Here is a 57671-nt window from a genome sequence, read left to right on the forward strand (position 1 = left end):
TGCGGTAGCGTCCCTGCCCGATGCTTTTTCAAAAATTGATATTCTAATCAACAACGCGGGGAACGCCCATGGCCTGGACCCCATTGAGGAAGGCTCTTTGGACGATTGGGATGCCATGATGGATATCAACGTGAAGGGCCTCCTTTATGTTTCCAAGGCCATTTTACCGCAAATGATCGAGAGAAAAGAAGGTCATATTATCAATATAGGTTCTACGGCAGGTAAGGAAGTGTATCCCAAAGGAAATGTCTATTGTGCCAGCAAGCATGCGGTAGATGCCATTAATCAGGGAATGCGCATCGACTTGAACCAATACGGTATTCGAGTAGGAGCCGTAAATCCCGGACTAGTAGAAACCGAATTCAGCAATGTTAGGTTCAAGGGCGACGAAGAACGTGCGCACAATGTCTACAAAGGTTTCCAGCCTTTAACTCCTGAAGACATCGCCGATATTATTCACTTTGTGGTAACAAGACCTTATCACGTAAATATTGCAGATCTCGTGGTAATGCCTACCGCCCAGGCATCTTCCACCATAGTCAATAAGCAGGTATGATCAATAAACGCCTACTTGTAAAAAACTTGCTCGCCCACAACGATGAAAATAGTTTTTACGACAAAAAGCGTTTTATTGCCATTGGGGAAAAGGAGGGAAAGGCCAAATTCCTGAAGCATGTTTGCGCCTTGGCAAACAGCAATCCAAAAAATAATTCTTTCATTGTTGTGGGTGTCGAGGATGAGGACAACACCATTGTGGGGGTGGATTTTTTCGATGATAGCAAGATTCAAAACTTAGTAAACGCCTACCTAGAAAACCCGCCCATTATTTCCTATGAGAACATTCCCTTTCCCCATTTAAAGGAGGGAAAGGTTGTTGGTCTGGTGACCATCAGGTCCATAGGGAAGGTATGTGCCCTGCGCAAGAATATATGGAAGTATTACGGGGGTTCCGTGTTTTTTAGGGAGGGCAGCATAAGTTTGCCCAAAGCCTATGGCGTAGAACTAAAGGACATAAATTCCAAAACCGTTGCAACCATAGAACAACATGCCAGAAACAACATAGAACTCACCTTGGACGGGGTCATCGATTTTTTGAACAATCGGCACAAGGACCTGGAAAGTGACTATAAAGTTTTTAAGGAACAATTTGTGGTATGTTGGGCAGGAAATACAAAAGTGGTAAAAGGCCAAACCTATTATTACAGGGTGGATATCGAATTGATTAACGAGCAGGTAAAGTTGTTTTATTCAGATTTGGATGAAGTAACCATCGATTATGACGACAATTCATTCTCCACCATGGAGTATGTGCATTTAGGATTGGGTTCCAAACAAAAATATTATCCCTTGGAAAAGGTGGTGATTCGTTTTAATGATAACGGCACCTATAAAATCGAGTCGAAATTATTGTTCGAACCGCCTCAATATGATAAAAAAACCTTGTTCCATGTCTATAACAGCAGCAAGTCCCTTATTTCAAAGATAAAGAACGACACGCCCCTGAATTCTATGGAAAACGAAGACCTTAATTATTTGGCCGATACTTTCCTAATTTGTTATTTGAACGGTTTTGAGGAAGCCCGTGATCAAATGGACCTGGCCAAGAACTTGGTAAAAAACAAGTACCCAAAAACGTACACTTCCTTAAAGGAGGCTTTGAGAATCCTGAGAAAGGTGAAATACAATTAATTAAACGTTCGTTATCCAATAATGGCCAAAGGGCTTTAAATAAAAGTCCTTGTTCCCGTTCAGGGTCATTGGATTACCTGTAAGCAGGTCTACAGATGCCTCCCCGGTAAGAATACCATTTGAAAGCAGCCAAGAAACATCTAGGGACTGTGAAACTTCGTCAAAGTTTGAAATCACCCAAATCGATTTTCCTGCATCTTTTCGTTTAAAAACAAAAATGTGAGGATTGGGGGTGTCATGGATGACGGTATTATTATGGTCCGCAAAGACTTCTTGGTCCTTACGTATAGCGATCATTTTTCGTAATGTTTTGTAAACAATACTGGCAGGTCCATTGGACGTATCAAGTTTTTTGACGACCTCCCAATCCTGTTTAGGTCTATTGACCCATCGGCTATCGTTTTTGAAATCTTCATCCTCCAGGAACGAATAGTCGTTCAAGGTCGCGATTTCGTCTCCGGCATAAATCAGCGGAATGCCGCCAAACGACAAAATGATGCCATGCATCATTATAATTTTATCCACGGCATAGGAGACGCTTATTTCGTTTTTTTGTTCAAGGGCGGATTCCAGACCCAAGAGTGATGCGGCACTTCCCGTGATACGCCCGTCCCCATTTTTTGGGTTATACATGAACATAAGGCCTTTTGCGGGCGACCACTCCAACCTGCCACAATAGTAATTGAGGATAAACTGTTTGTGGGGAAACGGTTCCCAACCCATTTCACGTACAAAATCGTCGTCATAGCCCAATCCAATATCATCATGGCAACGGATGTAATTGATCCAAGTACAATCAATGGGCTTATTGGGTACTCCATTTAGGCTACGGATCATCAAGGAACTTTTCTTGGTTGCGATGGAGTTCCATAAAAGTGCCATTAAGGAAGCATTGTAAGCTATTTCACACTCGTTTCCTTCAAACTGGTTCTCACCGAAGTATTTTAGGATATTGCGCGGTGCAACAATGGCTTCTGCCAAAAGAATGACTCCGGGAGCGATTACCTGTAGGCACATTCTAAAGAGTGAGATCAGGGTGTGTGCTTCGGGCAGGTTCTGGGAAATGGTACCCAGTTTTTTCCATAAAAAGGCCAGGGCATCAAATCGTATGACATCCACTCCCATGTTCGCAAGGGCCATGAGATTCCCCAGCATTTCCAAAAAAACTTCCGGGTTTCTATAGTTGAGGTCCCATTGATACTTATTGAAAACGGTCATTACCCATTTTTCCATCTCCGGGATATAGGTAAAGTTACCGGGAGCCGATTCCGGAAAGATTTCCGGTAAGTTTTTTTCGTATTCATCGGGAATAGACCTGTCGTCAAAAGTGTAATAATAATCCTGGTATTTTTTATGCCCCTTTTTGGCTTTCTTGGCCCATTCAAATTCATCCGAAGTATGGTTGACCACAAAGTCCAACATCAAGAAGATATTCTTTTCTCGGGCTTTTTGGGAAAGTTCCATAAAGTCTTCCCGGGTACCATATCTTGGGTCTATTTCATGATAGCTATTTACGGCATAGCCTCCATCGTTCTCTCCATTGGGCCTCGTTGTAATGGGCATTAAATGGAGAAAGTTCACCCCCAAATCCTGGAAATAGGGCAACCTGTCCTGTAAGCCCTTTAAGTCCTTGCTAAAACGATCCACATACAATTGCATGCCCACGAGTTTCTCGCTTTGGTACCAATTTCCCTCCTGCAATCGCTCCAAGTCCTGTTTTTTCAATGCTTCAGGGCGTTCTTTAAAGAGCAGCTCCAATTTTTCGGGAAGCTTTTTCGAGAAATATGAGGTATCAGACGCTGGATAAAGCGAAAAAAATAAGTCCTTAATATATGTGAGATTGGTATGGAACCTTTGATGGAATAATTCGGTGGGTGTTTTCTTGGCCTCTCCAAGTACCTTTTTGGAGGCCAATAATTGGTGCAAGGCAGCCTGGTTCATGCTAAAAATCTAATTGTTTTTGGGTTGGTAGGGATTCGATCGCGCCAAAATTGGTCGTTGTAATGGCACCGGCCTTGTTGGCCTTTGACACTATTTGGGTAAGTTCTTCCTCACTTTCCAGTAAGGTCTCCAAACTATCGTGTTCCGAAATCTGTTTCAACATACAACCTATAAAGGCATCCCCTGCTCCGGTCGTGTCCACAGGGGTCACCTCAATGCTTGGGATCGTTTTTCGAAAGTGTTTGGTGCTCAACAAAGTGCCTTCTTTGCCCAAGGTCACTACAATGATGGCCACTCCGGTGTCATGGAGAAAGGCGCAGGCTTCGTCCATTTCCCTTTTCCCCGTAAGTAACCGTGCCTCTTCCAGACTGAATTTACCAAGATGTGATTTTTGTATAAAGGGCATGCATTTTTTTATAAAGGCCTCCTCTTTGTTCTTCCAAAGATCTTCCCGGTAATTGGGGTCAAAACTTATGAAGGAGTCTTTGGTAAGGGCATCAAAAAAATAGCGGTTATAGGCTTCTTCCAAATTTCCGCCCAGCATGGCCGTAGCCGCCCCAAAATGGACCATGTTGTTCTTGAAATCCTTTTTTAGGGAAGAGTCGTATTTCAACTCCTTGTCCGCACCTCGACTAAAAACAAAATCGCGCTCACCATCCTCATCAATGGATACAAAGGCCAAGGTGGTAAATACTTCGGATTTCTGGGCCATGGAGGTATCCACTTTGTTCTCTTCGAGAATGTTCAACAAAAAATCCCCAAAGGGATCATCCCCCACACAGCCTACGAACACACTTTTGCCTTCCAATTTGCTAATGGCACAGGCCACATTGGCCGGGGCACCGCCCGCCTTTTTTGTAAATTCCTTAGCTACCGATAAGTTTTTGCCTTGGTTTTCGGCCACAAAATCTATGAGTAGTTCACCGATGCAAAATACTTTCTTCATTTATTCATTGTATTGATGGACGTTCATTGCACAAAGCATTAAATTCCTTTTTAACCAAGGGCCTTTTCATAGTTCACTCTTCAAGTATTCAGGTCTGCTACTATTACAAAACGTCATCGTGGTTTGGAAATTTGGATTTCTAAGGTAATCAGAAAAAATAGCTTCAAGTATATTTTATTGTGAATAATTGAATATGGAAGGTTTGTTCACCAAATAAAACCAATTTTTTCTGGGGAATCACTGGTTAGAAGGATACTATTTTTTGCGGGGATTCCATTTAATCCCTACCTTTTTACGGCAATTAAAAACCTAAGAAAATGGGACTATTCGATGAGATAAAGAAGAAACTGAGCCATGAGTTCATAGATATTGTGGAATGGCTGGATTCCGGTAACGACACCATTGTCCATAGATTTGAACGCTATCAGAATGAAATAAAGAACAATGCCCAGTTGATCGTTAGGGAAGGCCAGACCGCTGTATTTGTCAACGAGGGTCAGTTGGCAGACGTCTTTACCCCGGGCACATATACGCTGAATACTAAAAACCTTCCCATTTTGACCACCCTAAAAGGATGGAAATATGGTTTTGATAGCCCTTTCAAGGCCGAGGTATATTTTGTAAATACCCGATTGTTCACCGATGAAAAATGGGGCACCAAAAATCCTTTCATGCTCAGTGACGATCGTTTTGGTTTGGTTGAAATCAGGGCTTTTGGAACGTACAGTTTCCGAATTAACGACCCCGGAAAGTTCGTGGTGGATGTTGTAGGAACCGATGGCAATTTCACCAATTATGAGGTGAACGAACACCTAAAGAGCCTTATCGTTACGCGGTTTACGGATACCGTTGGCGAGGCCAATCTTCCCATAGAACTCTATGCCGCTAATACCAGCGAACTATCCGAAACTTGCCAAGAGGTCATGCAGCCTGAATTCAATAGGGTGGGAATTGAATTGGAAAGGTTCTATATTGAGAATGTTTCCATGCCGGAAGAGCTTAAAAAGGAAATCTTTGAATACAGCCGATTGGATAAATTGGATATGGCCAAACTCTCACAGTTCAAGGCCGCTAAGGCCATGGAAGCGGCAGCGAAGAACGAAGGCGGAACGGCCGGTGCCGGAATGGGTATGGGAATGGGCTTTGTTTTGGCTCAACAAATGGGTAACATGATGGGTCAGAACATGGGGCAACCTATGGGAGGTCAGGTACAACAGGCACCTTCCGGACCACCACCGATCCCTGCCCAAACAAATTATTTCTATGCATTGAACGGGCAACAGGCAGGGCCGGTTACCTTTGATAGATTAAAGGAACTCTTTGCCGGCAGGACCATCAATAGGGACACCCTTGTTTGGAAACAGGGTATGGACAATTGGGCTTCGTTAAAGGAGATAGAAGAGCTCAAATCCTTTTTAGGAGGAAATACGCCACCGCCTCTACCATCGGCTTAAAGTCCCAATTAAATTCGTACGGTTTCACTTGGTTAAATAAGTGACACTATTGCTATGGAAGATATTCAACGGTCAGAACTCAAAAAGGCATGCGCCAACTGTGGTGCGGAACTTAAATTTAAGCCAGGTTCCCACCAGCTGACCTGTGAATATTGTGGTTACGAGGAGTTCATAGAACAATCCAAAAGTAGTTTTGAGGAACTGGAATTGGCCCATTACCTAAAAGTTGTTGGGGAAAATGCCTATACAGAGACCATTGAACTGCTTCATTGCAAAAATTGTGGGGCCAATCAGCATGTGGAAGAAAATTATAAATCGCTTGACTGTGTCTATTGCGGGGAACCCTTGATCCGGGAGGATGTTGAAGTGGAGGGGTGGATTACGCCAGGAGCCTTGGTTCCCTTTCAACTGGACGCAAAAAAGGCCCGAAGTATCTTTAGGACATGGGTGGGTAGTCTTTGGTTTGCGCCCAATAAACTCAAAAAGGCAGCGTTGGATCCGGAGGGTTTACATGGATTGTATGTTCCTTACTGGACCTTTGATGCCAACCTGTATGCCTCTTACCAAGGGCAACGGGGCGATTATTATTATGAGACCCAAACCTATAATAGCGATAAGGGAAAGCGGACGCGTCAGGTACGAAAGACCCGCTGGACCTATGCCTCGGGCACGGTGAATGGTTTTGTGGACGATATTCTGATCAATGCATCCCAACGGAAAAGAAAGGATATTCCCCAAAAAGTAGCCTTTTGGAACTTGAAGGACCTGGTCGTTTTCAATACCAAGTATTTATCGGGATTTGTAACCGAAAAATATTCGGTATCCCTCAAGGAAGGACACCATCAATCCTTTCAAGAAGCCAAAAACATCGCCTATAATTGGATTAGAAGGGATATTGGAGGGGATACACAACGCATTGCCCATGCGGATATCAAGCTTTCGAAAGAAACTTTCAAACATGTATTATTACCTATTTACATCAGTTCATATCGTTATTCAGGTACCGAGTACAATTTTTATATCAATGGGCAAACCGGCACGGTGAGTGGAAGCAGGCCGTATTCCTTTTGGAAAATTTTCTTTTTAGTGCTCTTTATCCTTGTGTTGATTGCAGTATTTGCGATTTTTGCAAAATGACATTACAAAGAACCCTCGTTATTGGGGATATCCATTCTGGATTAAGGGCGTTAAAGGATTTATTGGTCAGGGCAAAGGTCACTCGGGAAGACACCTTGATTTTTTTGGGCGATTATATAGATGCGTGGAGCGATGCCGTCGCTACCGTTGATTTTTTATTAGAATTAAGAAAAACACATAACTGCATTTTTCTCCGAGGAAATCATGACGAACTCTGTTATGAATGGCTTACGGAGGGAAGGGATAACCCAACCTGGTTCATGCACGGGGGTAGGGCTACTGCGGAGTCTTATGCCAAAGCGGATGACCGAACCAAAAAAACACATATTTCGTTCTACGAAAGTTTGGAGAACTATCATTTAAACGAGGACAACAAACTTTTTCTTCATGCAGGCTTTACCCACTTAAAGGGTATCGACCATGAATACTTTACCAAATCTTTTTATTGGGACCGAACTCTCTGGGAACTGGCCTTATCCTTAAATCCGGATTTGGACAAAAATCACGAGCGTTACCCGCAAAGGCTCGTTCATTATGAGGAAATTTATATCGGTCATACGCCTGTGACCAGAATGGGCAAGACCACACCTCAGAATGGAGCAAATGTTTGGAATATAGATACAGGCGCCGCCTTCAAAGGACCGTTGACAGCGCTGGATATCCATACAAAGGAATTTTGGCAGAGCGATCCTGTCCATACCTATTATCCGGGCGAAAAGGGTCGAAACGGAAAATGAATTTGATTTTAACGGTAAATCATTATATTATTGACGAAATTTGATAAAAAATAAAACATGGCGGAGAAAAATATTCGATTGGAAGTAATGCAGGCATTGGAGCCTAAAGTCGCTGGTTTTATGGACACTTTTCTAGTTCCTATTGAAAAGATATGGCAACCCAGTGATTTTTTGCCTGATTCCGAAGAAGAAGGATTCTTGGAGAAAGTCAAGGAGATTAGGGAGGAATCGAAGGAATTGGGATATGACTTTTGGGTAACCATGGTGGCAGATACGATTACGGAGGAAGCGCTGCCTACCTATGAATCTTGGTTGATGGACGTAGTGGGCATTGACCAACATGGGGATTTTAAGACCAATGGCTGGGCCAAATGGGTGCGCGCTTGGACGGGAGAGGAAAATAGACATGGCGATGTATTGAATAAATACTTGTATTTATCCGGAAGGGTAAATATGCGGGAAATAGAAATCACCACGCAGCATCTATTGACCGATGGCTTTGACATTGGGACGGATAGGGATCCGTACAAGAACTTTGTGTATACATCCTTTCAGGAATTGGCCACCAATATTTCCCACAAGCGAGTAGGGCAAATGGCTAAAAAGCAGGGAAACGCCTTATTGGGAAAGATGTGTACCATTATTGCAGGGGATGAGATGCGGCACCATTTGGCCTACAGGGAATTTGTGAAAGCGATTTTTGGTGAGGACCCCTCTGGAATGATGTTGGCTTTTGCCGATATGATGAAGAAAAAAATAGTAATGCCCGCCCATTTTTTGAGGGAATCTGGCGGAACTATTGGTACGGCGTTCGAGAATTTTTCCAATTGTGCCCAGCGTTTGGGTGTTTATACGGCCCAGGATTACGTGGATATCCTCAGAAAATTAAACGCATTTTGGGAATTAGAATCGGTTCGTTCCCTAAATGAAGAGGCCGAAAAGGCAAGGGACTATCTTATAAGCCTACCTGCCCGTTTGGAGCGTATTGCGGAACGCATGAAATTTCCTCAGGACCAATACCACTTTAAGTGGGTAGAGGCAAATGGAGCTTTATAATGGATAATAAAAAGTAAACTACCTAGGGGCAAGCCCACGAGTCATTCGTAGGAAACGACATTTAAATTTCGAGGAAAGCCTCTGAGTATTAAGCCCTTTGGCGGTGCGAATTAAAAAACCCCAACCGATTCGGTTGGGGTTTTTATCTAGGTTGGTTTGGTTATTACAATTTACCATGTTTGTGCTCTTCCTGCCACTTGAAAAGCTCCTTCCACTTACCTTCATAGCACATCTTAGCTTGCATGGGCCAAGAAGCCGGGTCATGTACCTGATAGCGTTTTCCGCCACCGTCCAACACTTTTTGACAATCGGCCACGGAAGATTCGGAGAGGGCCTTCCATGTTTTAATGCCCGCATCCTTGAACATGCCCTCAATTTTGGGCCCTATTCCTTCCACCACTTTGAGGTCGTCCTGTTTGATAGGTTTCCTAAAAATCGCCCTGGCAGTATCGGCATCAAAAGGTATGGAAGCTACCGCGGCACCTGCAGCGAAGGAGGAGGCAGAGGCCCCTAAATTGGTGGCCGATGCAGCTTTTTTATTACAAGCTTCGAGTTCGCCTCTTAATATTGCATTTTTATCCTCAAGGATTTTTATCTCCGCGGAATTATCTATAGTTGTATTTCCGGATTTACCAATTAGGTATCCCAATACTCCACAGATTGCGCCTACCAACAAAGGTATGAGCCAGCACCAGATATTCATAGTTTCAAAATTCATTTTTATAAAGTATTAATTATTAGTTGGTTTATTTGTTTAGGGTTACTACCGTTCTTCGGTTTTTGGCCTTGCCTTCTTCGGTGGCATTATCGGCAAGGGGTTCCGTTTGTCCCTTGGAAAATGTCCTGATTTTTTCTGCCAATATGCCATTTTCCATCAAATAATCTTTGGCAAAATTAGCCCGGTCCAGCCCAAGTTTCATGTTGGTCGCGGCCAATCCGGTATTATCGGTATGTCCGGTAATGCTTACGGTGGCATCCGCTACCTTATCGATGTACCTGGAAATATCGGCTACTTTCTGACGCTGTTCCGCATCCAGGCTGATGGAAGCTTCGGCTGTATTGAAATACAGGATCAAGGGATCGGCATTGATTTTATCGAATAAGGCCGAAAGTTCTTCATCAGCCGTCTCAGATTTCATGTCTATAGTATAGGCGACAGGCCCATAAAAAATGCCGTCTTTGGGAACCATTTCACCCCTCAATTCACTTTGGGTATTGATATGTACTGATGGAATACCTTGGTCCACCAAATGGTTTTTAACTGCATTCGCCCTGGCCAGGCCTAAATTAGGATATGCCGTGTTGTTCTCCTCTTCACTCGAATAATAGCCAATCACATTGATGACCTTACCGGTATTCTCAGAAAAATAATTCTGCAACTGGCCAATTCCCGTTCCAATCCCATTGGCCAACGGCATCAAAATACTTGGTGAGGAAACATTGAAATTGTAATTGTCGTTGATTTCATAGGAAAAATTGCCGTCGCTAAAGGCAAAAGGATAGGATGTTGATGCCACTTCTTTTGGAATAGCCGTTTCAATAGGCGGTTCCTCTACTGCTGTGGTCCCACATTCACTACAATGATTAATATAGAAATAGGTGCCGGCAATAATGGTAATCAACATCAACAATAGGTTGGTTGTCGTTTTACTCATAGTTCATGATAGTTTAGTGTTTGGTACCAATGTATTAAAAAAATCTTAATTTTTATGGGTTTTTTAATCCTTAATGCCTAGTAATCAACAATAAGCGGATTTCCATTTACACAGGTATTTTTCCCATTTGTACACTTGGGGTATACATTGGTATAAATCGGTTTTCACCAAAAATCTTTTTTCAAGAACTTACAAGTACAAATAATATGGTCGCTATTACTCCCAACAAGGTTTTGGCATTGTAATAGTCAGTTTCAATATTTGAGTTAGTTGGTTTAAGTAAAAGGCCCCATTCTTTTAATAGTTTTGGGGCTTTTTTTATCTGAATTATGGTCTGACTTTCGAATCATACACGATATAATTCCAATGATACAATGCTCCTTCCTATCCAGGGCTAAATCCATTATTTTAAGATGAATAAATAGAACAGTATGAAATGAGCCATAACAAGTCCTGATACTGACCAAGATGTCCTGATAGTCATCGGTAGGGCGAATTATATTGACCTATGAGAAACTATAAAACAAAAAAATGAAACCCTCATCGAGGGATTGATAATGATAAGTTAAATACCTATACTACATAAAATATTTAATTATCAAGCTATTAACCTTATTTTAAACGCATGAAAAGGCTAAAAAAGGGAATAATTGAAGTTCTAAAATTCCTGTGTATGTTCGTAATATTGGGTATTCAGACCATACTTCAAGGCAGTTGGTCATCAAATGGCCATAACCAAAAAGCGGCCTAAAATTGTTCAAAATCATAGGCCGCTGTTATTGTAGTGGAATGAACTACAAATCAAATCTTATGCCTTGGGCGAGCGGTAGTTCCGTGGTGTAATTAATCGTATTGGTCTGTCTTCTCATGTAGATTTTCCAGGCATCGGAACCGCTTTCCCTGCCGCCCCCGGTTTCTTTTTCCCCACCAAAGGCGCCGCCAATTTCGGCACCGGAGGTTCCAATATTTACGTTGGCGATACCGCAATCGCTACCTGCAACGGACAGGAATTTCTCCGCTTCCCGTAAATTATTGGTCATTATGGCCGACGAAAGGCCTTGGACGACACCATTCTGTAGTGCTATCGCGTTTTCAACATCCCCGTTATATTTCAGCAAATACAGTACGGGCGCGAACGTTTCATGTTGCACGATTTCAAAATCGTTTTTGGCTTCGGCGATGGCCGGCCTTACATAACAACCACTTTCATAGCCCTTGCCTTCAAGAACGCCACCTTCCACAATGACCTTGCCACCTTCTTGCACCACCTTGTCCAAAGCTTTGGAATAAAGGGCCACGGCATCCGTATCGATAAGCGGACCTACATGGTTGTTTTCATCCAAGGGGTTGCCTATGCGCAATTGTTTGTACGCAGAGACCAAGGCATCTTTTACGGTATCATATATGGATTCATGGATGATCAATCTTCGTGTGGAGGTACAGCGCTGACCAGCGGTACCTACGGCCCCAAAAACAGCCCCTATTACCGTCATCTTGATATCGGCATCGGGTGTTACGATAATAGCATTGTTTCCACCCAATTCCAAGAGGGATTTACCCAATCTGGCGGCCACTGCTTGGGCCACTATTTTCCCCATTCGGATAGAACCGGTTGCAGATACCAAAGGTATTCTTTGATCATGGGTCATATACTCTCCCACTTTATAATCCCCATTGATGAGGCAAGAAATACCTTCAGGGAGCTTATTTTCCTTAAAGACCGAAGCAGCTATATTCTGACAGGCAATCCCGCATAAAGGTGTTTTTTCCGATGGTTTCCATACGCACACATCACCACAGACCCACGCCAGTGCCGTGTTCCAAGACCAAACCGCTACAGGAAAATTGAAGGCTGAAATTATACCCACTACCCCAAGGGCGTGATACTGTTCGTACATTCTATGACCGGGTCTCTCCGAATGCATTGTAAGACCGTGTAGCTGTCTGGAGAGGCCTACCGCAAAATCACAGATGTCTATCATCTCTTGAACTTCGCCCAAACCTTCTTGGTAGCTCTTACCCATTTCATAGGAAACCAGTTTTCCTAAGGGCTCCTTCAATTCCCGAAGTTTGTTGCCAAATTGACGTACAATTTCCCCACGCTGCGGTGCGGGCATTTTTCTCCAAAATTTAAACGCCTCCGTTGCCTTTTCCATGACCTTTTCATAGTCCTCTTTGGATGTTGAGGTAACCTTGGCTATCAATGACCCGTCAACAGGTGAATAAGATGCTATTTCACTTCCCGAAGCAAAATTTTCCAAACCCGTGGATGTGCCGTCGTTAATCTCTTTGATACCTAAAGCAGATAGGGCATCGTCTATACCAAATTGTTTCGCTATTTCTGACATTTATAACTTTTTTAACCTCTATTGTTATATTTAAGCAAAAGTACAAAGAATAGTTTGCTCTTTACAAATCAAACTTCACCAGGCACCATACGATAATTCCCAACAAGGCCGGAAGTCCCTGAACATAAAATATTTTTTTGGAAACGGTGAGGGCCCCATATAGCCCGGCGATTAGCACACAGGCCAAAAAGAAGAGAGCGACATTGACGGACCAAATTGGAGAGGTTATGATCAAGGACCAAAATAGGCCAGCGGCCAGGAAGCCATTGTACAAACCCTGATTTGCCGCCATACTTTTTGTGGGTTCGAACAAATCCGAAGGAAAATTCCTGAAGACCTTTCTGGCCTTGGTCGTCCAAGCGAACATTTCCAGCCAAAGAAAGTAACAGTGCAAAAGCGCCACTAGAAAGGTGACTATTTGGGCAACCAATACCATTACTCTTCCTTGGCCATAAATCGTTCATCCACGGGCATTACGGTACCGCACTTATCACAAGTTCTTAACGCTTCGGAACTATAGAAATGCTTAAAGTGGGCCAAAAAGTCTTTCTCTATGTCATGCAAGGTAAAATAGGCTTCATAGAGTTTATGGTTGCAATTATCACAAAACCACAATAAACCGTCATCAACGTTCATATGCGCCCGTTTTCGTTCTATAACGAGTCCAATGGAATTCTCATGCCTAACAGGCGAATGTGGAATCTTGGCCGGATGTAGATACATGTCGCCAGGACCTAGTTTCATGGTCTTTTTCTGACCATCCTCCTGTATATGGACTTCAATATGTCCTTCTAACTGATAAAAAAGCTCCTCGGTTTCATTGTAGTGGTAATCCTTTCTGGCATTTGGGCCCGCCACTACCATGACAATGTAATCACCTGCATCCTTGTAAAGATTTTTATTGCCCACCGGGGGTTTTAAGTTTTGTCTATTTTCCTCGATCCATTGATTAAGGTTAAAAGGAGGTTTTATACCCATGATCATTGTTTTTCTAAAGGTAAAAAAAGTGGCGTACTTAATCCCGGAATATGCATTAGAAAAGCTGTTACAGCTAAAAATCGCTTCAAAATAAAACACTGCGCTGTGTTTTCAATTTTACCATAGCGGTGCCATGCTAAAATTTTCAAACCACTTTATTTTATTGAGCTTTTCACCTTCACGACGCTTACCTAATGCATGTTACGGGTTAATCCGGTTCGGCAAAAAAAACCCTTGCACGAGCAAGGGTTCCGTGGAAAAATCAAATCAATAATAACCTTATCTAACAAAAATTTGTGTGAAGTATAGCTCCCCTTCTTCGTCAGGGAGGATACTCAAAGCGGAATGGGTGTAATCCCCTTCCAAATTTTTTCTATGGTTTGGGCTGTCCAACCAAGCCTCAAAAGCTTCCATAACCGTGTCATAATCCTTGGCTACATTTTCAGAAACATCGCTTGCCCCAGTTTTATCGGATATGCTCTTGGCCCTTTGTCCAAAGTGCGCATGGCTTGTCTGTCCTTTATCGATCATGTACTTTGTATGCTCTTTGGCATAATAGTAGGTAACACTTTCAAATTGAAGTTCGTTCAGACCTAAAGATAATCTGTGTTCGTTCACCAAATCAAAAAGCTCGTTTTCCTGTGCCGTTTGTATATTGGAGGCAACGGATATGCTCAAATTACTTTGTTCTTCCTTTCCTACATATGCGTCCTTTGAACAGGATTGAAATACCACTAGGCCCAATGTATAGCATATTATTGTAATTGTTCTCATTCCGGGGGTTTTGTATTCAATGGGACAAAGGTATCCTCAAAGGAATCTTAAAACCTTATTTTATCTGTATGCTGAACAACAAATTCGATTATACGACAAAGTTTGCAGAATCGACGATTATCGACCAATTACATATTTTTTTTGCCGATCATACATAGCCTTTACCGGTCAACGTATCGTGTTTATAGGATTTTGGAAGGCAGCTATTCCAGGTAGAAAAGCTGTGTGTAGTAGTATTCACCTTGGGCATTCCTTTTAACACTGACCGCCGTATGGCTAAATTCGCCCTCCATAGTTTTTTTATGGCTGCTACTTTGATACCATCCCTCAAAGGCTTCCATGGCCGTATCATATTCCTTGGCCACATTTTCGGCGACCATCTTTACAGTTATTTCAGAATTAATACTGGATGCCCTGGCGCTAAAATTGTCATGGCTTAAACTACCTTTTGAGATCATATAGTCCGTATGCTTGTTTGCATACTTGTAGGCGATTTCGCTGAACTCGAGTTGGTTAAGGCCCAACGAGGCCCTATGTTCGTTGACAACGGCTAGAACCTCCTGTTCCAGGATTACGTTGTTTTCAGCTTCCTCAATGATGGTGTCGTCCTGTAATGGCTCCGCCGTACACGAAAAAAGCAAAACAAACAACACTGGGATAGCTAATAGCGATCTCATTTTCATATAGTGTTCTCTTTGCAAGCAGGCCGTTCAGGATAGCTTTGTAGGAAAGTAAGATAGGGGTTCTGTTCTCGTGTTGATTGGGGAAATCAACAATGTAATATTAATTAAAATAGATTTCGGTCATGTTAAAATCTATCTGTTTTTCGACCAAATGCCTAGAATTTGGGAGAAAATGTATTTGGTCGGGAGTATGTTGTTTTTGGTCGATAAAGGGGAGTTATTCAGTCATGTTACTTTGCAGTACATTATCAAAAAGGAAGGTACCAATCTCTATTAAAGGGACGTACAGAACGGAATTGGTCTTCATTTCTTGGCTAGGCAATTCAAAATTGCCGTTAAGTCGCTCTATGAAAACCAGAAGCGCTCCTAAGATTACGGCTACTTTTAGTATACCAAAAAGGGCTCCTGCCAGTTTATTCAAGATGCCCAACATGGCTATATCGACGATTTTAGTCAGAATTTTTCCTAGCACATGCACGACCAGCACGATGATGATAAAGGTGATGATCAAGGATGCGATATTGATGAACTTTTCATCCCAGTCCATCCTTTGGGATAAATAATCACCTGCGATATACGAAAAATGGATAGCTCCATAAATACCGGCAATAAGGGCCAGAATAGCGGCAATCTCTAATAAAAGTCCATTGCTGAGACCTTTCCAAAGACCCCATAAAAGCAATAGACCCAATACAATGTCCAAAAAATTCATTTCAGCAATTTGAACAAATATAAAACTTTAGATTAGTACCTTTATGACTTTGATTTACAAGAGGAATCTTATAAAAAATAATATGGCCAGGGACACTTTGTTGAAGGAACGATGGGAACTATTGGTACAGAAATTGTCCAATAGATTTTCTGATGGAGACCCATTGGAACTGGATGCCATCATTTACCTTGTAGGTGTACAGGAGCTGGGGCAATATCACAGAAAGTATAAGAAGGATGATAAACTAGATTTGATGCATATCGCCATCTGCAGGTTATTGGAGCCCTATGGATATTACGAATTTGATTTTTTTGATGACGACGGATGGCCCCATTACAAGATCAAGGAGAGTCTTCCTCCCTTAAAAGCCGGGGAACAGGCCGTTTTGATGAAGGAAGCTATTGTCGATTATTTTTTGGAGAAGGAATTTATCCACTAAATGAAACCCTCATCGAGGGATTTGTTGTTGTATGTTAAATACCTGTACAACAGTAAATGGTTAAAATTAATCTTTTAATCCCATTTAAGACATGTGAAAAAACCCAGCTATTACGCCGTTATCTTTACTTCCATCCGCACTGAAGGGGATCATGGTTATTCTGAAATGGCAAAAACCATGGAAGACCTGGCCAAGACCCAACCCGGATATTTGGGCATAGAGAGTGCTAGGGAGGAAATTGGCATAACCGTTAGCTACTGGGAAAGTCTGGAAGCCATTGCCAATTGGAGAAAAAATTCTGAACACGTACTTGCTCAATCCAAAGGAATAAAAGACTGGTACCAAAACTACACGGTTCGAATTTGTAAGGTGGAACGCGAATATTCCTGGGAGAAATCCGTCTAGTGAAAGAAACCGCTTTTTTACCTTCCTTTGAAAACTGGCCAAATCCTAGTATCTTTCTCCAAACATGCCGAAGAGGCCATAATTAAATTCAATTGATTTTATGGGAGCTTATATAATATCGTTAGATCAGGGAACGACGAGTTCTCGTGCGTTGTTGGTAGATGAGCAAGGGAGGATCCAGGGGATGGTTCAGAAAGAGTTCAAACAGATTTTTCCTAAATCGGGCTGGGTGGAGCACGATGCCATTGAAATTCTGGAAACCCAGTTGGGCGTTTTAAAGGAGCTGATTTCCAATAATAAGGTCGATTTGGGCGATGTGAAGGCCATCGGTATAACCAACCAACGTGAAACTGCCGTGGTATGGGACAAAAATACGGGCAAACCCGTTTACAACGCCATAGTTTGGCAGGACAAAAGAACGGCGGGTATTTGCGAACATCTAAAAAAAGAAGGACTTACCGAACATGTAAGAAAAACTACGGGCTTGGTCATAGATTCTTATTTTTCGGGCACTAAGGTCAAATGGATTTTGGACAATGTGGAAGGTGCCAAAAAGAAAGCGGAAAATGGTGATTTGTTGTTCGGCACAATCGACTCCTGGCTGGTCTGGAATATGACCACGACCAAAAACCATTTCACGGACTATACCAACGCATCAAGAACCCTCTTGTATGATATTGTAAATCTACAATGGGACGATCGGCTATTAAGTGCCATGAATATTCCAAAAAGCATGTTGCCTGAAGTAAAACCCTCGGCATTCCATTTTGGGGATTTTGAAATCGACGGAGTTAAAATCCCCATAGCGGGGATTGCCGGGGACCAACAGGCAGCCTTGTTCGGACAGGGATGTTTTAAAAAGGGAACCGCAAAAAACACCTATGGGACTGGCTGTTTTATGCTGATGAACACTGGCGAGGAACCCCAATTTTCCAAAAATGGATTGTTGACCACCATTGCCTATGGTTTGGACGGTAAGGTGAACTACGCGTTGGAGGGGAGTATTTTCATTGCAGGGGCTGCCATACAATGGCTGCGTGACGGTTTGGAATTGATATCCGATGCCAAGGAAACCGAGGCACTTGCCAAATCTGTTGAAGGGGAAAGTTCGGTGTACGTGGTACCGGCCTTTGCCGGCCTTGGAGCACCTCATTGGGACATGTATGCCCGTGGTGCGATTTTCGGACTTACGAGGGATACGGGCAAGGCCCACTTGGCCAAAGCGACCTTGGAGTCACTTGCCTATCAGACAAAGGATATTTTAAAGGCCATGGAGGACGACTCAGATCTACAGTTGAAGAACTTACGGGTGGATGGTGGTGCCTGCGCCAACAACTATCTGATGCAGTTTCAGGCCGATATTTTGGATACCGAGGTACATCGCCCCGAAGTGATAGAGTCCACTGCTATGGGTGCCGCCTTTCTTGCGGGCATTCAGGTGGGACTTTGGTCCCAGTCCGATATCGATGAGAGTAGGCCCATGAACAGAATCTTCAAACCTCAATTTGATCGGGCAAAAAGAAGACGATTATATGCCCAATGGAAAAAGGCCGTGGATCGATCCAAGGCTTGGGAAGAGGAATAGGCCTGTTAATTTATCATTAAATTAAGAAGTAAGGCCGTACATACGGGTGCCTTACATAGTATCTTTAAGGAAGAAAGAAAGTTATGCAGCATATACAGTTTTCCAATTTAAACCGTGAGAAATATATTGAACGGTTAAAAACGGAATCTTTTGATTTGGTAATTATCGGAGGAGGGATTACCGGGGCCGGTATAGCCTTGGATGCCGCCTCCAGGGGTTTGAAGGTGGCCCTGTTGGAGAAAAACGATTTCGCATCAGGGACCAGTAGCAAATCCACCAAATTGATACACGGGGGCTTACGCTATTTAAAACAGTTCGATTTTTGGCTGGTCAAGGAAGTGGGATCTGAACGTGCCATCGTCCATAAATTGGCACCCCATTTGGTATTACCGGAAAAGATGCTTTTGCCCTTGATCGAGAATGGCTCTTATGGTAAGTGGTTGACGTCCATAGGACTAAAGGTCTACGATATTTTGGCCCAGGTGACCGGGGACGACAAACGGCAAATGTTGGAGAAAAAGGAGGCCCTAAAATTGGAGCCCCTTTTGCCTAAAAAGATATTGAATGGGGCTGGTTATTATGCCGAATATAGAACGGACGATGCCAGGCTCACCATCGAAAATATCAAGACCAGCCTTATGTTCGGGGCACAGGCACTTAACTACGCTTCGGTGACCGATTTTTTGTATAAAAATGAAAAGGTTGCCGGTGTAAAAGTACGGGATGAGATAAGCGCGACCGACTTCGAAATCAAGTCCAAATACGTAATCAGCGCTGCGGGCCCATGGGTAGACGACCTCAGGGTGCTCAACAATTCCAAAAAAGGAAAGCAATTGCATCTGACCAAAGGGGTCCATTTGGTATTTCCCTACGAGAAATTGCCCGTGAAGCAATCCGTTTATTTTGATATCCCCGATGGCCGAATGATGTTTGCTATCCCCCGAGGTAAAATTACGTATGTAGGTACTACGGATACCAATTATAACGACAACAAGGACAAAGTGCGTACGGATATTGCTGATGCCATCTACCTTATTTCGGCAGTGAACAATATGTTCCCGGACATTAATTTGGAACTGGATGATATCGTGTCCTCTTGGGCCGGACTCCGTCCTTTGATCCACGAGGAAGGGAAATCGGCCTCCGAACTCTCCAGGAAGGATGAAATATTTGTATCCGATACCGGACTTATTAGTATTGCAGGCGGAAAACTCACGGGCTACCGTAAAATGGCGGAACGTGTCGTTGACAGGGTTGTGGAGAAATTAAAATCCGAGGATGATACCGAGATTATAAAATGTTACACGGATAAGATTTCGCTCTGCGGAAACGACAACTTTAAGAAATACAAACATGTAAAAAAGTATATCGATTCGGTCTATGAACGTATCAAGCCCAATGGTTTTTCAAAACACGATGCCTGGTTTTTGGTAACGAATTATGGGGAGCAAACGGAATCCATTTTGGAACGGTATGAAAAACGCACGGAAAAGGACAACCCCACCAAGCTTGTTTTGGCCGAGTTGGAGTTTGGCATCCATAACGAAATGGTATTGAACCCTATGGATTTCTTCATTAGACGTACGGGAAGGCTCTATTTTGACATAGAGAGTATCACCCAATATATGGACCCGGTTCTTAAGGAATTCAAAAGGATTTTCAAAACGGAAGATGTCCAATTAAATACCTGGAGGGAAATCTTGGAAAGCGAGATTAAGGAGCATTCAGATTTTTCTTTGAATAGAACCTAATCCAACTTATCAGTCAAGGCGGCAAAAACCTTTTTGGCATTTTTATTTTCGTAGAGAACCTCGTAAACTGCGTCTATAATTGGAGTCTTTACCTTTTTCTTAAAATCGTTCTTGATTTGGTAGGCACTTTTGGTGGCGTAATACCCTTCGGCTACCATACTCATTTCCATTTGGGCGCTCTTTACGGTATAGCCTTTCCCGATCATGTTCCCAAACATTCGGTTTCTACTAAATGTGGAATATCCAGTAACTAAGAGGTCTCCCAAATAGGCAGATTGGTTTATGTTTCGGTCAATTTTATGGATGCGTTTGGTATACCGTTTCATTTCCCGGATGGCATTGCTCATCAATACACTTTGAAAGTTGTCACCATAACCTAAACCGTGGGCAATACCCGCTGCTATGGCATAAATGTTTTTGAGCATGGCGGCGTATTCCGTACCAATAATATCCTTGGTTATTTTAGTTTTTATGAAGTTGCTGGACAGGTTTTTGGCCACCATTTTGGCCTTTTTGGCATCGGCACAGGCAATGGTCAAATACGAAAGTCGTTCCATGGCCACCTCCTCGGCATGGCAGGGTCCCGTAATCACCCCAATATTTTCAAAGGGGATGTCATGGAAGTCATGAAAGTGTTCCCCAACGATTTTACCGGTTTCCGGAACAATACCTTTTATGGCGGAAAAAATGATTTTGTCCACTAAGGGCTTGCTAATTTTCTCCAATTCCTGCATCAAAAATGCGGAAGGAATGGCAAAAATGAGCACATCGGCATAGCTAACAATTTCATTGATGTCATCGGTCAAAAACAACTGTTCCGTCTTAAACTCAACGGAAGTAAGATAGTTGGGATTGTGTTTCTGGATTTTTAGGTAGCCAATGGCATCGGAGTTCCGCATATACCAGCCCACCATTTCCTGATTCGCGGTCAGCATCTTTACGATGGCCGTTGCCCAACTACCCCCGCCCAATACCGCAAATTTTACATCTTTCTTCATACCCTGAATTTAACGTCGCTAATTTACCAAATTATAAATAGGCTTTTGACCCTGTATATCAAAGGGTTTGTCAATTTGGCACGGTGCTTGTTTTCTTAAAGGTATTATTAAAAAGCAAGCTTATGAGAACGATAAAACTACTTTTTGGATATACATTTATGGCCACCCTGTTGGTTTCCTGTTATGCGGATGTCATTGTAGAGGATGCCTATATTGAAGAATCGGCCTTTAATACGGATCAGGTTTTACAGGCCTATGATCTTTGGTACGTGGATATCAATCAAACGCGAGGGAACGGGGAAGTGCCTTTTCTTCAGCGTGCCTTTACCGTAAGTTTTGACCGCGGTACCTTTTACGCCAACAACAATATCGTTGGGATTGGAAAGACCGGAAACGGATTTGGAATCGATGTCGGTTTTTACGACACCTATAGGGGCGTGGTTGAAATAGACCATGATGTAGACGGACTTTGGCTGATGGAGGTGTATGCCGTAAACAGTAGTACCTTAGAGTTTTATAGCCCAGTAACGGATACATCTTACATACTTAGAGGTTATCAAATTCGTAATTTTGATTATGACCAGTTATTTTATGACAACATCGATTACTTAATACAGGAATACGATGCTTGGGAAAAATCCTATACCAGTTTGGAAGGTGAACTGAACGATTTTGATGATGAGAACTTTCTTCAATTTCTACCTAATTTGTTTCGTTCATCGGTCGATGCACCGGGAACGGCCTTGGGCAGTCTGCAATGGGATTATGAAGGGAATTATCAGGTATATGACGTTGCCAACGATACTTCCCTAAAGACCCTGACTCTGGATTATGATTTTTTCGGTAATGATTATTTTGAGCTTTATGTAATAAATGATGGCACCATAGAATTATACCATCCAGATAGCGGAACCATTTATGAATTTAAGGGCAGGGGCTATCAGCAGTATTTAAAGACGGGTAAAGGTGCCGTCGCCAAGAAAAGAACAAAGACCTCCAATCCTACCATGGATGTGGTGAGGAAGCGAACAAAATAGATTTAGGTTGGTTAGTTGTTAAATACCATTTCCAATTTAAAAATGAGCCAATTTACTTGTTTATTTCCCCTATGCCTTCATTCTTTGTGAAAATTGCAAAGAACCCTGGCTATTTGTAATTTCCACGGCTTTGGCACAGAAATAATTAACAGTGCAAATTTTGGTTCATTCCTAAACTAGAAATGGTATAAAACCGCCGGAAGGATTCAAATCTCTGGCGGTTTTTTCTATACAAACAACAACTAACCTTCTATTTTCCCGGTATGGCTTCGGGCCAAGATTTTCTATATTGGGATACAGTATCCCCATAACTTTTGGCGAGGGACTCCGATTCTTCTGTGGAGTATATGTCCTTTGCTTTCTTGAAGAAATCCTCTTCTTCATCCTTTAAATGGTGCTCTACCTTATCCGCTAACTTTTGCATGGTGGCCAGCCAATGAGGGGAACTCATATCGGTATCGTCCAGTTCTTCAATGAGCTCGTCCATTTCATGGTGTTCTGCCATGCCGTGCCTGGCATCTTCCTGCATCTTATCGGAATCTATCAATGGAGAATAAAAATATCGCTCTTCCGCGACTTCATGTACTTCCAATTCCTTCTTCAATTCCTCCCAGATATCCCTTCTTTCCTCAGAATCTCCCGAAGTCTTGAGTATTTTGGAGCATAATTCCCGTTGGATATCATGGTCGTCCTTGATGGCTTTATAAATGTTCATTTCTAAATCTTTTTGGGGACTCCAACGTTGTTCACAAGTAAAAAGAGGAAAAAATTGGTGTCCGGATTAATATAGAGACAAGGTAAATTAAATTTATCCTTATGCTTACCTCCATAAAAGCAAAGATTAATTCTATTGCGTTTATACGCATTCTTTGTCGGACAATGGCAAGGGTCTATAGGCAAAGTATTGCATTACTTCTTCCAAGGCCAGGCGTAGTGCTTTATTGACAGGCACTATAATATTACCCAGACGGAAATCTATTTGGTTGAGTTGCATGTAGTATTCCGTAAAGATGGGAACTGACAAACCTTGTGTTATTTTTTCGGAGGCGGAAGCAAAGTTTTCGGCCTGTCCTTCTTTGATGACCTTGCACGTGGCAAGGCGCAGTTTGCCATATTTGTCCGTATTGGCGCCATAGCCAAACAGACGACAAATAAGTCCACGATATCGGTAGGTCTTACAATGCCCTTGGTCTATAATTGAAAGTGGTTTATAATTTACACATATGGTTGTTTGAAGTTCTCGAAGGGTTTGTAACATTTTATCGGCCTCGCCGGTCAAAAACAGGTGGAATGCCCATGGTAGAAACTCTAAGGGAGAGGCCTCAATATCAGGATATGTGCAACATCTGCCACAACCGGAAAGACATCTGATTGCTGTCGTATTTTGAAAAGCAGCCGTTTCCTGATCAAGTTGGTGGAACAACTTTTCCACCAAGCTCACTTTTTGCGGTAAGGTCATCGATTTTTCGCGCGAAGGTAGATTTAAAGTTGATCCGTTGCGATTTTTTGTTTCAATTTTAAATTACTGAAAAACAGTTGTTTAAAAAAATCAAATGGTCTCTCCAAACATCAACAAGTTATTGTCTGGATCCAAAAGGGAAAACTCTTTTTGCCCCCATGGTTTTGCCTGCAATTTTCCGTTGGGATGGATGGCCACTTTCTGGTCCAATATCGATTGGTAAAATCCATCTATATTATTACATCTTATATAGACCTGACCGTAGTTTTCCAAAGGATTCAGATTCTTGAAAAGAAAGAAATGGATTTGAATGTTGTCCTTGACCAACATCAAATAATCTGGGTAATTGGAAGTTCCCAAATTTTCAAAACCCAATTTTTCGATATAATACTCACGGGTTTTGGACTTGTCCCGCATGGGGAGTTTTGGATGGATGTCGGATAGCATAGTATTTATTTTTCCATTAGTTAAGATATGTCATTTAGCTGTCAAGATTATACCCCTTTTTAAATACCGATGGATTTTCGCCCGTAATTTTCTTAAAGCTTCGGTTAAAATAGGAGAGGCTTTCAAAGCCACATTCAAAACAGGCTTCGCCCACATTTTTCCCCATCAACAACATTCGTTTTGCCTGACTGATGCGGTACTGGTTCAAAAAGGAAACAAAGGTGCTTCCTGTGGTCTTTTTGAAATAACGGCAAAAAGCAGGTTTGGTCAGTCCGCAAACATCGGCAACCTCCTCCAAGGTTATCTTTTCTTGATATCGTTCGTCAATAAGGGCATATATCTTTCGCATTCTTTTTTGTTCCTTGTTTTTGAAGGGATTAACATAGGGTGTTTTATGTAATAGTTGAAATTCGGTACTCTGCGAAAGACGTTTCAGGATGTGCATCACGGACATAAAAAAGTCAAAGGGTTCCTGTTCATGAAGGGTTTTCATAAGCCCGCCCACTTCCTCCTTGGTCTTTCCTGAGAAAGCTACACCATAACGGGAAAGGTCTAATAGTCGGTCCAATTGTTTGAGCTCCGGGTAGTCGTTCAATACGTTTTCCTTAAAACTGGGTTTTATATGAATTACCTCTTTTTGGTACGATGTTGTAACACCATGATCAAAATTCAAATGGGGGATATTGGAACCAATGAGCACTAGGTCGCTACCGGTAAAGTTGGAAATATGGTCGCCTACATGTCGCTTGGCATCGGCTCCTTCAATATAAACTAGTTCCAGTTCCGGGTGAAAATGCCAATAGAAGAGATGACTCAGTTTGGGATCGTGCAACAACCGGAACGGACTCTTGGAATTGGGATTTATACTTTCTAGTTGGACTTTCATTTCACATCAATTGGGTGTTAAATATAAACGAAATTGATATTCTAATAGTTTTAATTCTTTTTTATAGTTAAAATAGTTCAAATAATCGTCAATATTACGGTGGTATCCAAAGTTAATTCCCACTAGTTTTATCCCAGTAATTAACAATCAATTAAATACAAAATATATGCAACAGTCTAAGGAAAAGGTAGCCATGGGCAACATGGCGCATCAGGATATCCCTGGGAATCCATCCACCGCTACCAGCAGCAAGCAACAATTGAACGACCGCTCCAACGGAAAACCCTTACGAGTTTTATCTGAAGAAGATTGGAAGTTCTGGATACACAACGGCTATATAGTCATTAAGAATGCCGTTCCCAAGGAACAGGCCCAGAGGACGGCCGCTTTTCTCTGGGAGTTCGATGAGAAGGACCCCAACGAGAAAAGCACCTGGTATGCGCCTCCACGGGCCGAAATGAAAATGAAGGAACTTACCGGAACGGGCATGGTTGAAGTATATAACCACCAATACCTTTGGGATAACCGCCAGACCCAAAGGGTTTATGATGCCTTTGTGGATGTTTGGGGTACCGAAAAACTTTGGGTGACCATAGATCGGGCCAACCTTAATTTTCCGCAGCGCGAAGGGGAACACAAAAAAGGTTTTATTCATTGGGATTACGACCCGGAGACCAGGCCCCAAAATGTGCAAGGCGTCCTTGCTTTGGCTGACCAAACCGATGAAAACATGGGCGGTTTTCAATGCATTCCTTGGTTATACCGAAATTATGACACTTGGAAACTGACCCAACCTGAGGACCGTGACCGTTTCCAACCGGACATAACCGGGATCGAGGATAAAATCGTGAAAGTAAAAATGGAGGCGGGCGACCTTTTGATCTTTAATAGCACGGAACCGCATGGAATCAGGCCCAATCGTTCCGGGGATAAAGTGCGTATTGCTCAGTATATTTCCATGATGCCTGCCGAGGAGGATAACGAAGCCTTGAAAAATTGGAGGATAAACTCTTGGAAAAATAGGGTGGCACCCGAAGGCTATGCCTTTCCCGGGGATCCCAGAAACTGGGAACAGACCAAATACGAAACCGCCAAATTAACGCCGCTAGGGGAAAAATTATTGGGACTGAAGTCTTGGTAGATTGCCAAATCGTTAATAATCATTCGGTTTCTAGGGTATCCCACAAATAATGGTATTTTTGCGCCCTTAAAATAAAAAGGCGTGCGCAAGTATTTGAATTTATTCGATTTTAAGCAGAAGGTAGACTACAAAACGGAAATCCTCTCCGGACTCACAGTGGCCTTGGCCTTGGTGCCAGAGGCCATTGCTTTTGCCCTGATTCCGGGGTTTTCTCCCTTGACCGGACTTTACGCCGCCTTTGTGTTGGCCTTGGTCACCTCAATTCTTGGGGGTAGACCGGGCATGATTTCTGGGGCTACCGGAGCCGTAGCCGTTGTTTTTGTGGGGCTGATCTTGGAGCTGAAACGCAACTTTCCGGGAATCGAGCCAGAGACCATTTTGAATTATGTCTTTGCAACCGTTATCCTAGCCGGGGTTTTACAGATTGGTGCCGGCCTTTTAAGATTGGGTAAGTTTATCCGATTGGTACCACACCCGGTGATGTTCGGTTTCGTGAACGGCTTGGCCATAATAATTTTCATGGCCCAGTTTCCCAATTTTTATGATAAAACTACGGGTAATTTGCTGAGTGGAAGCCCAATGTACATTATGTTGGGATTGACACTTTTAACGATGCTCATCATTTGGGGCCTTCCCAAATTGACCAAGGCCGTTCCATCTTCCTTGGTGGCCATTTTAGTAGTTTCAGCCATCGTCTTAGGTTTTGGTATCGATACCATGCAAGTGGCGGATATCATGGCCGAAGGCGAGAGTATCAAAGGAGGCTTTCCACCGCTTTCCATTCCCCAGTTACCTTTTACGCTGGAGACATTCAAGATCATTGTTCCCTATGCGGCCATTGTTGCCGGTGTAGGTCTGATCGAAAGTCTTTTGACCTTGAACATCATCGATGAGATAACGGAAACCCGTGGTAGCGGAAACAAGGAATGCGTGGCGCAAGGAACGGCCAATATTATGTCCGGTTTCCTTTCAGGTATGGGAGGATGTGCCATGATCGGACAGAGTTTGATAAATACCTCGGCTGGGGCCAGGGCCCGATTGTCCGGAATTACCGCTGCCGTTATGTTGTTGGTTTTTATTATGTTCGGTTCCAGTTTGATAGAGCGTTTGCCCATGGCCGCTTTGGTGGGCTTGATGTTCATGGTGGCCATCGGAACGTTTGAGTGGGCCAGTTTTAAAACGTTTGGGAAAATGCCAAAATCCGATGTCGTGGTGATGGTCCTGGTTACCTTGATTACCGCAATCACCCACAATTTGGCCGTGGCCGTTCTCTTGGGAGTTATAATCTCGGCATTGGCCTATTCTTGGGAGAACGCCAAACGTATCCGTGCCAGGAAATATGTAGATGACAACGGGGTGAAGCATTATGAAATATATGGCCCCCTGTTTTTTGGTTCTACGACGCTCTTTGCCGAAAAGTTCGATGTGCCCAATGACCCGGACGAGGTCATTATCGATTTTAGGGAAAGTCGGGTTGCCGATATGTCCGGTATCGAGGCTCTGAACAAGATTACGGAGCGATATGCCAAGATAGGCAAGAAGGTGCATTTAAGACATTTGAGCAAGGACTGTATCCGTCTGCTTAAAAATGCCGATGAGATCATTGATGTTAACGTGATGGAAGATCCCACATATAAGGTAGTGGCCGATAAATTCTAGCAAGCAATTATATCATAAATCTTACATAGAGAAATACGATAATTGAAAGTATGGTCAAAATACTGATGACCGTTACCCTAAGGTTGTACAAATTGTCTATTTTAGCCTGATTTCGTATCCTATCCTTTATCACTTGCTGCTGAAATGGGGTAAGCTCCTTGAATTTTAACTCGGTCTTACTTGTCAGGTCCTCATATTCCGCACGGATATCCTTGAAGGTTCGTCTTTTTTTCAAGAGTGCCCTGTTGGCTTTTATCACTAACATTGGTTGACTTGCGGAACCCATAATTAATACTTTCTTTATTGGTGACGATTTCACGACTTTTGTTACAGGTGTAATTTCTTTTTAAGGCCTCGTCTAATTATCGGGACTGTACGTTTAAAAAGTGAAGAGTTGAAAAAACTAACGATTAAAATTGGTGATGTACTATTCGGCGTGTTCATTGTATTGCTGATTATTCCCCAAACAAGGACTCCCATAATGGTCATGGTCAACAGGTTAAAGGTAGAACTGTTTTCACCAGGTGTAGTATCGGAAAAGGAACAAATACAATTAGATTCCTTTATCTATGAAGTTGAAAATTTGGAAGGGGAATCGGTCCATACAGTAGTAGGTGATGGTAACATTACGTTTATAAGTTATTGGGCTACCTGGTGCCCGCCATGTATCGCGGAACTACCCAGTATCGATGCATTGTATGGGGGTTATGGGGACAAGATCGATTTTCTGATGATTTCGGATGAACATCCGGAGAAAATAAAACTGTTTTTGGAGAAGAGGAATTTTTCAGTACCTGCCGTGGTTTCCAAAATGAATCCTCCAAAGGACCTTTATGAAAAGACCATACCTACAAATTATATCATCGACCACACGGGAAAAATTGTTGTCAAGGAAAAAGGAGCATCCAACTGGAACAGCAAAAAAGTCAGAAACCTAATGGATGCGCTGATTGCGGAACGTGAAGCATCGGCAAAATAACTACCTCACTGGGCAAGCCCAGGAGGATTTCGTTATAATCAAGTTTTCAATTTCGAGATTAGCCCTATGTATTAAACCCTTTGGCAGAGCCAAAAAAAAACCCTTTCCAAAAATTAGAAAGGGTTTCTGTTTATAGGTTCAGCCTTAATTATAAGGTACGAAGATATTCGGCTACGCTCCTTGCCTCATCTTCCGTAAGGTTTTGGTTCAGCATGATGGCGTTGTTGTACTCTTTCAATAATGCTTTGGCAATAGGATCTTCCTTGAGCATCCCATCTGGGTTCAAGATCATGTTCATTACCCACTCCGGACTCCTTCTTTCATACACCCCTTTCAAGGCAGGACCGATCATACGTTGTTCCGCCATGTGGCAAGCGGTACAAATGGCCTGGAATTTCTCCTCGCCCGCTGCGGCAAGGTCGGCATCGATTTCATCGCCAAACTCGACACTGGTTATGGGCCCTACACCTTTGTTGTCCATATCCACGGGGACACCACCGCTGGTTTCCGTAGCCTTAATTTCCTCTTTCTTGGTACGGTTCATTTCAAAACCATCCTTCTTTTCTTCTTTCTTTTCGCCACAGCTTACTACCAAGGCGCCAAGGGCCAATAAGGTGAATAATTTTCGCATTTCTTTTATGATTTTAATCTTAATAATTGTTGGAAGGACTAAGATATGAATTTTTATTTGTTAGGGGAGTTTTTTAATAAGCCCCGATCAAACTAACGTATTAAAAAAATCCAAGGAGCGCTGTTCCGTATACGTAATGTTCCTGTCCCCATAAAAACCCACATGTCCCCCGTATTTAGGTATCTCAAAATGAATGTTTTTATTATGTTCCGCTTCTTTCACTGGGTAACAGGCTTTGCCCAAAAAGGAGTCGTTGGCGGCATTCACGATTAGAGTGCTAACGGTAATGGAAGGTAGAAATTGAAGACAGCTACATTTTGCGTAATAATCCATGGCATCCTTAAATCCATGGGCTCTACTGGTATAAATATCGTCAAAATCCTTCAGGGTTTTTACGCGCTTAATATCCCTTTTGGCAATTTTATCCGGAAATAATTCCTCCTTGATTTTTAATTTTTCGATGAGGTTCCCTTTAAATCGCTTGGCATACAAGACATTTTTAAACTGCAACAATTGTGCGAGCGAATCTGCCAATTGACAAGGCACCGAAATGGCCGCCGCGCCCTTAATTTCCTCTGGAACATCGTCATTTTCGCCCAAATATTTTAAAAGCAGGTTAGCACCCAGGCTAAACCCGTAAAGATATATTTGTGCAAACCCGTCCAACTTCAAAATATGGTCAATAACATCTTGGAGGTCTTCCGTGGCCCCGGAGTGGTAGGAGCGATAACGTTCGTTGGGTACGCCGCTGCACCCCCTGAGATTTACGGCGCAGACATCAAAAGTGTTCTCGCTTAAAATCTTGGCCGCACCTTGCACATATGCCCTTTGGGCATCCCCTTCCAAACCGTGGAGAATGATACAGACCTTTTTTGAAGGGATGGTGGCATAACTCCAATCCAAATCCAAAAAATCACCGTCCGAAAGCAGGATCCGTTCCCGGACTTGGGTTAAACCCGTTACCTTTCTGAAAAGTCCGTTATAAATGGTGGAAAAGTGACTGTGCCTGAACAGTAATGGAGGATTATACTTTGAAGAAATTAGGGGCATATTGATTACTTCGGAAATATTTCCAACACTTTGATCTGTTCCTCGATCGCCTTTTTGAATACTGATTTTAAATTGGCCACCAATTTGGAGACGGGTAGCGTGTCCTCGATCGTGGCTACCCCTTGACCGGCGGACCAAATGGTTTTCCAGGCCTTGGCCTCTGTATCCAATTCCTTCCCAAAGTCTATTTTGGTATCTTTTTTTAAATCTTCCTCGGTAATCCCTGCTGCCTTTAGACTTGCGCCTAAAAAATTGGCATGCACACCGGATATCGCCGCTGTATAGATAACATCGCTCGCGCCCGCATTTATGATCATTTCCCGATATTCTGGAGTTGCCTTACTTTCTTCGGTATTGATAAATCGGGTACCCATGTAGGCCAAATCCGCACCCATTTGAAGGGCCGATGCAATATCCCTCCCGGTACTTATGCATCCGGAGAGGATAATGGTTTTGGTATAGAATTTTTTAATTTCCGATATCAGGGTCATAGGATTGATGGTGCCCGCATGGCCCCCTGCCCCGGCCGCCACTAAAATAAGTCCGTCCACCCCTGCTTCCGCGGCCTTTTCGGCATGTCTTTTTTTAATGACATCGTGAAATACCAATCCGCCATAACTGTGTATGGCATCCACAACCTGGGATACCGCACCCAAGGAGGTAATGATCAATGGTACCTTATGTTTGATACATAGTTTTAGATCTGCCTCCAACCTTGGATTGCTTTGATGGACAATGAGGTTTACGCCAAAGGGAGCCGCTTTTTTTCCGGTTTCTTCCTCATATTCCTGTAAGGCTGATTTTATTTCTATCAACCATGCTTCGAATCCTTCACTAGTACGCTGGTTCAATGCCGGAAAAGTGCCAACGATCCCATTTTTACAACATTCTATGACCAGTTGTGGCCCGGAAATGAGGAACATGGGGGCGGCGATTACGGGTAAGGACAGATTTTGGATAAAAGGTGCTTTTGATGCCATAATATTTTTGTTGATTTCAAAATTTAAGTAAAAAAGCGGAACGAATCTAGTTTGTTTAACCAAAACTATGGTATTTTTATGAGGTATTATGCATGCATAACAAAAAACGATTCGGAATGTACTTGAAAGATTTTGAGATACGGTGGAGCGATGTGGATGCCAATCGACATTTGGCAAACTCGGCGTACCTAAATTATATGAGCCACACCCGTATGGCCTTTTTAATGGAAATTGGTTTTGACCATAGCACCTTGGCAAAACATGAAATAGGACCCGTTGTATTTTACGAGCATATCTATTACTTTAAGGAAGCCTTTCCTGGAAAGCCCATTAAAGTGTCTATGGAAATTATGGGTATGAGCGAGGATGCCAAGTTTTTTGAATTTCATCACAACTTTTACAACCATAAAGGGGAAAACTTTGCTCATTGTGAAATGATGGGTGCCTGGATGGATTTAAAAACTCGAAAGCTAACGGGACTTTCGGAGGATTTTCTAGTTACTTTCAAGAATGTGGAAAAGGGCGAGGGCTTTCGAATTTTGTCCAAGGAAGATACCCGTAAATTTTCCAAAACTCCCAAAAATTTATAGATTTATCTTTTAAGAATTTAGCTACATTCTTCCCCCGGAATGGCAGTTTGTTTTAGTAGGATTTAATTTAATAATTTATCTAATGATAGAACAGGCAGTCAAGTGTTCCGAAATAGTTTACACAAAGTTCCGTAAACTAATTGTAACAAAAGGGATACTTCCCGGTGAACCTATTTGTCAAATCAAACTTTCACAACTCTTAAATACAAATATCGATTGCTTAAATGAGGCTGTTAATAAACTTTGCAAAGAGTCATTTGTCACCCTCAATTCAAGCAAGAATATTATGATCAGGGAAGTTAGTACAAAAGAGATCATAGATATTTTGGATTGTAGAATTGCGTTGGAAACAAAAGCAATTAAGCTCTTTACATTGAGGGCGCCACAGGCGAGGATAGACGATTTACGAAACTTGATGGTACCTTTTGAAAAGGGACCCCAGAACGGTTATGTTTTCCATAAAATTTATCGAATATTCCATGAGCTTATCGTAATCAACTGTGGTAACGATTTGTTAATAAAACTCTTCAATCAATCTAACTTCTGGCCTACCTTGGAGCTTATAGGATTTACGCGTCCACTTATGGAAATATTACAGGAACATTTGGACTTAGTCTCTGCCGTGCATAACAGGGATGCCAACAAAGCTGCGGAACTCATGCAAGAACACTTTGAGCATTGTAGATTATCCGTTCTTTAATAATTTTCCGATTTTAATTAGGCTTTGGCCCTAATTGGTTTTCTACTGGCTAGATAGACTCCTGCAAGAACAAGAAGTGCGGCCGCCATTTTTATCGCGCTCAAGCTGTCCTTTCCCGTTCCTAGGGCAAATAAAATACCTATTAAAGGTTGAAGGTAGGTAAAGGCACTTACAGATGATGCCTTTAACTGTGTCAACGCAAAAACATTGAATAAATAAGTTAAAAAAGTGGTGCCAATTACAACAAATGCAATTGATGCATAAATTTCCGGAGGTATTGAAGACCATTTTATGGCGGCCACCTCGGTAAACGTAATGGGGAAATTGACAATGACCGCAATGGTAAAAAGCCATTTCATCAAAGTTAAGGGATGGTATTTTTCTATGAGTTTTTTAACTAGAATGAGATACGTACCGTAAGCAGTGGCATTTACGATTAAAAGAATGTTTCCTAACGGAATATTTGGGGCGTCCTGTCGACTTTCAGCTCCCATTAAGATTAGTAAAATAGCTCCTACAAAACCCATGAGAATACCGCACGCTTTTTGCCATGTTATTTTTTCCTGTATCCATACAGCTGACAGAATCACGACGATAATTGGGGTGATGGTCACCAAAACGGAACTGTTTATGGGCGTGGACAACTGAAGTCCCTTGAAAAAGGCCAACATGTTGATGACCATTCCAAAAATGGAACAGATTGCGAGTCGGCCCCAATCCCTTTTAGCAATTTTTTCCTTAGGGCCCAGTACGGAGAAAATCCAGAACAATACGGCCGCACCGGTCACCCGAAGCATTATAAACCCGAAAGGCTGTACATAATTGGGCATAACCCCTTTGGCAATGGTATGGTTGAGGGCGTAAATGGTGGTGGCTCCCAATGCGGCAAATAGGGCCAGCGTTCTTCGGCTCACGAATGAATAGCTTCTTTGGCCGTTTCTACGGTCTTTTTACTGTTGCCAATGAAAATTTCGTTGTCCACAACGATGACAGGTCTCTTTAGAAAGGTGTAATGGTCCAAAATCAGGTTTTTGAAATCCGTTTCCCCAAGTTCCTGTTCGTGCAGGCCTCTTTGCCTGAAGAGCATGGCCCTCTTACTGAACAGCGCTTCGTAACTATGGGATAGGGAATGCATTTCTTCCAGTTGTGCTTCGGTAATAGGTGCCGACTTTATATCCTGGAGTTCAAATCCATCCAAGGGTTCAAGTTCCTTCAGAATTTTTTGGCAGGTATTACAGGTGCCTAGGTGGTATATTTTTTTTCCCATCTTGTATAGAATTGAAACACAAAGAAACCCAAATCTGATTAAATGTACTATTTTTAGGCATCATTTAAATACAATCGATTTGCAAAGTCAATTAGCGATTACCTTACAAAATAGAAAACATTTGCACCAGGTTCTAACACAGACCCCAAAAGCGGATTTGTTGAAGATACCCAACGGCTTTAGAAACAACATCTGGTGGAACATCGCCCATGTTGTCGTTACGCAACAGATATTGGTATATAAGTTCAGCGGACTCCAAATGCGGGTCCCAGATGCTCTTGTAGAAAAATTTATGAAGGGTACCGCCCCGGACGGGACCGCGACCGATGAGGAAATTAAGATTGTTGCCGATTTTCTGATCTCCACCATTACTTGGACCAAACAGGATTTGGAAGAAGGTTTGTTCAAAGAGTACAAACCATATACCACAAGTGCCGGCTTTCAATTGGATACCCTCCAGGATGCAATCAATTTTAACCTGTTTCATGAAGGTTTGCACATGGCGACCATCATGACCCAAAGAAGACTATTGAAAAAAGGTTCCTAAAATGTCTGTAGCGTAAGGAACTTTTGGATTTCCTCAAAGGGAAAGGTCAATATAATGGGGCCATCCGCATAGGAGGCCACTTCATATTGTTCGTAAAACAATTGTAGGCCTTCGTTGGTAAAGCCCATGTTCTCGGGTAGGTAAAACATATCCTCTTCGAACATGAAACCCGTGCTGTTAATGGATGCTGTGGATGAAATACCTTCTTGCTCCCGGAATTTAGCTTCGGCATAACCTTCAAAATCCAATATGTCCTTAAAAAGCTCCTCATTGTTAAGTTCCGTTGCCTTTGTTTTGTCAAAGTTCAAAAAGCGGGTACTGCCATAGCCATGGGCTCCACCCGTAAATAGGTAATAATCTAAGCGGATGGTTAACATCCGTTCATTTTCAAAGGATACCTCCCCATTGATGGACGCTTCCCATTGCGTGGACTCCTCGGGAAACTTTTCCTTCAATTTGGCAAACTCGTTCTGGAACGATTTTATCGCCATATCGATGGAACCGGCATCCACTGCATCGTCATATTTTAGGATAAAAATAATTTCTTCCCTTAGGGCAGTGTTGATTGTTTCGTCTAATTTCTTGTTGCCTATGGCCTTTGGTATGGAAATGCTTACCGAGGCACAATTGGCGCAGGGCTCGTTCCCAAAATTGGAAGGTTCAAAAACGAGGCTGTTGTCATTTTTACAACCCATGAATATCAGGCTAAATAGGAATAAGGAAAGTAGTCGTTTCATGCGTTTAATAGTAGGTTCATAGCTTGATTTTAAATAGTTCCTTAGGTAGAAGTATGTAGTTTAACATAAAAGTTCCCTCTATGAGGATTTCATGCTTGTAGTTCTAACTACGACAAATGTAAAGCTTCATTGTAATCCAAAAAAGATAACGATACATTTGTAGGAATAATAATAAGAATGGCTGCCAATAAAATGAGATTCAACAGTAAGGTGATTCATGGAGGTCAAGAACCCGATAAGGCCTATGGTGCCGTGATGCCGCCTATTTATCAAACATCGACCTTTGCCCAAACTTCTCCAGGTAACCACAGGGGATTTCAGTATTCAAGAAGTGCGAACCCTACCAGAACGGCCTTGGAGAACGCAATGGCCAGTATAGAAAATGGAAATTACGGACTGGCCTTTGCCAGTGGCTTGGCAGCGATCGATGCGGTATTAAAGTTATTAAATCCGGGTGACGAGGTCATTTCCACCAACGACCTTTATGGGGGCAGTTATCGCCTGTTCAAAAAGGTTTTTGAAAATTATGGCATCGTTTTTCATTTTATGGACATGGAAGACGTTTCCCTTGTTCAGGGTCAAATAAATGAGAGAACAAAAATGATTTGGTTGGAAACACCAACAAATCCCTTAATGAACATTATTGATATTGAAGCCGTTTCCCAATTAGCAACGGCAAACGGACTATTGTTGGCTGTTGACAACACCTTTGCCACGCCCTATCTGCAAAAGCCCTTGGACCTTGGTGCCGATATCGTTATGCACTCGGCAACCAAATATTTGGGAGGCCATAGTGATGTGGTTTTGGGGGCCTTGGTGGTAAAGGACGAGATACTGGCCAAGAGATTGTATTTTATCCAAAATGCCAGCGGTGCCGTATCCGGACCCATGGATAGTTTTTTGGTGTTACGGGGCATTAAGACCTTACATGTCCGCATGCAACGGCATTGTGAGAATGCGGAGGCCATCGCACATTTTCTGCGAAAGCATCCCAAGGTAGATACGGTGTATTGGCCCGGATTTAAGGAACATCCCAATCATGACATCGCTAAAAAACAGATGGTGAACTTTGGAGGGATGCTATCCTTTGTACCAAAAGGAAGTGATTATAAAGCGACCCTACAATTTGTGGAAAGGCTAAAAATATTCACGTTGGCGGAATCTTTGGGGGGCGTGGAGAGTTTGGTAGGGCATCCCGCAAGCATGAGCCATGGAAGTATGTCAAAACAGGAACGCGATGAGGCAGGTATTGAAGATGCTTTGATACGTCTGAGTGTTGGAATTGAGGATGTTGACGACCTAATTGAGGATTTATCGCAAGCTTTGGATGAATCGCTCATTTAATGTAGTATTTGTAGGAAAACCCTATTTATTTTTCAGGGATATTAAATGTTTGTCGTAAATACCATAATTTTTAGCGTATTATGAAATATTTAGGTTTATAATTATAATAATAACATAATTTTGCCGATATATTTTGAATTCAATAATTTAAAACGACAATAATGAGCTCAATACAAGCAAAAATAGATGCATTCATGGATGAGGTGAAGGCCCGAAACGGGCACGAACCGGAATTCATCCAGGCCGTTCAGGAAGTAGCGGATACCGTTATACCTTATATCGCTGAACAGGAAATTTACAACGGAAAGAACATTCTTTTGAGAATGGTGGAACCGGAACGATTGGTTTCTTTTAGGGTGGCATGGGTTGACGATGAAGGTGAAATCCATGTAAATAGGGGATATAGGATTCAAATGAATTCCGCTATTGGTCCGTACAAGGGAGGCCTGCGTTTTCACCCAACGGTAAATGCCAGTATCCTTAAATTTTTGGCTTTTGAACAGGTATTCAAAAATAGTTTGACCACCCTTCCCATGGGGGGCGGTAAAGGGGGATCCGATTTTGACCCCAAGGGAAAATCTGACGATGAGGTAATGCGTTTCTGCCATGCCTTTATGTTGGAACTTAATAGACATATTGGACCCAATACGGATGTACCGGCAGGTGATATTGGCGTTGGCGCCCGGGAAATTGGATACTTGTTTGGGATGTACAAGAAAATTAGGAACGAGTTTACCGGGGTATTGACTGGGAAAGGACTTTCATGGGGCGGTTCCAAAATTCGTCCTGAGGCTACCGGTTATGGTACCGTTTATTTTGCCGAAAACATGTTGAAAACCAAAAACGAAAATCTTGACGGTAAAACCGTCGTGATTTCCGGATCTGGTAACGTAGCGCAGTTTGCTGCCGAAAAGGTAATCCAATTGGGCGGTAAGGTCGTAACCCTATCGGATTCAGGTGGATACATTTATGATTCCGATGGAATCGATACGGACAAACTGAAGTTCGTAATGGATCTAAAGAACAACAAAAGGGGACGTATTTCTGAGTATGTAAAGAAATACCCTAATGCCAAATATCATGATGGTAAAACCCCATGGGACGTTAAATGCGATATTGCCCTGCCCTGCGCCACCCAGAACGAGTTGAATAAAGAGGATGCCAAAAAACTCTTGGAAAACGGTTGTATCTGTGTTGCCGAAGGGGCCAATATGCCCTGTACTGCTGATGCCGTACATGCCTTCCACGATGCAAAAATCCTTTTTGCCCCAGGAAAGGCTTCCAATGCAGGTGGTGTTGCCACTTCCGGACTCGAAATGTCCCAAAACTCCCTGCGTATTAGCTGGACCCGTGAAGAGGTCGATGAGCGTTTGAAGGGCATTATGTCTGATATACACGACTCTTGTATCGAATACGGTATGGAGGAAAATGGTTATTGTAATTATGTAAAAGGTGCCAACATAGCCGGTTTCGTGAAAGTTGCGGATGCCATGTTGGCCCAAGGGGTGATCTAAAAAAAATAATATTTTATCATAAGGCCTATCCTTTTTTTGGATAGGCCTTTTTTGTTATGGCTTAGAATCAGTTTGGATAAGTAGCATCATATTTTAGCCTATTTTTGACCCTTAAAACAAGGGCTTGCTATTTAATTCTTTTGAATTTTTGGTTTTTTTGATTTTTGTCTTTGTGCTGTATTGGTTCGTTTTCAACAAAAAGATCAGGCATCAGAATATATTGTTGCTGTTGGCTTCCTACATCTTTTATGGATGGTGGGACTACAGGTTTCTGTCCCTCATAATTTTATCTACCCTCGTTGATTATTTGGTGGGCTTGTAGATTCAAGGAACAACGAAGGCTTCTCGCAAAAAAGTCTTACTTGGGATTAGTATGACCTTTAATATTGGGCTATTGGCGTTCTTTAAATACTTCAATTTTTTTGTGGATTCATGGATCCAACTATTGAACAGTGTGGGGTATCAGACACAAAATTCACGGTCGCTCAACATCATACTTCCCGTGGGGATTTCCTTCTATACCTTCCAGACCATGTCCTACACCATTGATGTGTACAGAAACAAACTAGTGCATACCAAGGACTTCATTTCTTTCGCGGCCTTTGTTTCCTTCTTTCCCAAGTTGGTTGCTGGACCTATTGAACGGGCCTCCAATTTGCTTCCACAGATATTGGGGAAAAGGACTTTTTCCTATGAAAATGGTATAAAAGGGACTGCGGCTTATTTTGTGGGGTTTGGTGAAAAAGGTTGTAATTGCAGATGTTTTGGCCCTCAAGGTAGACGACATTTTTCAAAATTACCATGATTTTGGGGGCGGCGTTCTCTGGTTGGGAGCGGTTTATTTTGCCATTCAGATTTATTGCGATTTTAGTGGATATTCAGACATCGCGATTGGGGTATCCAAATTGTTCGGGATCGAATTGATGTCCAATTTCAAGTTCCCCTATTTTTCTCGAAACGTTGGGGAATTTTGGCGCAGATGGCACATATCCCTATCCACCTGGTTTAGGGATTACCTCTATATTCCCCTGGGCGGTTCCCGTAGAGGTAAATTAAAATCGCTCAGGAACGTATGTATCATCTTCTTAGTCAGTGGTTTATGGCACGGTGCTAATTGGACTTTTGTGGTGTGGGGCTGTGTCCATGCCCTGCTGTTCGTGCCCAGCTATATCATGGGGCGAAACAGAACATATACCAGGGACATCGTCGCGGAAAATTCTTGGTTTCCAACACTGAAGGAACTGGGTCAAATTTTACGTACATTTTTCTTGGTGATACTGGCATGGGTATTTTTCAGGAGTGCATCCTTGACATCGGCTTTGGAATATATAAGCTTTATGTTTACAAATTTCGATTTTCCGCTTATTTACAAAAACGGACTGTATAGTGTGGGTTCCCTATTGTTTTTGGATTGGATCTTTAGAAAGGATGAACGCCTTAATTTCACCTTTTTAAAGGGTATGGATAAAAAATGGGTGTGGGCCATAGAGGTATCGGTCATAATAGTATCAGTCTATCTTATAAGTTTGAATACCAGCTCAAGTCAATTCATTTATTTTCAATTTTAGATGGAAACATTTCTCAAAAAGGCGGCTTTTTTTGGTTTGATTGTGCTAGTTTACTTTTCGGCCACGGGTATCTATAATTACACCATAGATCCCTATGGAATTTTTGGGAGTAGGAGAGACTTTAGGGCTGTACGACCCAACGAACATAGTTTAAAAACGAATTATGTCCTTCAAAACCCTCAAAAGTTCAACAGCTTTTTGTTTTCCAATTCCAAGGGAGGCGTACTTCATGTGAACCAATTGAATACTGGAGAAACATCATGGTACAATATGACCTATTCCTTGGGAACCCCAGAAGAATTCTACAATAGCCTGCTATTGCTGCTTGAAAACGGTGTTCAAGTAAATAACATTATTTTAGGGATGGACGAAGGGGTTATTTATGAAAGGACTAGCTCGCATGAGAACGACGCCTCTCGTAAGTTCGTGAACTTACAACAGGATAAAATCCAATGGGAGTTTCTGTTCTTGCCCATCTCCATCAAAAAAATTCTGGGGGCAGATCTGAGTAAAAAGTATATTGAGCATGATATATATACCAATGGTAATTATTACGCACACAATGCCAATGAAGCCGATTGTATTTCCCATGAAAACCTGGAACTTGTGGATTTCCCGCATGCAGCACCCATACAGCCGCTGGATTTTTCTTCACAGATTGAAATCCTTGAAAAAATTAGATCTTTAAGCTGGCAAAAGGGTATCCAGTTGACATTTTTGGTACATCCCAGCTCCTTTGAAAATTATGTAAGCTCCACCGAAAGAAGGATGCAGTTCGAATACCTTTTGAAAACATTGGAAAACAAGGGTTTTAAGCTTTTTAGGCCTTATGGTGCCAAATTAATGCGAATGAGTCCCTGTTATTGGTTGGATAAGCACCACTATACCCAAAATATTGGAAACGTTATTTTACAGGAATATCCCAAAAATTGGGCCAACGATTCCATAGGGCAGTAAAGAATATCTTTGTAAAAACCTTTTTGAATGCAGGTAACCACCAAAGGCATCGTTCTAACTTCCATTAAATATGGGGATACCAGTTTGATCGTACGGATTTTTACGGAGTCCGATGGTCTAAAATCGTACCTACTTCGCGGAATATTGGCCACTAAAAAAGGAAAGGTAAAAAAGGCCCTGTTTCAGCCTCTGACACAATTGGAACTTGTTGCCACACACAGAAATAAAGGGTCTTTGGAAAGTGTTAAGGAGGCAAAGCTGTATTACCATTATCAAGATTTGCATACCAACATCGTGAAAAACGCCATGGCACTATTTTTGGCGGAAATGCTGGCCAATAGCATCCATGAGGAAGAGGCAAACCCAGAACTTTTCCATTTTTTGGAAGCGGCCTTGCAATGGTTGGATATCCATACGGAAACCTCCAATTTTCATCTCTACTTTTTAATCCTACTGACCAAATACTTAGGGTTTTACCCAGATGTGAACAATATGGATGCTTCCTATTTTGACTTGCTGGAGGGCGAATTTGTAGCTACTACAACCTTAAACCCTATTTTATCAGGAGAAAATCTTTTCTTTTTCAAATCATTTTTAGGCATAAATTTTGATGCAATTAACACGATAAAAATGAGAAAGAACAACAGGCAAGAACTGCTCCAATCCTTGGTGTTGTATTACGAGTTGCACTTGCAAGGTTTTAGAAAACCCAAGTCATTGGCGGTTCTTAATGAGGTCTTTGGTTAATATGAAGCGATTTTTACCCCTTATTTTTTTTCTATACTGCTATGTAGGATGGTCACAACAGGTGACCGTTTTGGATAGCGATACGCGCGAACCTATACCAAACGTGGCAGTTTTCAATCCGGATAAGACCATAATCAGTGTAACGGATTTTGACGGAAATTTTGATTTCGCCCCTTTTTTGAATGTGGAAAGGTTAACGCTGCGACATCTTAGTTATGAAACCAAAAAAGTTACCCGACTCCAGATAGTCAAGAATGGGTACAAGGTTTATTTACAAATGAGACCTGAACGCTTGGATGAGGTGGTCATGTCGGTTTCCAAATGGGAACAACAAAAAAAGGAGGTTCCCAACAAAATTGTATCCATAGACGCCCAGACCATAGCCTTGAATACGCCACAGACCTCTGCGGATTTGCTACAAAGTAGCGGAAAGGTTTTTGTGCAAAAAAGTCAGCTGGGCGGGGGGAGCCCTATGATCAGGGGTTTTGCCACTAACAGATTGGTGCTTTCAGTGGATGGGGTGCGTATGAACAATGCCATATTTAGGGGAGGCAATTTGCAGAATGTCATCTCCATCGACCCCTTCAACATCCGAAATACGGAAATTATCTTTGGCCCGGGTTCCGTTATTTATGGAAGCGATGCAATAGGTGGTGTTATGAACTTCTACACTAAGCAGCCCATGCTAAGTCAAAAGGAAACGACCGAATTTTCAGGGAATGCCAACTACCGATTTTCTTCGGTAAATATGGAAAATACGGTTCACGCCGATGTAAACATTGGAAAGGAGAAATGGGCTTCCTTATCCAGTTTTTCCTTTAACAGTTTTCAGGATTTGACCATGGGAAGCCATGGCCCCGATTCCTACCTGAGAAACAATTTTGTCATGACCCGAAATGGGGAAGATGTACTTGTGCCAAACGACAATCCAAGAAAGCAAGTTCCTACGGGTTACGATCAAATGAATTTTATGCAGAAATTCCTATTCAGACCCCATGTGAACTGGGACTTGAATCTAGGAATCCATTATTCAGAAACATCGGACTATTCCAGATATGACAGGCTCATTAGACCTTCAAGGGATGGCTTGGGGTTAAGGTCGGCCGAGTGGTATTACGGCCCCCAAAAATGGTTCATGGGAAATATGCAATTAAAAAAGAAGGGCAACGGAAAACTGTACGATGGATTGAAATTGACTGCAGCCTACCAGTTTTTTGAAGAAAGTAGGAGCAATCGGGATTTTGGAGGTTCCATTTTAAATACCACAAAGGAAATAGTGGATGCACTGAACCTGAATCTGGATTTTGAAAACAAGAAAATCGGGAATTTCAAACTGTATTATGGCGGGGAATTTATTTTTAACAATGTTGGGTCAACAGGTTTGGACACCAATATCGCTACCGGGGAAAGTACAGCGGCAGCTTCCAGATATCCGGACGGAGCCACTTGGAAAAGTCTGGCGGGATATTTAAACGGAGAATACAAGGCCAAGCCCAATTTTATTATCATGTCCGGTTTACGGTATAGCCATGTTTGGATAGATGCATTGTTTGACCGTACTTTTTATGCCTTTCCTTTTGAGAATGCCGATGTAAGTACGGGCGCATTAACCGGGAGTTTGGGTTTCAGTTGGTTTCCAAGACAGAACCTACAAATTACGTTTAATGGGTCCACAGGTTTTAGGGCTCCCAATGTAGACGATATTGGAAAAATATTTGATTCGGAACCTGGATCGGTTGTCGTTCCAAATCCGGATTTGGAATCGGAATACGCATATAATTTGGAGTTGGGGATACAAAAGAACTTTGGGGATAAGCTTGTACTCAAAGGGGCCACCTTTTACACGTACTTGGTAGATGCCTTGGTCCGAAGGGATTTTACCTTTAATGGTGTTTCCCAAATTGAATATGGAGGAGAGTTGAGCAATGTACAGGCCATCCAGAATGCCGCAAAAGCCTATGTATATGGATTTGAGTTTGGTCTGGATGCCTATTTGACGGACCATTGGTCCCTCGCTTCCAATTTTACCATTACCGAGGGAATCGAAGAAGAGGAGGACGGAACGGATTCTCCGGCAAGGCATGCGCCTCCCACTTTTGGCGATTTTCATGTAAAATGGAAGCGGGAAAGGATTTCGACCGACTTTTTCCTCAACTATAATGGAGAGGTATCCAATGATGACCTGGCTATATCCGAACAGTCCAAGGATTATATGTATGCTACAGACGAAAACGGCGATCCATTTTCACCATCCTGGTATACCTTGAACTTTCGCTCCCAATATGCAATTGCGAACAATTTGAACGCGACCCTAAGCTTGGAGAATATTACAAATCAGCGATATAGAACGTATTCCTCCGGGATTGTGGCACCTGGAAGTAATTTGATATTGGGAATTGGGTACCACTTTTAAAATAAAAAAGCCCTTCAATCGGGCCTTTTTGTTCAGAATTCCTACGTTTCCTATTTAAGGAAAGTACAGGTTTATTATTGTGAAATTTTATCTGCAGCTTCCTTGGTTACGTCCTTTACGTCCTCACCAATTTTTTTGGCTTTGTCCATAGCTTCTTCTCCAGCTTCCTTTGCGGAGTCAAGAGCATCCTCTCCGGCTTCCTTGGCGGAATCTATAGCTTTTTCCCCAGCTTGTTTCATGCTTTCCCCAGCTTCCTTGGCTTTGTCCATAGCGTCTTCACCAGCTTCTTTTAGATCATTTCCGGTTTCTTCAAGGGCTTCTTCCGCTTGGCTAGCGGCATCTTTTGCTTTTTCGGCCGTTTCCCTGCAGGACACAAAAGACATGCTTAAGGCCAAAACTAAAATCGTGCTTACTACTAATTTTTTCATGGTGTTAATTTTTTAGTGTTTGTATAGCTATATACGTAGCGAGGCTTATTTTGGATTAAAGCTCATGTTTTCGCTAGTCAGTGATTTTCTTATTTAATCCATTTCATTGTTTGGTAGAACAACAGTTCCAACTAAATTAATTAATTTTGCAGGCTTAAAACCCAGAACCATAAGCATTTCGTATGAAGTTCGCAGAATATAAGGGATTGGACTTACCCAAAGTTGCAGAAGAAGTTTTAGACTACTGGAAAACGGCCAATATTTTTGACAAAAGTATTTCTTCTAGGGAGGGTAAGGAAAGTTATGTCTTTTTTGAAGGCCCGCCGTCTGCCAACGGAATGCCAGGTATTCACCATGTCATGGCGCGTACCATCAAGGATATCTTTCCCAGGTACAAGACCATGAAAGGCTTTCAGGTGAAACGAAAGGCTGGCTGGGATACCCACGGACTGCCCATTGAATTGGGTGTGGAAAAGGAACTTGGCATAACCAAGGAAGATATTGGGATAAAAATATCGGTGGAGGAATATAATGCCGCATGTAAAAAGGCGGTAATGCGCTATACCGATGTTTGGAACGCCATGACGGAACAAGTAGGGTATTGGGTGGATATGGACGACCCTTACATTACCTACAAGTCGAAATACATGGAATCTGTTTGGTGGTTATTGAAACAGATTTATGATAAAGGCCTTATTTATAAGGGATATACCATACAGCCCTATTCGCCTAAGGCGGGAACGGGATTGAGTTCGCATGAATTGAACCAACCGGGAACGTACCAAGATGTCACGGATACCACAGTTACGGCGCAATTCAAAAGCCCCCTAAGCCCCAAAGGGGGAACGGAAAAGGATATATTCAAAGCATTTGGAGTCGCCCCTCCTTTGGAAGGTACGGGAGAGGCTTTTTTCCTGGCTTGGACGACGACGCCATGGACACTTCCTTCCAATACGGCTTTGACCGTGGGCCCTAAGATCGATTATGTATTGGTAAGGTCTTTCAATCAATATACTTTTGAACCCATGTATGTTGTTTTGGCCAAGAATTTGGTCGGAAAGCAATTTGTGGGAAAATATGTTGAAGTATCCCAAGCATCGGATCTAATTGCTTACAACGCGGGTGACAAAAAGATACCCTATCAGATTTTATCGGAAACAAAAGGTGAAAATTTGGTCGGCATCAAGTACGAACAATTGTTGCCCTATGTACTTCCTTACGAAAATGCGGAAAATGCATTTCGAGTTATATCCGGGGATTTCGTTACCACGGAAGACGGTACGGGAATCGTACACACTGCCCCTACTTTTGGTGCGGATGATGCCTTCGTGGCAAAGCAGGCCGTACCGGAAATACCGCCTATGTTGGTCTTGGACGAAAATGCCAATCCTGTCCCTTTGGTAGATTTACAGGGGAAATTTAGACCGGAATTGAAGGAGCTGGGCGGAAAGTACGTGAAAAATGAATATTATGAGGACGGGGAGGCCCCGGAGCGTTCCGTAGATGTAGAAATTGCCATAAAACTTAAAGAGGAAAACAAGGCTTTCAAGGTTGAAAAGTACGTTCACAGCTACCCCAATTGTTGGCGTACGGATAAGCCTATATTGTATTATCCGCTCGATTCCTGGTTCATCAAGGTAACCGATATTAAGGACAGGATGTTCGAGCTGAACCAATCTATCAATTGGAAACCCAAAGCAACCGGTGAGGGACGTTTTGGAAATTGGTTGGCCAACGCAAACGATTGGAATTTGTCCAGATCACGGTATTGGGGGATTCCCTTGCCTATTTGGAGGACCAGTGACGGCAAGGAGGAATTGATCATTGGTTCTGTTGCCGATTTGAAGTCCGAAATGCAAAAGGCCTTGGAAGCCGGCGTGTTGGAGAAGGATATTTTTGAGGACTTTGTGGTTGGTGACATGTCCGAAGCAAACTATGAAAGGGTAGACCTGCACAAGAACATCGTAGATCAGATAACCTTGGTTTCTCCGTCCGGTAAACCCATGAAGCGGGAAAGCGACCTCATAGATGTTTGGTTCGATAGTGGTTCCATGCCCTACGCCCAGTGGCATTATCCATTTGAAAACAAGGAACTTATCGACACGGGCAAGACCTTTCCGGCTGATTTTATCGCGGAAGGTGTTGACCAGACGAGGGGATGGTTTTACACGCTACATGCCATAGGCACCATGGTGTTCGATTCCGTGGCTTATAAAAACGTGGTTTCCAACGGACTTGTGCTGGACAAGGAAGGGAAAAAAATGTCCAAAAGACTGGGCAACGCCGTAGACCCCTTTGATACGATGAAGGAGCATGGTGCGGACGCGACTCGCTGGTATATGATCAGCAATGCGAACCCATGGGACAACCTAAAATTTGACTCGGAGGGCATTGTTGAAGTGAAGCGAAAATTCTTTGGGACACTTTACAATACCTATTCCTTCTTTGCGCTGTACGCAAATATCGATGCCTTTAGCTTTTCCGAGGAAAATATACCCGTGGAGGAAAGACCGGAAATAGACCGATGGATTTTATCCGAACTCAATTCATTGATCGCTTTTGTAGATGATGCCTATGCAGATTATGAACCTACCAAGGCTACGAGGGCGATTTCAGATTTCGTACAGGAAAACCTAAGCAATTGGTACGTTCGCCTGTGCAGAAGAAGGTTCTGGAAAGGGGATTACCAAAAGGACAAGATCGCTGCCTATCAAACACTCTATACCTGTTTGGTAACAGTAGCCAAACTTTCAGCACCGGTAGCACCATTTTTTATGGATAGACTCTACAAGGACCTGATAGCAACAACCCATTTGGAACCCTTTGAAAGTGTCCATTTGGCAGATTTCCCAACGTCGGATAAAAATATGATCGATTCGGCCTTGGAACAAAAGATGCAAAAGGCCCAAACGATATCGTCCTTGGTTTTATCGATACGGCAAAAGGAAAAGATAAAGGTGCGGCAACCGCTCCAAAAAATCATGATTCCTATTTTGGACGAGCAGGACAGAACCGATATTTTGGCGGTATCCGATTTGATAAAATCGGAAGTAAATGTAAAGGAAATTGAACTTTTGGACGATGCATCTGGAGTGCTGGTCAAACGAATAAAACCCAATTTCAAGACTTTGGGGCCAAAGTTCGGCAAGGAAATGAAGCAAATTGCGAACGCTATAAGTACTCTAAATCAGGAAGATATCCAAAAAATTGAGCAAGAAGGCGAATTATCACTTCAAATAGAAAATAAAAGTATTATTTTACAGTTTCAGGATGTAGAGATAAGCTCCCAGGATATTGAAGGTTGGTTGGTGGCCTCATCGGGCAAAACAACGGTCGCATTGGATATCACCATCAATGAGGATCTAAAGAAAGAGGGTATCGCAAGGGAACTTGTCAACAGAATCCAAAATTTAAGAAAGGAATCTGGTTTTGAAGTGACCGATAGAATCGACATTAGGATGCAAAAGGACGGTTTGGTAGAACAGGCGGTGACCAGTAATCTTAATTACATTAAAGCGGAAACTTTGACAGCGGAGTTGAATTTTGAGGAATATTTAGAGAATGGCACTGAAATTGCCTTCGATGAAGTGAACACTAAATTGTTTATTGCAAAACATTAACGAGATGGCAGAAGATTTAAAAGTAAGATACTCGGACAAGGATTTGGCGGAGTTCAAGGAATTGATAGAGGAAAAAATAGAAAAAGCTAAAAGTCATTTGGAACTTCTTAAAAGTTCTTATATGAACGATGGGAATAATGGTACAGATGATACTTCCCCAACCTTTAAGGCCTTTGAGGAAGGTTCCGAGACCATGAGCAAGGAAGCGAATACCCAATTGGCCATTCGGCAGGAAAAGTTCATTAGGGACTTAAAAAATGCCTTGCTTAGAATAGAGAATAAAACCTACGGCATTTGCCGGATAACGGGGAAACTCATCAACAAAGAGCGTTTGAAATTGGTGCCGCATGCTACATTGAGTATCGAAGCCAAGAATATGCAAAAATAATCAAAACGCCTCTCGGGGCGTTTTTTAATGGTCCGTTGTGAAATTTTTCCCGTTCGTCTTATTGATAATTGCAACCCAAGGTTTCGCACAAAAGAAAGTGCACAAGGTACTGTTGGGCGAATCCGTCAACCTCATCCAGGTCAATGCCGAAAACTGTTATGAGGTCATTTTAGAAACTGTTGAGGGAAAAGCGGTAGAAGTGGATGCGCAAATGGATGGGGAGTATAGCGAGGACCTGCAAATGAATGTTTCTGAAGTGGGTAATACATTGGTGCTTGGCGCCGGTTTCCAACCAAGTTTTATAAACCCAAACGACAAATTAAGCGCACACAAAGTGGTATCCATTGCCTTAAAAATTAAAGTGCCCTCTTACAAAAATGTCGAGGTCTACGGAAAGAGCGCTAGGGTCGTCGCATTTGGGGATTACTCCCGTTTTGATGTTACCCTTTCTGATGGAACCTGCGAACTTCATAAGGTCTCTGGGGAAGTCAAGGTAAGGACCCAAAGTGGCAATATAATAGTCTATGCGGACAGTGCAAATATTATGGCGGAAACCAAATATGGTACGTATCTAAAAAATCCTATCCCAAACGGTGATGATCAGTACCATTTAAATTCCGTAACCGGGAATATCATACTGAACAAAACCGAATAATATTTCTATTTTTGCCCGGTCAAACAAGCACATGAACCTAAAGAAGTCCATTTTATTAATAGTATTGATTCTCCTAATTGACCAATGGAGCAAGATATATATCAAGACGCATTTCGTCTTGGGCGAATCAGTGGATGTTTTCAATTGGTTCAAGATTCTGTTTATCGAAAACGAGGGTGCGGCTTGGGGTGCCAAGCTTAGTGATGTACTCCCAATTTCTGATGCCACTGGAAAATTGGTATTGACCATTTTTAGGTTGTTTGCCATTTTTGGCATTGGCTATTGGTTGCACGATGTGATCAGGAAAAAATCATCCAAAACTTTGATAGTGGCCGTTTCCCTTATATTCGCAGGTGCCTTGGGGAATATTCTGGACTCTGTTTTTTATGGTCTTATCTTTGATGATAGTTACAATCACGTTGCGACTTTATTCTCGGACGAACCTTATGGGAAAGCATTTTATGGTAAAGTAGTGGATATGCTCTATTTTCCATTGGTGGATACCACTTGGCCGGATTGGATGCCCTTTGTGGGAGGCAAGAATTTTCGATTTTTTGAGCCCGTTTTTAATATAGCCGATACGGCCATAAGCACGGGCGTAGGGATTTTATTGGTTTTTAACAAAAGGGCTTTTGGAAAGGACGATGGGAAAGATACCGATGAAATGGGCGTGGATACTCATGAAAGCTTTGGACAACCTCAGGAACCATCAAAGGAATAGTTTTTTTGTGGGGTAACACAGTAATCCAATGGAATGTCCCCTGGGAAGATATCTGTAATCAATTCCTCCGCCTCAAAAAAACTAAGACCTACCTTAATTATATCAGGTCTGCAGCTCGCTAAAAATGTATCGTAGTACCCTTTGCCATAACCAACCCTATGACCTATTGTATCAAATGCCAATAGTGGAATGAACACAACATCGATCTTACTTGGGTCAATCTGTATACCGTCAATGGGTTCCGGTACCCCCCAGGAATTGTTCTTGAATTTGGTAGAATCGGTCAATAAATAATGCTCAAGGGTATCCTGCTGAACCTTTGGTACGATTACATACTTGTCCTTGCCTTGAAGAATGGATAATAAATTAATCGTATCAATTTCCTGTTTTGAGGTAATGGGAAGAAATATATGGTAATACTTTTTGGACCAAATAGGAAGTTCCAAAGCCTTATTTGATATATCAAGACTTTTTGCCGCAATCTGTTCTAGAGAAAGCTGTTTTCTAAAAGCTGAATATTTTAGACGCAAATCTTTCTTCAACATGATTGAAAAATGATTTGATGTACCTTAGGCAATGATTATTCTTTTCCTGCGACCGCAAAGAAAACTTTGAAAAATAACATTAGTATGAGGTAGGTTCCAAGTGTTATTATGTAGCTTTCCATATATTAAACAAAAAGTATTCGAGGTTTTGATTGTTTTAAATGTAAGTAAAAAAATCATTAAATCTCCTTGAAAAGCACAATTTTATCGTTAAAAAGCACATTTTTATATGAAAATTAACATAAACGGGAATATAGATAATTCAATAACGAGATTAAGATGCTGATAATCAATTAATTGTGTTGAAAATTAAAAATTTGGTGCTTTAACACATTTTAGTGTGAATCCTACATTAATTTATTGAACCATTCTAAAAACTGTTTAGCCTTTACCCGTTCTATTTTTCTGCTTTAAATGCGTTAAAATGATTAGAAAATTTAAGTTGTTTCAAGAAAAGCGTGTAAATTCAAATCCAACGATATAAGAACCCGTACCAAAGCTTTATGTCCCAAATTCCCATTGACGTTCAATTAAGTGCACTGCCCAATGGCCCCGGCGTTTATCAATTTTATGACAAGGAAGATAAAATACTGTATGTAGGTAAGGCAAAAAATCTTAAAAAGCGGGTCTCCTCTTATTTTAACAAGAATCATGAATATGGAAAGACCAGAGTACTTGTAAAAAAAATAAAGAAGATCAAGCACATTGTGGTTCCTACAGAATCAGATGCACTTTTGCTGGAGAACAATTTAATAAAGGAATACAAGCCCAGATATAATGTAATGCTCAAGGATGATAAGTCCTACCCTTGGTTGTGTTTAAAAAATGAGCGTTTTCCGAGACTGTTTCCTACCAGAAGGGTCATAAAGGACGGTTCTGAATATTACGGTCCCTACACCAGTATGAAGACGGTTAGGACACTTTTGGACTTGATCAAAAGTGTGTATCCATTACGGACCTGCAACTACGATCTATCCGAAGAAAAAATCAAGGGCGGTAAGTACAAGGTCTGTTTGGAATATCATTTGGGCAATTGTAAAGGCCCTTGTGAAGGCCTTCAAAGTTCTGAGGAATATGACCGACAAATTGCAGACATAAAGGAAATAATCAAAGGAAATTTTAAATCTTCGCTTCATTATTTTAAGGGACAAATGAAAACCTTTGCAGCGGAGATGCGATATGAGGAGGCCCAGCGCATAAAGGATAAAATAGAAGTGTTGGAAAACTATCAGGTAAAATCGACCATCGTAAATCCTAAGATCAGCAATGTGGATGTGTTTACGATTGTGGCCGACAACGCCATGGCCTATGTGAATTTTTTACAATTGTCACATGGTTCGATCATAAGGTCGCACACCATGGAAATCAAAAAGAAATTGGATGAGTCCGATGAAGAATTGCTACAATTGGCTATCGTGGAAATAAGGCAACGATTTAATTCGCAATCCAAGGAACTCTATCTTCCTTTTCCCGTGGAACTGGATGAATCCTTGATCATATCCGTTCCAAAGCTTGGAGACAAGAAACGTCTTTTGGAACTATCGGAACGTAATGCGAAGTTTTTTAGACAGGAACGTTTCAACCAAATCAAGATTATTGATCCGGATCGCCATACCAATCGCATTATGGCCCAAATGAAAAAGGACTTGAGATTGTCCGAAGAACCAAGGCATATCGAATGTTTTGACAACAGTAATATACAGGGTACCAATCCCGTTGCGGCATGTGTCGTTTTTAAGGATGGCAAACCCAGCAAGAAGGACTATAGGCATTTTAATATCAAGACCGTTTCGGGACCGGACGATTTTGCTTCCATGGAGGAAGTGGTGTTTAGAAGATATAAAAGGCTTTTGGAAGAGGAGGAACCATTGCCACAATTAATTATCATAGACGGAGGTAAGGGACAACTTTCTTCAGCTTTAAAAAGTCTGGACATTTTGGGTCTCAGAGGTAAAATAGCTATTGTAGGAATTGCAAAGCGGCTCGAGGAAATTTATTTCCCTGGGGACTCCATACCACTCTATCTGGACAAAAAATCTGAAAGTTTAAAGATTATCCAACATTTAAGGAACGAAGCCCATAGATTTGGCATAACTTTTCATAGAAATAAAAGAAGCAAGAGCGCCATCAATTCTGAACTGGAAAATATTGAAGGTGTGGGAGAGAAAACAGCAAGGGACTTGTTGAAAAAATTTAAGTCCGTTAAGCGAATAAAGGAAGCATCTTTGGATCATTTGGCCGAAGTTGTGGGTACTTCCAAAGCACAAAAAATATATGGGTCGTTTCATTGATTTGGAAATATCGCAAAGCTGGATGCTGAGAATTATACTACTTTCTCTGTTATTTCAGGTATCACTACAAAGTTACTCCCAACAGGATAACCTTAAGAGACCAAAGGTGGGGCTGGTACTCAGTGGTGGAGGTGCGAAGGGAATGGCACACATTGGTGCACTAAAGGTAATTGAGGAAGCAGGCGTAGAAATCGATTATGTTGGTGGAACCAGTATGGGGGCCATAGTGGGAGCCTTGTATGCAGCAGGCTACACGGCCGATCAATTGGATTCTATTTTCAGGGCGACGGATTTCATAAATTTGATTCAGGATAACCTCCCTAGAAATGCAAAAACCTTTTACGAGAAGGAAGATTCTGAACGATACGCATTAACGCTTCCCTTTGATAATTTCAAGATTACCGTACCTACCGCATTTTCAGGTGGGCAAAACATTTATAACGAGCTCGTTAGATTGTTGTATCATGTGAAGGACGTAAACGATTTTTACAAACTCCCAATTCCTTTTGTATGCATAGCTACCGATATTGAGACCGGGGAGGAAGTTGTTTTGGATTCAGGATACCTGCCCCAAGCGATTATGGCAAGTGGAACGCTGCCATCCTTATTCGAGCCCTCAAGTATTGACAACCGTATTCTAATAGATGGTGGAGTAGTCAACAATTATCCCATCGACAAGGTTAGGAATATGGGTGCCGATATCATAATTGGTATTGACGTACAACATGACCTATCCAAGAGGGACGCACTAATGTCCGCAACTGAAATACTTTCTCAGATTAACAATTACAGAACTGTGAGGGACATGGTGCAAAAGTCTAAAAAAACGGACATCTATATAAGACCGGATATTGCAGCTTTTTCAGTAATTCAATTTGACAAGGCTGCCGAAATCATTGAAAAAGGTATGATTGCAGCACGTGAAAAGCTCAATGCCCTAAGTGAGATTGGGAGTAACTCAAAAATTGATAAAGATCTTATAAAGTATAAAACATTGAGAGACTCCATAACCATCAATAGATTGATCATTAACGGTAACAATCAACACACAAGAGGTTATGTAAAAGGAAAGCTCCGATTTAATTTGGCAGAACCCATAACGTTTAAAAAATTACAGCAAGGAATTAGCAACTTGACCGCTACGGGCAATTTTACTACCAATAGGTATAAATTGGTTTCGAACGGTACCGGCGAGGATTTGATATTACGATTGGACGAAACGCCCAACACCTCTTTCATTCGCTTGGGCGCACATTATGACGATCTTTATAAAAGTGCCGCTATCATTAATTTCACCAAAAGAAATTTGGCCTTACAGGATGATGTCGCCTCCTTTGACCTTATTCTTGGCGACAATGTGAGGTACAATTTTCAATATTATGTAGATAAGGGTACGTATTGGAGTTTTGGGCTCAACTCGAGGTTCAGTGCCTTCTCCCAGGACATAAATTTTGACCTGATCCGTCAAAATTTTGAGGTTCCCTTTGGTACCAACCTAAACAACTTGAACCTGGATGTATCCGACTTTACCAATCAACTCTACATTCAAACGGTTCTTAGGGAGGAATTCGCCTTTACCTTGGGTGCGGAATATAAGTATTTGAAATATAGTACTCGCACCATTGAACCTTTTTCAGGAGTGGAGGAAAATCTTGTAGGTTCGGCATCTGATGATCGTCTTTATTTTGAAAATGGAAGCTTTTTTAGCGTTTTTGGAAATTTAAAATTGGACACCTATGATGATCGGTATTTTCCCACTAGGGGACTGTACTTTGACGGGGACATGCATTATTATATTCTTTCATCTGATTTTAATCAAAATTTCAAGGATTTTTCCATTTCCAAGGCAAGAATGGGTGCAGCTTTCCCAATTTTTAAAAATCTTTCAATGAACATTGAGACAGAAGGAGGTTTTAAATTGGGCACTTCCGGTGTTACCACATTCGATTTTGTTCTTGGAGGATTCGGTACGGATTTGATTAACAATTTCGTTCCTTTTTATGGCTATGATTTTTTAAGCCTCCCTGGCAATAGTTTTGTTAAGGCCTATGGACGTTTGGATTATGAGTTCTATGCCAAAAATCATTTATTGTTTTCCGCTAATTACGCCAATGTGGAAGATGATTTATTTAGAACAGGGGAATGGTTTTCATCCCCGGATTTTTCTGGCTATGGAATTGGATATGGTTGGGAGTCGTTTATTGGGCCAATTCAAGTGCTTTACTCATGGTCCCCAGAAGGTAAAAACTCCAATTTTTTCTTCAGTATAGGCTACTGGTTTTAATCTATTTCTTCAATACAAACTTCTATTTTCTTAAGGGATTCACAAATCAGGCTTTCAAATGTGAATTACTGTTAAGTTGAAAGTTAAAGTAAGTTAAATCGTATACCAGAAGCAAAGGATGTTTTAATTTTACATCAGTAAGGGGTGGTTCCCTTACAACTTTAAGTATTGGTTTTTCATAATTTAAAGTTTGGTTGGTTATTTAGGAAAAGCCCAGTTTCAAGACTGGGCTTTTTTTGTGCAATACTTTGGAATAAATTTTGTTTAAGTTATTGTAAGAACATTAATTATGAGGAACGGTATAGTATTTTTACATAAAAGTAATCATATGAAAAAGGTTTTGGTCATACTTCTATGTATGGGCATGGGCAAGATGTTCGCGCAAGGACAGCAATCTGCCTTTAAATCTGGTGAGTGGCTTAAGTTTAGGATGCATTACGGCTTTCTAAATGCCAGTTATGCCACACTACATGTAAAGAATGCAATTATCGATTCCGTGCCGGTGTATCATGTCGTAGGTCATGGGGAGACCACCGGTTTTGCAAGCCTGTTTTTTAAAGTTGACGATACCTACGAAAGCTATTTTGATAGAAAGGATGGGAAGCCCTACAGATTCATTAGAAAGATAAATGAAGGTGGCTATACCAAGGATGTTGAAATCAACTTTGACCATGTGAATGACAAAGCGGTCCTATATGACAAAAAAAACAATAAAAAGTTTAATTTTGATCTCCAAGATAGCATACAGGATTTAATTTCTGCATTTTATTATTTGAGGAATAATTATGATCCCAGTGACTTGGTACAAGGCGAGGCCATTGACTTGAAAATGTTGTACGATGATGACGGTATTTTCAATTTTAAGTTGAAGTACCTGGGAAAGGAGATTCTCAACACCAAATACGGAAAGGTAGAATGTCTCAAGTTTAGGCCCTTGGTGCAATCCGGTAGGGTCTTCAAAGAACAGGAAAGTTTATCGCTCTGGGTTTCCAATGACGATAATCGAATTCCAATACGAATAAAAGCGGATTTAGCGGTTGGTGCCATTAAGGCGGATTTGGATGGCTATAATGGCCTTAAGCATCAATTTAAGATAATAATGGATTAGTTAAGAATGGACGATAAGGAGCGGGTCAAATCCCAGATTTCAAAACTTGAGGAAAAGTATAGGGACTCTGGCCAGGATTTAAGCTCTTATTTGGACGGCTTATTATATCAGCGATATTTAACCTATTGGGACTACATCCACTTGGATACCCTTCTAAGTCTTCAAGTGCCCCGAACGCATTTCCCGGACGAGGAAATCTTCATCATGTACCATCAAATTACCGAGTTGTACTTTAAGCTCATTTTACATGAGCAAAAGCAACTGGTGGACGACAAATCGCAGAGCCTTGACTTTTTTGTAGAAAGACTGCGACGCATCAATAGTTATTACACCGCGCTCATTTCCTCTTTCAGCATCATGATAAAGGGTATGGAGCGGGAACAGTTCCTCCAGTACAGGATGGCCCTTTTGCCCGCAAGTGGTTTTCAATCCGCCCAATTTAGGATGATAGAAATCTATGCCACGCCTCTAGAAAATTTGGTACACGAGTCGCAACGGGACCAATTCTCCTCCAATAATTCCATTGAGGAGCTTTATGAAAATATTTATTGGAAGAAAGGTGCAACGGACATATCAACGGGAGAAAAAACATTGACCTTAAAACAATTTGAATATAGATATACACCAAGATTGGTACGAACGGCCAAGCAATTATTGAACAACACCATATATCATAAATACGTAGCTTTGCCTTCAGAAGTTAAAAAAAATAAGGAGCTTTTGGAGGCTTTAAAGACGATGGACCTAAACGCCAATGTAAATTGGCCGTTGATGCACATGGGCTCCGCCCATCGATATTTAGGAAAGGAATCAGGGGATATAAGTGCTACAGGCGGAACCAATTGGAAGGACTACCTTCCGCCAAGTTTTCAAAAAATCGTATTCTTTCCGGATATCTATACGGAAGAGGAACTAAATGACTGGGGCAAACAATGGGTCGACCATATTTACAACCCCAATAAAATAAATACATAGATTCATGCGAAAATATTGGGGCATACTATTTACGTTGGCTTTGTTAGGGGCATGTCAAGAAGAAAAAGTGGTCGTAAACCATGATGAATTAAAAATCAGTCCTGTTGAAGACCCAATTATCACCAGGTTCGGATTTAATTTCGAGGAATTTAACGTGCATTTGGATACCATTAAATACGGTGATAGTTTTGGGGAGCTGATGCTAAAAAATAAGGTGGAGTATCCTAAAATAGCAACGATCTCGGAAAAATTTCGGGATACCTTCGATGTTCGTAAGATACGTGTTGGTAAACCGTATTTAATACTGAAAGCTAAGGACACTTCAGAGCAGGCACAGGTCTTCATATACCAAAACAACCCCATTGATTATACGGTAGTGGACTTTAGGGACAGCGTGCAAGTGTATAAAGGGAAGAAGAGGGTCAAGTATGTGGAAAGGGAAGTTTCGGGCATCATAGAGACAAATTTGTCCGAGGCTATTTTGGCTCAAGGTATCGATTACAGCGTTACGCATAACCTTGCGAATGTCTTTGCTTGGACGATTGACTTTTCAAGGCTTCAAAAGTACGATAGGTTCAAAATTATATTTAAGGAGAAATATATCAATGATACCGTATACGCTGGTTCAGAACCCTTGGTAGCTGCCTATTTTGAACACAATGGGATTCCTCTATATGCTTTTTCATATGAAGGCGACACCTTGAAAAGTCAGTTG

At 41.9% G+C, this 57671-nt stretch carries 58 protein-coding genes (2 of these 58 only partly in view); 33 read left to right on the plus strand and 25 right to left on the minus strand.

Features of this window, described 5'->3' with window-relative positions; genetic code table 11:
• Together F0361_RS07505 and F0361_RS07510 are read left to right on the plus strand one after the other, a co-directional pair.
• A protein-coding gene (locus tag F0361_RS07505) for an SDR family NAD(P)-dependent oxidoreductase (protein ID WP_154917871.1) crosses the window boundary here: on the plus strand, positions 1-556 show its 3' portion. The gene continues 200 nt to the left of window position 1, outside the view; the window shows 556 of its 756 coding nt (coding positions 201-756); its start codon lies beyond the left edge, outside the window; the stop codon is at positions 554-556.
• The gene (locus F0361_RS07510) at positions 553-1689 is read left to right on the plus strand and encodes an ATP-binding protein (RefSeq protein WP_154917872.1); all 1137 of its coding nucleotides are present in this window, start codon (positions 553-555) and stop codon (positions 1687-1689) included. Before F0361_RS07505 ends, F0361_RS07510 begins: the two co-directional genes overlap by 4 nt.
• On the opposite strand, the gene F0361_RS07515 is transcribed toward F0361_RS07510, so the two are convergent.
• Both F0361_RS07515 and F0361_RS07520 read right to left on the minus strand, forming a co-directional pair.
• Complete coding sequence (locus F0361_RS07515) at positions 1690-3630, minus strand: alpha-amylase family protein (protein ID WP_154917873.1); 1941 nt, start codon at positions 3628-3630, stop codon at positions 1690-1692.
• A 1-nt stretch (position 3631) separates the two neighbouring features.
• Entirely contained in the window at positions 3632-4576 is a 945-nt protein-coding gene (locus tag F0361_RS07520) for a carbohydrate kinase family protein (RefSeq protein WP_154917874.1), read from the minus strand.
• A gap of 317 nt (positions 4577-4893) precedes the next feature.
• Here F0361_RS07520 and F0361_RS07525 point away from each other — a divergent pair, with 317 nt between their 5' ends.
• From F0361_RS07525 to F0361_RS07540, 4 genes are read left to right on the plus strand one after another with little or no spacing between them, the layout of a single operon-like run.
• Positions 4894-6030: an SPFH domain-containing protein gene (locus F0361_RS07525; RefSeq protein WP_154917875.1), complete on the plus strand. Its 1137-nt coding sequence runs from the start codon at positions 4894-4896 to the stop codon at positions 6028-6030.
• A 54-nt stretch (positions 6031-6084) separates the two neighbouring features.
• On the plus strand, positions 6085-7167 hold the full coding sequence (locus tag F0361_RS07530) for a DNA helicase PriA (protein ID WP_154917876.1): 1083 nt from the start codon (positions 6085-6087) through the stop codon (positions 7165-7167).
• Positions 7164-7904, plus strand: a complete 741-nt coding sequence (locus tag F0361_RS07535) for a metallophosphoesterase (protein WP_154917877.1) — start codon at positions 7164-7166, stop codon at positions 7902-7904. Before F0361_RS07530 ends, F0361_RS07535 begins: the two co-directional genes overlap by 4 nt.
• 57 nt (positions 7905-7961) lie before the next feature.
• Positions 7962-8960, plus strand: coding sequence for an acyl-ACP desaturase (locus tag F0361_RS07540; RefSeq protein ID WP_138256815.1), 999 nt, complete (start codon positions 7962-7964; stop codon positions 8958-8960).
• Between the two features lie 163 nt (positions 8961-9123).
• Here F0361_RS07540 and F0361_RS07545 read toward each other — a convergent pair whose 3' ends face one another.
• From F0361_RS07545 to F0361_RS07580, 9 genes are all read right to left on the minus strand, one after another.
• Positions 9124-9678: a hypothetical protein gene (locus tag F0361_RS07545; protein WP_154917878.1), complete on the minus strand. Its 555-nt coding sequence runs from the start codon at positions 9676-9678 to the stop codon at positions 9124-9126.
• 28 nt (positions 9679-9706) lie between these two features.
• Positions 9707-10615 (minus strand): OmpA family protein, encoded by a 909-nt coding sequence (locus F0361_RS07550; protein ID WP_154917879.1) that lies wholly within the window; start codon positions 10613-10615, stop codon positions 9707-9709.
• Between the two features lie 794 nt (positions 10616-11409).
• Positions 11410-12963: an L-piperidine-6-carboxylate dehydrogenase gene (gene amaB / locus F0361_RS07555; RefSeq protein WP_154917880.1), complete on the minus strand. Its 1554-nt coding sequence runs from the start codon at positions 12961-12963 to the stop codon at positions 11410-11412.
• 61 nt (positions 12964-13024) lie between these two features.
• Entirely contained in the window at positions 13025-13399 is a 375-nt protein-coding gene (locus F0361_RS07560) for a DUF1304 domain-containing protein (protein ID WP_154917881.1), read from the minus strand.
• Entirely contained in the window at positions 13399-13941 is a 543-nt protein-coding gene (locus tag F0361_RS07565; RefSeq protein ID WP_154917882.1) for a 3-hydroxyanthranilate 3,4-dioxygenase, read from the minus strand. Before F0361_RS07565 ends, F0361_RS07560 begins: the two co-directional genes overlap by 1 nt.
• A 2-nt stretch (positions 13942-13943) precedes the next feature.
• A complete protein-coding gene (locus F0361_RS18685; protein ID WP_161598217.1) occupies positions 13944-14090 on the minus strand; it encodes a hypothetical protein in 147 nt (48 codons plus the stop codon).
• A gap of 130 nt (positions 14091-14220) precedes the next feature.
• Complete coding sequence (locus F0361_RS07570) at positions 14221-14715, minus strand: CAP domain-containing protein (protein ID WP_154917883.1); 495 nt, start codon at positions 14713-14715, stop codon at positions 14221-14223.
• 203 nt (positions 14716-14918) lie between these two features.
• Entirely contained in the window at positions 14919-15392 is a 474-nt protein-coding gene (locus F0361_RS07575; RefSeq protein ID WP_246160829.1) for a CAP domain-containing protein, read from the minus strand.
• Between the two features lie 223 nt (positions 15393-15615).
• Positions 15616-16110, minus strand: coding sequence for a CvpA family protein (locus tag F0361_RS07580; RefSeq protein ID WP_138256823.1), 495 nt, complete (start codon positions 16108-16110; stop codon positions 15616-15618).
• Positions 16111-16192: 82 nt separating this feature from the next.
• On the opposite strand from F0361_RS07580, the gene F0361_RS07585 reads away from it, so the two are divergent.
• From F0361_RS07585 to F0361_RS07600, 4 genes are all read left to right on the plus strand, one after another.
• Complete coding sequence (locus F0361_RS07585) at positions 16193-16549, plus strand: hypothetical protein (RefSeq protein ID WP_138256824.1); 357 nt, start codon at positions 16193-16195, stop codon at positions 16547-16549.
• A 93-nt stretch (positions 16550-16642) separates the two neighbouring features.
• Positions 16643-16954, plus strand: a complete 312-nt coding sequence (locus tag F0361_RS07590; protein WP_154917885.1) for an antibiotic biosynthesis monooxygenase family protein — start codon at positions 16643-16645, stop codon at positions 16952-16954.
• Positions 16955-17054: 100 nt separating this feature from the next.
• Positions 17055-18539, plus strand: a complete 1485-nt coding sequence (gene glpK / locus F0361_RS07595) for a glycerol kinase GlpK (protein ID WP_154917886.1) — start codon at positions 17055-17057, stop codon at positions 18537-18539.
• 83 nt (positions 18540-18622) lie between these two features.
• Positions 18623-20290, plus strand: coding sequence for a glycerol-3-phosphate dehydrogenase/oxidase (locus tag F0361_RS07600; protein WP_154917887.1), 1668 nt, complete (start codon positions 18623-18625; stop codon positions 20288-20290).
• On the opposite strand, the gene F0361_RS07605 is transcribed toward F0361_RS07600, so the two are convergent.
• Positions 20287-21288 (minus strand): NAD(P)H-dependent glycerol-3-phosphate dehydrogenase, encoded by a 1002-nt coding sequence (locus F0361_RS07605; RefSeq protein ID WP_154917888.1) that lies wholly within the window; start codon positions 21286-21288, stop codon positions 20287-20289. The two genes, F0361_RS07600 and F0361_RS07605, sit on opposite strands and share 4 nt — an antisense overlap.
• Before the next feature lie 122 nt (positions 21289-21410).
• Between F0361_RS07605 and F0361_RS07610 the strand changes: the two genes are divergently transcribed.
• Positions 21411-22325, plus strand: coding sequence for a nicotinic acid mononucleotide adenyltransferase (locus tag F0361_RS07610; RefSeq protein WP_154917889.1), 915 nt, complete (start codon positions 21411-21413; stop codon positions 22323-22325).
• A 250-nt stretch (positions 22326-22575) separates the two neighbouring features.
• Here the strand turns inward: F0361_RS07610 and F0361_RS07615 are convergent, their stop codons facing one another.
• The 4 genes from F0361_RS07615 to F0361_RS07630 all read right to left on the minus strand — a co-directional run bounded on the left by F0361_RS07615 (position 22576) and on the right by F0361_RS07630 (position 25117).
• Positions 22576-23040: a hemerythrin domain-containing protein gene (locus F0361_RS07615; protein ID WP_138256831.1), complete on the minus strand. Its 465-nt coding sequence runs from the start codon at positions 23038-23040 to the stop codon at positions 22576-22578.
• 141 nt (positions 23041-23181) lie between these two features.
• Positions 23182-23784 (minus strand): YkgJ family cysteine cluster protein, encoded by a 603-nt coding sequence (locus F0361_RS07620; protein ID WP_154917890.1) that lies wholly within the window; start codon positions 23782-23784, stop codon positions 23182-23184.
• Positions 23785-23874: 90 nt separating this feature from the next.
• Positions 23875-24231, minus strand: coding sequence for a bleomycin resistance protein (locus F0361_RS07625; protein ID WP_154917891.1), 357 nt, complete (start codon positions 24229-24231; stop codon positions 23875-23877).
• A 34-nt stretch (positions 24232-24265) separates the two neighbouring features.
• On the minus strand, positions 24266-25117 hold the full coding sequence (locus tag F0361_RS07630) for an AraC family transcriptional regulator (RefSeq protein ID WP_154917892.1): 852 nt from the start codon (positions 25115-25117) through the stop codon (positions 24266-24268).
• Positions 25118-25283: 166 nt separating this feature from the next.
• On the opposite strand from F0361_RS07630, the gene F0361_RS07635 reads away from it, so the two are divergent.
• Together F0361_RS07635 and F0361_RS07640 are read left to right on the plus strand one after the other, a co-directional pair.
• A complete protein-coding gene (locus tag F0361_RS07635; protein WP_154917893.1) occupies positions 25284-26258 on the plus strand; it encodes a phytanoyl-CoA dioxygenase family protein in 975 nt (324 codons plus the stop codon).
• Positions 26259-26339: 81 nt separating this feature from the next.
• Entirely contained in the window at positions 26340-27917 is a 1578-nt protein-coding gene (locus tag F0361_RS07640; protein WP_154917894.1) for a SulP family inorganic anion transporter, read from the plus strand.
• A gap of 7 nt (positions 27918-27924) precedes the next feature.
• On the opposite strand, the gene F0361_RS07645 is transcribed toward F0361_RS07640, so the two are convergent.
• Entirely contained in the window at positions 27925-28152 is a 228-nt protein-coding gene (locus F0361_RS07645; protein ID WP_154917895.1) for a hypothetical protein, read from the minus strand.
• 159 nt (positions 28153-28311) lie between these two features.
• On the opposite strand from F0361_RS07645, the gene F0361_RS07650 reads away from it, so the two are divergent.
• On the plus strand, positions 28312-28896 hold the full coding sequence (locus F0361_RS07650; protein WP_154917896.1) for a TlpA family protein disulfide reductase: 585 nt from the start codon (positions 28312-28314) through the stop codon (positions 28894-28896).
• A 148-nt stretch (positions 28897-29044) separates the two neighbouring features.
• Here the strand turns inward: F0361_RS07650 and F0361_RS07655 are convergent, their stop codons facing one another.
• The 3 genes from F0361_RS07655 to F0361_RS07665 all read right to left on the minus strand — a co-directional run bounded on the left by F0361_RS07655 (position 29045) and on the right by F0361_RS07665 (position 31557).
• Positions 29045-29527, minus strand: a complete 483-nt coding sequence (locus tag F0361_RS07655) for a c-type cytochrome (RefSeq protein ID WP_138256839.1) — start codon at positions 29525-29527, stop codon at positions 29045-29047.
• An 87-nt stretch (positions 29528-29614) separates the two neighbouring features.
• Positions 29615-30577 (minus strand): YheT family hydrolase, encoded by a 963-nt coding sequence (locus tag F0361_RS07660; protein ID WP_138256840.1) that lies wholly within the window; start codon positions 30575-30577, stop codon positions 29615-29617.
• A gap of 5 nt (positions 30578-30582) precedes the next feature.
• Positions 30583-31557, minus strand: a complete 975-nt coding sequence (locus F0361_RS07665) for an NAD(P)H-dependent flavin oxidoreductase (protein ID WP_154917897.1) — start codon at positions 31555-31557, stop codon at positions 30583-30585.
• Between the two features lie 116 nt (positions 31558-31673).
• On the opposite strand from F0361_RS07665, the gene F0361_RS07670 reads away from it, so the two are divergent.
• A complete protein-coding gene (locus F0361_RS07670; RefSeq protein ID WP_138256842.1) occupies positions 31674-32147 on the plus strand; it encodes an acyl-CoA thioesterase in 474 nt (157 codons plus the stop codon).
• A 286-nt stretch (positions 32148-32433) separates the two neighbouring features.
• Positions 32434-32847, plus strand: a complete 414-nt coding sequence (locus tag F0361_RS07675) for a GntR family transcriptional regulator (RefSeq protein WP_161598218.1) — start codon at positions 32434-32436, stop codon at positions 32845-32847.
• Positions 32848-32864: 17 nt separating this feature from the next.
• Here the strand turns inward: F0361_RS07675 and F0361_RS07680 are convergent, their stop codons facing one another.
• Together F0361_RS07680 and F0361_RS07685 are read right to left on the minus strand one after the other, a co-directional pair.
• A complete protein-coding gene (locus F0361_RS07680) occupies positions 32865-33761 on the minus strand; it encodes a DMT family transporter (protein ID WP_154917899.1) in 897 nt (298 codons plus the stop codon).
• Positions 33758-34114 (minus strand): arsenate reductase family protein, encoded by a 357-nt coding sequence (locus F0361_RS07685; protein ID WP_154917900.1) that lies wholly within the window; start codon positions 34112-34114, stop codon positions 33758-33760. The genes F0361_RS07680 and F0361_RS07685 overlap by 4 nt, the downstream gene beginning before the upstream one ends.
• A gap of 79 nt (positions 34115-34193) precedes the next feature.
• Here F0361_RS07685 and F0361_RS07690 point away from each other — a divergent pair, with 79 nt between their 5' ends.
• Positions 34194-34661, plus strand: a complete 468-nt coding sequence (locus F0361_RS07690; RefSeq protein ID WP_154917901.1) for a DinB family protein — start codon at positions 34194-34196, stop codon at positions 34659-34661.
• On the opposite strand, the gene F0361_RS07695 is transcribed toward F0361_RS07690, so the two are convergent.
• Positions 34658-35398, minus strand: coding sequence for a DUF3298 and DUF4163 domain-containing protein (locus F0361_RS07695; protein ID WP_154917902.1), 741 nt, complete (start codon positions 35396-35398; stop codon positions 34658-34660). The genes F0361_RS07690 and F0361_RS07695 overlap by 4 nt on opposite strands.
• Before the next feature lie 177 nt (positions 35399-35575).
• Between F0361_RS07695 and F0361_RS07700 the strand changes: the two genes are divergently transcribed.
• From F0361_RS07700 to F0361_RS07725, 7 genes are all read left to right on the plus strand, one after another.
• Positions 35576-36742: a cystathionine gamma-synthase gene (locus F0361_RS07700; protein ID WP_246160830.1), complete on the plus strand. Its 1167-nt coding sequence runs from the start codon at positions 35576-35578 to the stop codon at positions 36740-36742.
• A 170-nt stretch (positions 36743-36912) separates the two neighbouring features.
• A complete protein-coding gene (gdhA, locus tag F0361_RS07705; RefSeq protein ID WP_138257328.1) occupies positions 36913-38256 on the plus strand; it encodes an NADP-specific glutamate dehydrogenase in 1344 nt (447 codons plus the stop codon).
• Positions 38257-38629: 373 nt separating this feature from the next.
• Positions 38630-39061: an MBOAT family O-acyltransferase gene (locus F0361_RS18945; RefSeq protein ID WP_317131731.1), complete on the plus strand. Its 432-nt coding sequence runs from the start codon at positions 38630-38632 to the stop codon at positions 39059-39061.
• Positions 38994-39824 (plus strand): MBOAT family O-acyltransferase, encoded by an 831-nt coding sequence (locus F0361_RS18950; RefSeq protein ID WP_317131732.1) that lies wholly within the window; start codon positions 38994-38996, stop codon positions 39822-39824. Before F0361_RS18945 ends, F0361_RS18950 begins: the two co-directional genes overlap by 68 nt.
• Positions 39825-40781, plus strand: a complete 957-nt coding sequence (locus tag F0361_RS07715; protein WP_154917903.1) for a hypothetical protein — start codon at positions 39825-39827, stop codon at positions 40779-40781.
• A gap of 27 nt (positions 40782-40808) precedes the next feature.
• A complete protein-coding gene (gene recO, locus F0361_RS07720) occupies positions 40809-41528 on the plus strand; it encodes a DNA repair protein RecO (protein WP_154917904.1) in 720 nt (239 codons plus the stop codon).
• Between the two features lies 1 nt (position 41529).
• Positions 41530-43941, plus strand: a complete 2412-nt coding sequence (locus F0361_RS07725; RefSeq protein WP_154917905.1) for a TonB-dependent receptor — start codon at positions 41530-41532, stop codon at positions 43939-43941.
• A 74-nt stretch (positions 43942-44015) separates the two neighbouring features.
• Here F0361_RS07725 and F0361_RS07730 read toward each other — a convergent pair whose 3' ends face one another.
• Positions 44016-44369, minus strand: coding sequence for a hypothetical protein (locus tag F0361_RS07730; protein WP_154917906.1), 354 nt, complete (start codon positions 44367-44369; stop codon positions 44016-44018).
• Positions 44370-44551: 182 nt separating this feature from the next.
• Between F0361_RS07730 and ileS the strand changes: the two genes are divergently transcribed.
• Genes ileS through F0361_RS07750 form a run of 4 tightly spaced genes read left to right on the plus strand, consistent with a single transcriptional unit; the run spans position 44552 to position 49753 of the window.
• Positions 44552-47989 carry an isoleucine--tRNA ligase gene (ileS, locus tag F0361_RS07735; RefSeq protein WP_154917907.1) on the plus strand — a complete coding sequence of 1146 codons (3438 nt, stop codon included), beginning with the start codon at positions 44552-44554 and terminating at the stop codon, positions 47987-47989.
• Between the two features lie 4 nt (positions 47990-47993).
• Positions 47994-48377 (plus strand): TraR/DksA family transcriptional regulator, encoded by a 384-nt coding sequence (locus F0361_RS07740; protein WP_099544332.1) that lies wholly within the window; start codon positions 47994-47996, stop codon positions 48375-48377.
• 37 nt (positions 48378-48414) lie between these two features.
• Complete coding sequence (locus F0361_RS07745) at positions 48415-49032, plus strand: hypothetical protein (protein WP_154917908.1); 618 nt, start codon at positions 48415-48417, stop codon at positions 49030-49032.
• Positions 49033-49063: 31 nt separating this feature from the next.
• Positions 49064-49753 carry a lipoprotein signal peptidase gene (locus F0361_RS07750; protein ID WP_154917909.1) on the plus strand — a complete coding sequence of 230 codons (690 nt, stop codon included), beginning with the start codon at positions 49064-49066 and terminating at the stop codon, positions 49751-49753.
• On the opposite strand, the gene F0361_RS07755 is transcribed toward F0361_RS07750, so the two are convergent.
• Positions 49732-50298: a 5-formyltetrahydrofolate cyclo-ligase gene (locus tag F0361_RS07755; RefSeq protein WP_154917910.1), complete on the minus strand. Its 567-nt coding sequence runs from the start codon at positions 50296-50298 to the stop codon at positions 49732-49734. The two genes, F0361_RS07750 and F0361_RS07755, sit on opposite strands and share 22 nt — an antisense overlap.
• A 503-nt stretch (positions 50299-50801) precedes the next feature.
• Between F0361_RS07755 and uvrC the strand changes: the two genes are divergently transcribed.
• The 5 genes from uvrC to F0361_RS07780 all read left to right on the plus strand — a co-directional run.
• Complete coding sequence (gene uvrC, locus F0361_RS07760; RefSeq protein ID WP_154917911.1) at positions 50802-52589, plus strand: excinuclease ABC subunit UvrC; 1788 nt, start codon at positions 50802-50804, stop codon at positions 52587-52589.
• Positions 52573-54873, plus strand: a complete 2301-nt coding sequence (locus tag F0361_RS07765) for a patatin-like phospholipase family protein (protein ID WP_246160831.1) — start codon at positions 52573-52575, stop codon at positions 54871-54873. Before uvrC ends, F0361_RS07765 begins: the two co-directional genes overlap by 17 nt.
• Before the next feature lie 328 nt (positions 54874-55201).
• Complete coding sequence (locus F0361_RS07770) at positions 55202-55981, plus strand: DUF3108 domain-containing protein (protein ID WP_154917912.1); 780 nt, start codon at positions 55202-55204, stop codon at positions 55979-55981.
• Between the two features lie 6 nt (positions 55982-55987).
• The gene (locus tag F0361_RS07775) at positions 55988-56956 is read left to right on the plus strand and encodes a tryptophan 2,3-dioxygenase family protein (protein WP_154917913.1); all 969 of its coding nucleotides are present in this window, start codon (positions 55988-55990) and stop codon (positions 56954-56956) included.
• 4 nt (positions 56957-56960) lie between these two features.
• Positions 56961-57671: the 5' portion of a peptidoglycan DD-metalloendopeptidase family protein gene (locus tag F0361_RS07780; RefSeq protein ID WP_154917914.1), read on the plus strand. It continues 576 nt past the right edge of the window; only the first 711 of its 1287 coding nucleotides appear in the window; the start codon lies at positions 56961-56963; its stop codon lies beyond the right edge, outside the window.

The sequence above is a fragment of the Maribacter flavus genome (genome assembly GCF_008386635.1).
Lineage (GTDB): Bacteria > Bacteroidota > Bacteroidia > Flavobacteriales > Flavobacteriaceae > Maribacter > Maribacter flavus.

What these genes read in the sequence shown, in the direction of transcription:
- F0361_RS07510 (WP_154917872.1), top strand. Translation starts at nt 553, where the DNA reads ATGATCAATAAACGCCTACTTGTAAAAAACTTGCTCGCCCACAACGAT.
- F0361_RS07515 (WP_154917873.1), bottom strand. Translation starts at nt 3,630, where the DNA reads ATGAACCAGGCTGCCTTGCACCAATTATTGGCCTCCAAAAAGGTACTT.
- F0361_RS07520 (WP_154917874.1), bottom strand. Translation starts at nt 4,576, where the DNA reads ATGAAGAAAGTATTTTGCATCGGTGAACTACTCATAGATTTTGTGGCC.
- F0361_RS07525 (WP_154917875.1), top strand. Translation starts at nt 4,894, where the DNA reads ATGGGACTATTCGATGAGATAAAGAAGAAACTGAGCCATGAGTTCATA.
- F0361_RS07530 (WP_154917876.1), top strand. Translation starts at nt 6,085, where the DNA reads ATGGAAGATATTCAACGGTCAGAACTCAAAAAGGCATGCGCCAACTGT.
- F0361_RS07535 (WP_154917877.1), top strand. Translation starts at nt 7,164, where the DNA reads ATGACATTACAAAGAACCCTCGTTATTGGGGATATCCATTCTGGATTA.
- F0361_RS07540 (WP_138256815.1), top strand. Translation starts at nt 7,962, where the DNA reads ATGGCGGAGAAAAATATTCGATTGGAAGTAATGCAGGCATTGGAGCCT.
- F0361_RS07545 (WP_154917878.1), bottom strand. Translation starts at nt 9,678, where the DNA reads ATGAATTTTGAAACTATGAATATCTGGTGCTGGCTCATACCTTTGTTG.
- F0361_RS07550 (WP_154917879.1), bottom strand. Translation starts at nt 10,615, where the DNA reads ATGAGTAAAACGACAACCAACCTATTGTTGATGTTGATTACCATTATT.
- amaB (WP_154917880.1), bottom strand. Translation starts at nt 12,963, where the DNA reads ATGTCAGAAATAGCGAAACAATTTGGTATAGACGATGCCCTATCTGCT.
- F0361_RS07560 (WP_154917881.1), bottom strand. Translation starts at nt 13,399, where the DNA reads ATGGTATTGGTTGCCCAAATAGTCACCTTTCTAGTGGCGCTTTTGCAC.
- F0361_RS07565 (WP_154917882.1), bottom strand. Translation starts at nt 13,941, where the DNA reads ATGGGTATAAAACCTCCTTTTAACCTTAATCAATGGATCGAGGAAAAT.
- F0361_RS07570 (WP_154917883.1), bottom strand. Translation starts at nt 14,715, where the DNA reads ATGAGAACAATTACAATAATATGCTATACATTGGGCCTAGTGGTATTT.
- F0361_RS07575 (WP_246160829.1), bottom strand. Translation starts at nt 15,392, where the DNA reads ATGAGATCGCTATTAGCTATCCCAGTGTTGTTTGTTTTGCTTTTTTCG.
- F0361_RS07580 (WP_138256823.1), bottom strand. Translation starts at nt 16,110, where the DNA reads ATGAATTTTTTGGACATTGTATTGGGTCTATTGCTTTTATGGGGTCTT.
- F0361_RS07585 (WP_138256824.1), top strand. Translation starts at nt 16,193, where the DNA reads ATGGCCAGGGACACTTTGTTGAAGGAACGATGGGAACTATTGGTACAG.
- glpK (WP_154917886.1), top strand. Translation starts at nt 17,055, where the DNA reads ATGGGAGCTTATATAATATCGTTAGATCAGGGAACGACGAGTTCTCGT.
- F0361_RS07600 (WP_154917887.1), top strand. Translation starts at nt 18,623, where the DNA reads ATGCAGCATATACAGTTTTCCAATTTAAACCGTGAGAAATATATTGAA.
- F0361_RS07605 (WP_154917888.1), bottom strand. Translation starts at nt 21,288, where the DNA reads ATGAAGAAAGATGTAAAATTTGCGGTATTGGGCGGGGGTAGTTGGGCA.
- F0361_RS07610 (WP_154917889.1), top strand. Translation starts at nt 21,411, where the DNA reads ATGAGAACGATAAAACTACTTTTTGGATATACATTTATGGCCACCCTG.
- F0361_RS07615 (WP_138256831.1), bottom strand. Translation starts at nt 23,040, where the DNA reads ATGAACATTTATAAAGCCATCAAGGACGACCATGATATCCAACGGGAA.
- F0361_RS07620 (WP_154917890.1), bottom strand. Translation starts at nt 23,784, where the DNA reads ATGACCTTACCGCAAAAAGTGAGCTTGGTGGAAAAGTTGTTCCACCAA.
- F0361_RS07625 (WP_154917891.1), bottom strand. Translation starts at nt 24,231, where the DNA reads ATGCTATCCGACATCCATCCAAAACTCCCCATGCGGGACAAGTCCAAA.
- F0361_RS07630 (WP_154917892.1), bottom strand. Translation starts at nt 25,117, where the DNA reads ATGAAAGTCCAACTAGAAAGTATAAATCCCAATTCCAAGAGTCCGTTC.
- F0361_RS07635 (WP_154917893.1), top strand. Translation starts at nt 25,284, where the DNA reads ATGCAACAGTCTAAGGAAAAGGTAGCCATGGGCAACATGGCGCATCAG.
- F0361_RS07655 (WP_138256839.1), bottom strand. Translation starts at nt 29,527, where the DNA reads ATGCGAAAATTATTCACCTTATTGGCCCTTGGCGCCTTGGTAGTAAGC.
- F0361_RS07660 (WP_138256840.1), bottom strand. Translation starts at nt 30,577, where the DNA reads ATGCCCCTAATTTCTTCAAAGTATAATCCTCCATTACTGTTCAGGCAC.
- F0361_RS07665 (WP_154917897.1), bottom strand. Translation starts at nt 31,557, where the DNA reads ATGGCATCAAAAGCACCTTTTATCCAAAATCTGTCCTTACCCGTAATC.
- F0361_RS07670 (WP_138256842.1), top strand. Translation starts at nt 31,674, where the DNA reads ATGTACTTGAAAGATTTTGAGATACGGTGGAGCGATGTGGATGCCAAT.
- F0361_RS07675 (WP_161598218.1), top strand. Translation starts at nt 32,434, where the DNA reads ATGATCAGGGAAGTTAGTACAAAAGAGATCATAGATATTTTGGATTGT.
- F0361_RS07685 (WP_154917900.1), bottom strand. Translation starts at nt 34,114, where the DNA reads ATGGGAAAAAAAATATACCACCTAGGCACCTGTAATACCTGCCAAAAA.
- F0361_RS07695 (WP_154917902.1), bottom strand. Translation starts at nt 35,398, where the DNA reads ATGAAACGACTACTTTCCTTATTCCTATTTAGCCTGATATTCATGGGT.
- F0361_RS07700 (WP_246160830.1), top strand. Translation starts at nt 35,576, where the DNA reads ATGGCTGCCAATAAAATGAGATTCAACAGTAAGGTGATTCATGGAGGT.
- F0361_RS18945 (WP_317131731.1), top strand. Translation starts at nt 38,630, where the DNA reads ATGACCTTTAATATTGGGCTATTGGCGTTCTTTAAATACTTCAATTTT.
- F0361_RS07715 (WP_154917903.1), top strand. Translation starts at nt 39,825, where the DNA reads ATGGAAACATTTCTCAAAAAGGCGGCTTTTTTTGGTTTGATTGTGCTA.
- recO (WP_154917904.1), top strand. Translation starts at nt 40,809, where the DNA reads ATGCAGGTAACCACCAAAGGCATCGTTCTAACTTCCATTAAATATGGG.
- F0361_RS07725 (WP_154917905.1), top strand. Translation starts at nt 41,530, where the DNA reads ATGAAGCGATTTTTACCCCTTATTTTTTTTCTATACTGCTATGTAGGA.
- F0361_RS07730 (WP_154917906.1), bottom strand. Translation starts at nt 44,369, where the DNA reads ATGAAAAAATTAGTAGTAAGCACGATTTTAGTTTTGGCCTTAAGCATG.
- ileS (WP_154917907.1), top strand. Translation starts at nt 44,552, where the DNA reads ATGAAGTTCGCAGAATATAAGGGATTGGACTTACCCAAAGTTGCAGAA.
- F0361_RS07740 (WP_099544332.1), top strand. Translation starts at nt 47,994, where the DNA reads ATGGCAGAAGATTTAAAAGTAAGATACTCGGACAAGGATTTGGCGGAG.
- F0361_RS07750 (WP_154917909.1), top strand. Translation starts at nt 49,064, where the DNA reads ATGAACCTAAAGAAGTCCATTTTATTAATAGTATTGATTCTCCTAATT.
- F0361_RS07755 (WP_154917910.1), bottom strand. Translation starts at nt 50,298, where the DNA reads ATGTTGAAGAAAGATTTGCGTCTAAAATATTCAGCTTTTAGAAAACAG.
- uvrC (WP_154917911.1), top strand. Translation starts at nt 50,802, where the DNA reads ATGTCCCAAATTCCCATTGACGTTCAATTAAGTGCACTGCCCAATGGC.
- F0361_RS07765 (WP_246160831.1), top strand. Translation starts at nt 52,573, where the DNA reads ATGGGTCGTTTCATTGATTTGGAAATATCGCAAAGCTGGATGCTGAGA.
- F0361_RS07770 (WP_154917912.1), top strand. Translation starts at nt 55,202, where the DNA reads ATGAAAAAGGTTTTGGTCATACTTCTATGTATGGGCATGGGCAAGATG.
- F0361_RS07775 (WP_154917913.1), top strand. Translation starts at nt 55,988, where the DNA reads ATGGACGATAAGGAGCGGGTCAAATCCCAGATTTCAAAACTTGAGGAA.